The following is a 57,671-nucleotide window of genomic DNA, read 5'->3' as shown; positions in this document are numbered from 1 at the left end:
TGCAGATGCCCCGTAATACCGGATACACGGAGATTGCTTTTTTCATCACCGTCAAGCTGGCAATGTTCGTATAACGTGTCTCTCCCTCCGTTCGGCCCAGATGCCCGGTAATGTCTTCCATGATCGACATTTCTATCCCCTTCTGTTTCAGCGTGTTGCTGAAACCGTGGCGCAGGGCATGGATTGCGCGACTCCAAAGCTGATCACCAAGCCCCGTTTCCGCTTTCAGCAAAGGGACAAAGCTCTTATAGAAACGATCACCGGTATCGTTCTTGCGTCTTGGAGCGACCAATTCCGGAAATAAACATCTGTGTCCGAGTTCCTTCAAACGCTTTGCGTAGTTGATAAAACCCAGGCGGATAAGCTCATCTGGTACGGGGAGATCGCGTTCTGATTGGAGGTTCTTCAATCCTCGGAGCTCATTTTTCCGAATTTTGATAGACCACATACCCTCATCCTTTGCGTAAACCACATCATCAACCATGAGGCCCGTAAATTCGGCGCGTCTTGCGCCCAGATATGCGTAGAGCATTGGCACGTAATAAAGGGACGAATGATATACGGCCTGCCCGAGCTCCCGCATTTCCTGCGGCATCGGCCCGGCACAACCGGCGAACACTGGAAGCTGGAAGATCGGTTCAACCTGCTCAGGGCCGGGTTTAGCAGTCAGCGCCCGAACGGATGCGAGGCTGCGTTTCTTCGGCTTGATCCCTTTGAACGTGAATGCCCGCAACGTGAAACCTGACGCGACAAGATGGTTCAGGAACTGTTCGAGATTACCAAGGTGACGCCTGATTGTTCCAGTCGACAAGCCGACCTTGGGTGCTGGCAAATTAAGCTTTTGTGCGCGGATTACTTCCCGTTCTGTCGCCTCACGTAATTGCACGGTCGTCATTGCCACGTAACGCGAACTACTTCCCCATCTGGCAAGGATGTTATTGAAATGCTGGCGCAATGCCGCCAAGTGGGTCTGATTAATGGTGCTACTCGTGAGAACATTGTGCTCGTCCAGAATACCGCAGAAAATGCGAACGACTGTCTTGACGTCGCTTGCCGTGTCTTCGTTCCAGTTCTCACGGTTGTTGGCAATCAAAAGGTCGCACTGCTTCATGAATTGCTTCACTGGCAAGTCCTGCCCAGTAAGCCCCAGCATGTCAGCTGCTGATACAGGAATAGGACATTCCACGACCGGCTGTGGCTGTGGCTGTGGCTGTGGCTGTGGCTGTGGCTGTGGCTGTGGCTGTGGCTGTGGCTGTGGCTGTGGAATGATATCCGACACAGGTTCCACGTTTACAACCGAAACAATTGGTGCTGGCTGGATGGGGGCTGGTTCAGCCTGCTCGTCTGGATAATCGATGAGATAGCGATCATCGATGCTCAGCAGTACATCAGCACGCGCTTTAAAATACTCGGCCTTCGCTTTTTCGAAATTCAGGATCGAATACGCGAGACCATGCTCCTGCATGAGCGCTCTCAGTTCACCAGCAAAGCGTGATGATTCTGCGTATTCTCGCTCTCCACAATATGTTGTAACGATGCCTTGATGCAGGCTCTGCGGGACGTTTGCTTTTTCGAGAACACGCCAGCCCAGACAGGATGCATCTTCAAACAGGATCCGACGGGTGCCAAATTTTTCCAGAAGCCTATAGGCCCAACCTGCTTCCAGATCGGAACGAATATTATCAATGTGATGGAAGCCTACCGTCGTGCTCCTGCTGGCAGCCTGCAGGTTGTCCATATGATCATTCATCCGCGCGATTTCGGATTGGAACAATCCTTCAAGAGCTTCTTTCGACATCAATACACTTCGCGGGTTCTCTGCAATTTCATAAAGCATAAGATTGAGCTTGCGGGCCATGTAGCCTGCTTGTCGATGATCAGATTGTTTGAGGCTGAAAGCAAGGTGACGCGAGCCAATATTGCGTCCCAGATGTGCCGGAAGGCGCGCACGCCAGTAAAAAATATTTCCGCGCCTTTGAAGATTCTGAACCTGATGTCTGATTGCCATAATGAACTTGCCGTTTGGAGCCACGAGACAAACCGACCAAGGCGAATCGATATGTGTCATAGCTCTGTGTCACAGTTTTGTGCACAGTCGGCGAAATGGAAAAAATCTTGAGGATTCCCAGCTGGGAAAACATTAAGTAAAATCAACAAGATATTGATTTTACACGTGATTCATGGCTGGGGCGCCTGGATTCGAACCAGGGAATGGCGGTACCAAAAACCGCTGCCTTACCGCTTGGCTACGCCCCAACAAATCAAACCAAAGCAATCTGTTGCGCGGCCTTATAGCCGCTTCGAAACCCGAGCGCAATCGCCTAATCACGAAATACCGCATAAGCTTACAGGCCCTGTGAACAACGTTTTCAACCGCCTATCGTCGCTACTTGTTCTCTAAAACAAAACCGTCGATTTGCGTCTGACTTCAAAGCTGCTACTCCCTACGGACGGGTGTATTTTCGGTGTTCGCTATGCTGTTTTTGTTGATTTCGTCTCTCGTCAGCGCTGCCTTGTGCGGCATCGGTCTCTATCTACTCAACCGGCTCTTGCCCGAGCGCTTTCTCGCGGCTCGTATGAGTTCTCGTTCCAATCATACGACGGTAGCGCGGCAGATCGGCGGGCTGGCGCTTGTTCCCGCTATCATCACGACACTGCTCGTCTTTGCACCGGACCTAGAAATCAATGCCCATCTGGCGCTTTGTCTATCCGGGGCGTCGCTGTTGCTTTGGATCGTCGGTGGACTGGATGACCGTTATGAGCTTTCAGAAATCATCAGACTGGGATCACAGTTCATCGCTGCCGGACTGGTTGTCTACGGTTTGGGATCGGATTTCCGGGTATTGCCGGACCTCCTGCCCCACTGGCTTGAGGTGATTCTTGTCGTCTTTGCACTGGTGGTGTCAATCAATGTGACCAACTTCATGGACGGTCTCGATCTCATGACCGCAGCTGGTATAGGGATTCCGCTGGCTGGCACCGGGATTCTGGCCGCTCTCGGTCTGGCCGGACTGGAAAGTGGCGGCATCGGCATCATCGCGGCGGGCGGAGTTCTGGGGTTCGCCCTCTTCAACCGTCCGCCCGCAACTATTTTTCTGGGTGATTCAGGAAGTTTGCCGCTCGGCTTAATCACCGGCACAGCGCTGATCCTGCTCGCGCGCGAAACGCATATCGCCGTCGCACTGATCCTGCCGCTTTATTATATTCTGGATGCAGGCACGACCATCGTGATGCGGTTAAGTCAGGGTGAGAATATTCTGAAAGCACATTCCAAACATGCCTATCAGGCAGCGAAACGCTCCGGCTGGAGCGTGCTCAAAGTGATTGGCCATGTAGCGCTTTTGAATGTGATTCTTGTTGCCTGCGCCGTTGCGCTGCTTGCTCTGGACCACACAATCACCCAGGTCGCTTTCCTGCTCGTGGCAATTGTCGCAACACTGGTTATGCTGCTGGATTTTCGCGGGCGCTTCAGGAAGTTATAACGTCGAACAGAACCTTGCGAACCGCATCAAGATCACCACTTTCCATCGCAATACGAAGTGCAGTGAGGCTGGCCGGAACATCAACCTCAGCCTTCTTGCCCCGAGGAGCGCGCATTATCTTGGGGTGGCGCGTCGGCTTTGCCTGCGCAGGGTCGTAGAAGAGTTCTTCATACATCTTCTCGCCTTCGCGAATCCCCGTCGTCTCAATGGCAATATCGCCGTGCGGGTTTTCGTCGTTTCGAACGGTCAGCCCTGCCAGTAGGATCATGTTCTCTGCCAGGTCGCGGATCTTCACCGGCTCGCCCATCTCCAGAAGAACCGTATCGCCGGACGCGGCAATGCCGCCAGACTGTACAATAAGCTCGGCGGCTTCCTTGATCGACATGAAGTAGCGGGTCATGTCCTCATGCGTCAGCGTAATCGGACCACCATTGGCGATCTGTTCGCGGAAGAGCGGAACGACCGAACCGTTCGATCCCAGCACATTGCCGAAACGGACAGAATAGAATGCCTTCTTCTTTCCGGATTGTTCAGCCAGCATACCGCAATAATAGACGACCAACTCGGCCCAGCGCTTGGTTGCACCCATCACATTCGTTGGTCGCACCGCCTTGTCGGACGAGATGAGCACCATGCGCTCGACATCGGTGTTGAGAGCGGCCTGAGCCACTTCCAGCGTGCCGAACACATTGTTGAAAATACCGACCAACGGGTTTTTCTCGACCAGCGGCACATGTTTGTAAGCCGCACAATGATAGACCGTATCGACATTGTGGTCGCGAATGGCATTCTCGACGCAGTCCCGGTTGCTGACTGTCCCCAGGATCGGCACGATCTCGCAACTGGCTATCTGCCTCAACTGCCGGTCGATGTTGTAAAGCGCGAATTCACTCGACTCGAACAGGACAATACAGGCCGGGTTCCATTGCGCAATGGTGCGGCAGAGCTGGCTGCCGATGGAGCCGCCAGCTCCCGTCACCATAATACGTCGGCCCTCGACTACTTCTCGCAACAAAGCTGCATCCGGCGGCACGGGCGAACGCCCGAGCAGATCGTCGATCTCCACATTGCGCAGCGAACTGACCAGATATTTCCCGGCCGTCAAATCAGCGATCGGCGGAAGAATACGTGTACTGACAGGAAGGCGCCCGAGGAGCCGCGCGAAATCCTGACGCTGTTTCTGTTCCAGCGCGGGTTCAGATACAACTACCTGCTTGATACCGTAATTTTCAATCAAGGCAGGAATGTCTTCCACCCCGTAGACACGCAGTCCGATAATATCCATGCCGCTGAGCTGGCCATCCGGATCGACAAAGCCGACCACCAATGTGTCGCTGTGGCTGCGGAGCGCCGTTGCGAGCTGTCGAGCTGGTTCGCCCACGCCGATGATCAGTGCTGAACTCGTATAACGTTTATCCGACTCGTAACTGCGCAAAAGCCATTTCGCACCGAAACGGCTGGCCGATATGAACACCGTGCTCAAAAGCCAGTAGAGCAATGGAACCGAACGCGGCAGACCGGTACTACCGTAAAGTTCCATTAGGAAGACGAGCGCAACCCAGAAAAGCGCGGCAATGGCGGTAGCCTGGAAAATCGGCCAGATCGCCCGTTCAGCCAGATAACGGATAATAGCGCGGTAAAGTCCAAACCGAACGAAAACCGGAATTGCCAGAACGGGCGCGATGAAAATCAGGAATGTCTGCCCTTCGTTCGGTACAAAAACGAAGCCAAGACGAATGACAAACGCCAGATAGGCACTCAGCAACAGCAGAACACAGTCGCTCAGCATCAGAATGATCTGTTTGCTGGCGCGGGGCAAAAGCGCCAGTCTCTGCCATGGATATTTCAAACTCATACGCGTGTTATCCCGCTCTCCCACGGAGAGAAATACCGGAACGATTCCAGCGCCATAAGGCTAGTCTTACTACTAATGGGGACTAAAGCTTAGTCAATCCCTTCGCCGCTTGCTGCACGCCGCAGCGGCGAAGCATTTTAATTTCTCGGCACCGTTAACATGAGTCTTCCGGCAGAACTATATCAATTGCCGTTTCAGAGGCTTAACAAGCATCTTTTGGCTAAATTACGGCCCGTAAACTGTATCCTGGTAACAGTGTGGGCCAATCCGCCGCACTCTATCTCTCTGTTTTACGCATATCTTTATCCCAAAATCGGTTCCCACGTTCGGAAGACATGCTTTAAGCAATGACAGTGCCGCTGCGAATACTGCGCCAGGTCGCGCCGTCAGAATAGGCCATTTCAGCACCGGATGGAGCGTTGGTCACGAATATCATTGCGCCCGCACCGTGACTTCCGGCAGAGCGTAACTCCGCGACGGCATAAGATGCCGGGCGGATGGGGCCATCGACATGAAGCCGGGTCTGTGGCCAGATTGAGCCTACTGCAACATTGCCGGTCGCGTGATCGATCTTTATCGCCTCACGCCATTGCCCGGTATCGCTGCTTACCTTCACGCTGAAATCATTGCTGCCATTCAACCCCATCTCGGCAAAGCCGGTCCAGTTGGTCTGATACAGAAGGCTTGCGGTATCACTAACCGCCTGCTTGTTCACCTTCCCCTGCTGGCCTGCACCGGCATTGTTGAACAGGCTGGCATCCGCCATCAATGAAAGATGCTATTGCGCCGCCTTTTCCTGCCCATGCCCCGGCAGCAGCCGCAGCCACGAGATAGCGATCTCCACTGACAGGTGTTTCCGGCGCTTCGGCTCGATTCCGCGACTTGACGCTCAGATGCACGACGGCATCTAGCAGCCGCAATGCCTCATTATGAGTGACATGTTTCTGCGCCTGACTGGGCAGAATATAGGGCATTTGCAGATTTGGGGTTTGGTCCATGAACAACTCCTCGCATTGGGTAATGCGAGGAGTCTAGTTCGTCTGCCCGAAAAGGGGATAAGTCCGGATCAGCTTCCACGATACGTTGAATAGGACCACGGGCTGACAAGCAAAGGCACGTGGTAGTTTCCGTCGACATCGGCGATTGCGAAGCGGATCGGAATAAGATCGAGAAACGGCGGATTGGCTTGTTCCGCACCGCGCCCCTCAAAATATTCGGCAACATGGAACTGTAACTCGTAAATGCCAGTGCGCAATTCATCGCCGGAAAGCAATGGAGCATCCGTACGTCCGTCAAGATTGGTCACCGTGCGCTTGATCAGTTCGGGAGCGCCGTTTACGCCAATACGATAAAGTTCGACACGCATCGCCGCCGCAGGGCTGCCATGGGCAGTGTCGAGAACATGCGTGGAAAGTTTACCCATAATATCCCTCGATAAAGCTCAGGCAGGTTTTGTTGTTTCAATGCGGTATGTGGTGTCGGAGAAGAAAAACTCCTCCAGATTGTCTTCCTTGCCTGCCCGGTCGACAATCAGAAAATCAGACTTCTGCTCAAGCGCCAAGAGCGGGTGGTGCCACACATTGCGCAGATAATTGACGCCCTGATCACCGCGCGCAAGGAAAACACGCAGACCTGCAGGTTTGCCACCGTCATCCTCGGCGACCACCACGAGGAAGGGCCTGCCGTTCAACGGAACAAATGCCTGTGAACCGAATGGATGACGTTCCATCATGACAATGTCGATTGGCGCTTCGAACGACTGCCCCCGGAAAATATTGATGAGAACCCTTGCTTCGGTGCCAGCGGCTTCGACGCGCGCTAGATCGTGGTATCGCTCGGTCGTGCCATTGTTGATCAGGCGAAGCTCGGCCCCTTTAGTCTCGATGACATCGCCAAACGGCGCAAAAGCTTCTTTTGTCAGCGGTTCAATCACCAGAGTTTCGACGTGCAAATCATCCTCCCCGTAAAAGCAGATTTCTTATAGTGACAAAGCTTGGTGATGTGACTTCTGTCAATTGCGAAGCAGTTTCAACCGAAACAAGAAAAAGCCGGGCCAAAGACCCGGCTTTCAACATGTAAAACTGATAAAAATTCAACGCTTCAGGAGCGACATCACTGCAGGCACGCCACATGCAGCGAGTGCGAGCTTCACGAGATCGCCGACGATAAAGGCGCCGAAGCCGAAGGCAATGGCTTTTTCCAGACCGAAGAGGTAAGCCATCCAGCCTGCCCCCATTAGCAAAATAACAGCTTCTGCAAGCAACATTGCACCGCCGAGAGCGAGTGGGTTGCGTGCCAGTCCCTTGTCGGCAGCGCGCCCGACGATCCAGGCCGCAGCAAGATAGGAGAGCAGATATCCGCCCGTCGGGCCAACCATATAGGCAAGGCCGATGCCCTTCTCCGGCGTCCCGGTGAAGACTGGCATACCAAGCGTGCCTTCAAGCAGATAAAGAGCAACTGTCGCCACGGCGAGCCGCGAACCGTACAGAGCTGAAATTGCAAAGAGAGCGAAAGTCTGCATGGTCACGTTGACATAGACCAGATCGACTTTGATCTTGGCGGAAATGGTAAGAACAGCCGTTCCGATCAGCGCAAGCCCGACAAACCAGAAAGCACGAGCCAGTTGTCTGGTGGGCAGATATTCTGCGGCGAGAGAGGCCGTGGCGACGCGAGACTTTGCTCTATGAGGCATATCCAACTCCACTTTTAACGCGCTGACAGACACCGGAATGCGAAATTCTCCGGAATCTGCCCGCTGACGCGATTGTCAGCGCGCGTGACTGTTCACGTTTGCAACCCGACTATATAAGGCCTATGCCGTTTCATCAATCAAACCAAAGAAGAATGGAAGCCGCTTCAATGGCGCTTGTTTTCGACAGCAGTTTCACGCCCCAATATGGGAAACCGGTTGAACTGAGTAAAGGCATTTTGCGCCTCACCGTCAACAATCCGAGCGCTTTCACCTTTTACGGCACCAACAGCTATATTATCGGCAGGGATACGCTGGCGATCATCGATCCCGGCCCGGAAGATGAAGCGCATTATAATGCCTTGATCGCAGCCGTAGCCGGTCGCCCGGTCAGCCATATCTTCGTCAGCCATACCCACCGCGACCATTCACCTTTGGCGCAGCGCCTGAAGGTAAAACTTAGCGCCCGCACCGTTGCCGAGGGACCGCATCGCCCTGCCCGCCCGTATTATGCGGGCGAAACAAACCTGCTCGAGGCAAGCGCCGATACGGAGTTCGTTCCGGATATAGCGCTGGCCGATGGAAGCATGATCGAAGGCGATGGCTGGGCTTTGGAAGGGATTCACACACCCGGACATGCCGCCAACCACATGGCGTTCGGCTTGAAGGGAACGGGCGTTCTTTTTTCCGCAGACCATGTCATGGCATGGGCGACATCCATCGTCGCACCGCCTGACGGCTCGATGAATGACTATATGGTCTCGCTGGAAAAGCTGCTGGCACGCGATGACAAGGTCTATCTGCCGGGGCATGGCGGCGCTGTGACCAAGCCTGCCACCTTCGTTCGCGGCCTGCGTGCCCATCGCAAGATGCGCGAACGTGCCATTCTAGAGCGTGTTCTTCAGGGGGACCGGACAATCGGCGACATGGTGAAAGTGATCTATCGCGACACCGATCCGCGATTGCATGGTGCGGCTGCGCTGTCCGTGCTGGCGCATCTAGAAGATCTGGTTGGACGTGGCGAGGTCACGACCGATGGCCATCCATCGCTCGACAGTATCTATCTTCCTGGCTGATTATTCCACGTCAGCGGGAGCCTTGTTGACCTCGCCTTCCAGCGCTCCCAGAAAATCGGTTATGAAACCGGCATTCTGCCCCATATCGCGTTTGCCATAGCGTGACAGTGAACGCACATCGACATAGGTGGTTTCGCCTTCGTCAAGCAGCCGGATAACGATATCGCTTTTCAGGCCCAGAATGAAACTGTGCGCCGTCACTGCAAATCGCGTGGTGTTCTGTTCCGGCGAAGAAGCATTACGCGCCATCTCCTGCCATCCGAAAGTCCTGAGAACCGTCTCGACCCCTTGCGCAACGCGGTCGGGTGCGGCTTCATAGCGGCGTCCAACCACATCAGGATAGGCGGTCAACTGGGTCAGCGCATCGCCACTCACGGCCACTGTCAGCGGGTTCATCCATTGAAGGCGTGGCGGCATGTTGGACGGGAATTGCGGCGGCGTCTCGAAATCGGTGGAGATGTCGTAAAGCGGCGGAGAGAGATACCACAGTGACGTTACCAGCCCGACTGGAAGCAACACCGCAAAAGCGAATATACCGCCCCAGAAGGAGCGCGCGCCGCCCTTGTCGCCATTGATCCAGAGATTGCGAAAACCTTTGGCCGAGCAGAGAAGGGCCAGAGCGGCGAGACCGGTGCTCAATCCGGCGAGTAGCATCAAGTCAGGTGTCTCCAGTGTCCAGAAGCGATGCAGAAGAAACGCCATCGCAAGCAGCACAAGCGCAAAAACACCAAACCGAAGCGCCCAAACCGCAGAGCGCGACTGACGCCGCTGGTAGCGAAGTTTTCTCATGCAGTCTCCGAGAGCATTTCCAGCTTATACTGAATCATTGGAGCCGCTCTGTCTCTCTGTTTTCACGCAGTATGAATAGCAGAGAGATTTTCGCTCGGCAAAACTTCGACGTAGCAATTCAAATGCCCCGCCTGGCTTGAACATGGTGGGGCACTTTTCTTGGCATTATCATTTAGAGCGGTTTCGGTCAAAACGGGGTTGCTGGAACCGCTCCCAATATTTGTTTCGTCGCACGGTCCTACGCAAAACCGCTTCGCACTTTTGCTGGAAATGCTCTAATAACGCGCATCTTTCGGCTTTTTCATGTTCGGCCAGTCCTTCACCTTGCCTGCGAAATCGGGGCGCGGCATGTGAGTGAAATATTCCGACACATCAATGGCTTCCTGATCGGTCAGAACACCGCCCTGCCCGATGGGCAGATTGTAGTTCTGTGCGGGCGGCATCGCATATTTGACGAATTGTGCCGCCTTGTAGGTCCGTGCCATCCCGGCGCCGATATTGAAGCTTTCATCGCCCCAAAGCGGCGGGAAGATATAGTCACCGGCCTGATCCTTCATGCCCTCACCGCCCGCACCATGACAGGTCGAACATTGTGCGGCGTAGATTCTGGCGCCATTTTCCGGATCGGGAGCAAGGCTTTCGTCGATGGGACCGGCATTGCGGATCGCCACTTTCGTACCCTTCTTCACGTCCTGTCCTAGCCAGTCCAAATAGGCGATCATGGCCCTCATGTCGGCTCCATCAGGCGGCAGCGGCTTGCCGTTCATCGATCGCTGGAAGCAGCCATTGATGCGCATCACCAGATCGACTTCCTTGCCTGCGCGGGGCATGACGGCGGGATAGAAATTGCTGGTATTGATATAGGAGGCAACGTTATCCATCTTGCCCTGCCCCATGTGGCAGGAATTGCAGTTCAGGCCGTTGCCGACATTGTCGGGCAAAAGCCGCGCCGTTTCGTTGAGCAGCCGCTTGCCGTGCATGATCTCGGGTGCGTTCGGCTGCTTGAGAATGTCCCGGTCCGGCGGGATGACATAGGTTCCGACCTGATTTTTTTCCTTATCCAGAACCGCATAGGCCATCGGAGCTGGAGCATCCAGCGAGGGCCGCAGGTGATTGAAGAGGAACGCGCCGCCCGTTACTGCCACGGCAAAACCGGCACCAAGAACGACAATCGTACTGGTTTTCATTGCTTGTTCTCCGGAACGTAATGGACGGGCTTGTGAGCGATTTCACGGCGCATGCGCGAGATATCCTGCTCCGTTATTGCAGCGCCGTGGTTGCCCCAACCATTGCGAATGAAGTTGAGGATTTCGGCGACCTGCCAGTTCGGAAGATTGGCGAAACCCGGCATGGTGAAAGCCATCCTGTCCGCAGGCGTGTCAGGCGTCCTGCCCCCGGTCAGAGTGACCTGAATGAGCGAGCTTGGATCATCGGCAAAGACAATTGAATTCCCGGCGAGTGTCGGATAGATGCGCGGTGCACCCTTGCCGTCCATACGGTGGCAGACCGAACATTGCTCGACATAGGACAGTGCGCCCGGTGCACTGAAATCTCCCGCCTTAAGCGCCGCCGTCGTCACATCTTCCATCGGCTGCCATTCACGCTCACGACCTTCGCTCGGCGGCAGCGACTTGAGATAACGGGCAATTGCACGCAAATCATCTTCCGCAAGATATTGGGTTGAATGCTGCACGACATCGGCCATCGAACCGAACGCCGCTGTGCGATCAGTGCGCCCGGTCTTGAGGAAGGTGACGATCTCATCTTCGGCCCAGGTCGAAAGCCCTGTATCCTGATCGCGCAGGTTCTTCGCATACCAGCCTTCCAGAACCGAACCGGACAGGAACTTGCCCTTCGGATCGTTCTTCACCGCTTTTTCTTCATAGGCGAGACCACGAGGCGTATGACACGCGCCGCAATGACCGAGCCCCTCGACCAGATAAGCGCCGCGGGCGATCACCGGATCGGTATCGGCTGCAATTTCGAACGGACGCGAGTTTCCAAAGAAAAGCTGCCAGTAGGCGAGCGGCCACCGCATGTTGGTTGGCCACGGCAAGGTGCTGGGCTGGTTTTCCTGCTCTACCGGCTCCACCTTCGACATGAAGAACGCATAGAGCGCTTTCATGTCCTCGTCATTCACGACCGTATAGGAGACAAACGGCATTGCCGGATAAAGATGAACGTCATCCCGGCGTACACCCTGCCGCACCGCGCGCTCGAACTCGGTATAGCTGTAGCCACCGATGCCGGTTTTTCCGTCTGGCGTGATGTTCGTGGAATAAATCGTGCCAAGCGGCGTCTGCATGCCAAGCCCGCCCGCAAACGCCTTGCCTCCCGGAGCCGTATGGCACGCAGCGCAGTCGCCCGCATGGGCGACATACTCGCCTTTCTCGATCAAAGCCGTGTTGGTGACATCGACGGTGGCTTCGTGTTTCGCCGTCAGCCAATGGGGTGTTGAAAGCGCAAAGAGCCAGGCTGCAGCTAGCGCACCCGCGCCGCCGACCGCCGCTTTCCAGATCAGTTTCATGTGCCCTCCGACACCAATTCCCTTGTGATGAGGAGAACGTCGAAGATTCGTGAGGAAATGGCATTGACCGCGATCAAAACCAGCTGGGAGGAATGTTTAGCGATCTACAAAAGCAATAGCTAATGCACGCTTAGCGTGCTTGATAGATCAGGCAAATCGCATTAGGGGCAGCACCCTCCGGAGCGCAATACGGTCTGATTACGTCAGATCAGCGCTCCAATTGTTTGTTCAACACGCATCTGATCCGAAAATCGCTTCCCACTTTTCGAGATGCGTTCTTAGCCTGCAAAAATCACCAGCTTTAAGAATAAGTGAGAAAAAGCTAGGTAAATCAAATAAAAAGGCATTGCAGCAACCGCTAACAGAAGGCATGATTGCGTATGTGGGGGCTTATATTGCAATCGTCGGAGAGGACGGAATGGATCGCGCCCTTCAAAATGGCAACCAGTCATCGAACGGCACAACCGCAGAGGATGCGATGACGCTCGAAGCCGTCGAATTGGAGTTTGCGCTTGGAGCCATCGACGTCCTTATCGAAGGTTTTGATTCCGCGCTCGCCAAGGCCGCGGAACGCGTTGGCGGTGAAGTTCTGTTCAATATGCCTGCTGTTGACACCAGCGAAGCACAACGCATCGGTGCAATTGCTATTGCCGGGCAACCGGAAGATCAGGTTATCTTCGTCACATTGCGCAACGACGGCACGACGCTGTCCGTTGAACCGCCAACGGGCGAAAATGCAGTCTTTGAAAGCCTTGGCCGCAACTATGCCGCGGTCATGAAAAGTCTTTCCCCGAAGGAAAAAGTCAACGGCGCCTGAACGGGATTATTTCGGCGCTGCAGGCTTCGGAACCCCCGCATGAAGATTGTGTGGAGCGACCGGGTTGAGCGTCATCGTCGTCTCGATATCCTTAAGACGTACGAATTTCATTCCCTTTGCTTTCAAGGCCAGAACGCCTTTGGCCACCCCCTCGCCCGCTGAGCGCGTTGGCTGGTTGATATGCGAGATGATGACATCGCCATCACGCGCGGCGGCGATGCGGCGCTCAACCGTCGGCGCCAGCAACGAGGCCCCTTGATCACCATTCAGCGAATAACCGCCGATCTTGTAGCCCATGCTTATCGCAAGCTTGATCGCATCGGTCGAATAACGGGCCGTCGCATCACGATACCAAACGGGCTTCGACACTCCGGCATCAGTGATCGCCGTCGCGCCGCCATCGATTTCCAGATGGACCGCCTCAAGTGACCCTGCCGTCTTGATACCATACATTTTCGGCTCGTTCGTGATGGCCGGAATATGCATTGCGCCATGGTTCTCGATATCGAACAGATCGGCATTGGCTTTTAGAACCGCCATGGCTGCAGGATTCTGCTTTATCCATCGTCCGGTCACGAAGATCGTCGCTGGAATACGGTTTTGCACCAGCATATCGAGTATCCGGTGATCGGTCTTGCCCATGCAGGCATCAAGCGTCAGCGCCACCTGGGGCGATGCGGCGCCACCACGTGCAATATGCAATTGTGGCTCAACGATTTTGATCGTGTCGTGGCTGGGGTTGTTCTCCGCACGCTCCTGCGGCGAGATATCATAGGCACTGGCAATGCTGGTCGTGACGAGAATGACGGCTCCTGCCGCAGCAATACAACGAAGCATAACAATATCTTCTAAAAATGGCTTAACTACCAGAGACTACTCCGGTAGCTAAGCCAAATTGTGGTATGCTGTCAAACCTTGCGTATAGCCGACTGTGCCGCGGCAAGACGGGCAATCGGCACGCGGAACGGCGAACAGGAAACATAGTCGAGACCTGTCTTTTCGCAGAATGCGATCGACGCCGGATCACCACCATGCTCGCCGCAAATGCCGAGCTTCAGTTTCTCGCGGGTCTTTCGTCCGCGTTCGGCGGCGATTTTCACTAATTCGCCAACGCCTTCGAGATCAAGCGACACGAACGGGTCCTGTTCGATCACGCCACGCTGCTGATAGGAGGTCAGGAACGACGACGCATCGTCGCGTGAAATGCCGAATGTCGTTTGCGTCAAATCATTGGTGCCAAACGAGAAGAACTCAGCCGTTTCGGCGATTTCTGCTGCGCGCAAGGCCGCGCGCGGCAGTTCGATCATCGTGCCGACCATATAGTCGATCTTGACGCCTGCCTCGGCCATGACTTCCTTGGCAACGGCATCGATGCGTGCCTTGACGAAATCCAGTTCGGCTTTCAGTCCGACCAGCGGCACCATCACTTCCGGCACCACATGTTCACCGGTTTTCCTGCCTGCCTCGACAGCAGCTTCAAAAATCGCCCGCGCCTGCATTTCCGCAATTTCCGGATAGGATACAGCCAGACGGCAGCCGCGATGGCCCAGCATCGGGTTGAATTCATGCAGGGCATCAGCGCGCTCGCGCAGCTTTGCCGCATCGACACCCATCGATCGGGCAACCTCTGCGACTTCCTCGTCCGTATGTGGCAGGAACTCGTGCAATGGTGGGTCGAGCAGGCGGATCGTGACGGGAAGTCCCTTCATGATCTCGAAAAGTTCGACGAAATCCGAACGCTGCATCGGCAAAAGCTTTGCGAGAGCCGTGCGGCGGCCTTCTTCATTGTCCGAAAGGATCATTTCGCGCATGGCGACGATCCGGCTTCCGTCGAAGAACATGTGTTCAGTACGGCAGAGGCCTATGCCTTCTGCACCAAACGAACGCGCCGTGCGGGCATCCGCCGGGGTTTCTGCATTGGCGCGAACCTTCATCCGGCGGGTCCGGTCAGCCCATTCCATCAGCCTGCCGAAATCGCCGGAAAGCTCGGGCTGCAGCATGGCCACAGCGCCTTTCAGGACCTGCCCGGTGCCACCATCAACGGTAACGACATCGCCCTTCTTGAAGGTCTGGCCTGCTGCAAGCATGACGCCATTGCGATAGTCGACGCGAAGCGACCCCGCTCCGGAAACGCATGGCTTGCCCATGCCGCGTGCGACAACAGCTGCGTGACTGGTCATGCCGCCTCGCGTCGTCAGAATGCCTTCTGCCGCGTGCATGCCGTGAATATCTTCCGGGCTGGTCTCGATGCGAACAAGAATGACCTTACGGCCCTCCGACTTTGCCTGTTCGGCTTCTTCCGAAGAGAAGACGATTTCGCCTGTTGCAGCGCCCGGCGATGCCGGGAGGCCCTGACCAATGATCTGGCGCTCCGCACGCGGGTCAATGGTCGGGTGCAGAAGCTGGTCAAGCGCTGCCGGATCGACACGCAGAACCGCTTCTTCCTCAGAAATGAGGCCTTCGCCTGCCATTTCGACGGCCATCTTCAACGCCGCCTTTGCGGTGCGCTTGCCCGAACGGGTCTGGAGCATCCACAATTTGCCACGTTCGATGGTGAATTCGAGGTCCTGCATGTCACGATAATGCTGCTCCAGCCGGTCAGCAACCTTGAGGAATTCAGCGAAGGCTTCCGGCATTACCTTTTCAAGCGATGGCTTGTCGGAACCGGCCGCAATGCGCGCTTCTTCGGTGATGTTCTGCGGCGTGCGAATACCGGCAACGACATCTTCACCCTGCGCATTGACGAGGAACTCGCCGTAAAGCTTCTTCTCGCCTGTCGAAGGATTGCGTGTGAAAGCAACGCCAGTCGCAGAGGTTTCACCCATGTTGCCGAACACCATGGCTTGCACGTTAACCGCCGTGCCCCAGGCCGCGGGGATATTGTGCAAGCGCCGATAGGTAATGGCGCGCGCATTCATCCAGCTTGAGAAGACGGCGCCGATAGCGCCCCATAGCTGTTCGCGCGGGTCTTGCGGGAAAGGCTGGCCTAGCTCTTCCTCGACCTTGGCCTTGTAGAATCCGATGACATCCTTCCAGTTCTCGGCCGTCAGCGCCGTATCGACCTCGACGCCGAGATCGGCCTTCTTGTCTTCCAGAATTTCTTCGAAGAAGCCATGATCGACGCCCAGCACGACATCCGAATACATCTGGATGAAGCGACGGTAACTGTCATAGGCAAAACGCTCGTCACCCGCCTCAAGGGCGATGGCCTGCACGGTCTCGTCGTTGAGGCCCAGATTGAGCACTGTATCCATCATGCCCGGCATGGAAGCACGGGCACCGGAGCGCACCGACACCAGAAGCGGCTTTTCGGTATCGCCGAAATTGCGCCCCGTCACTTTCGCGATATGGGCTAGCGCTGCCTGAACCTGATCAATCAATTCGGCCGGATAGGTGCGATCATGATCGTAATAATAGGTGCAGACTTCGGTCGTAATCGTAAAGCCTGGAGGCACCGGGAGACCAAGGCTGCTCATTTCAGCCAGGTTCGCCCCCTTGCCGCCGAGAAGATTACGGTCGCTTGCCGCACCTTCTGCCTTGCCGTCGCCGAACGTGTACACCCACTTCGCCATCATGGCCTCCTTGATGCAGGACCGGCTCATAGAAAGCTTGCAACAATTGCAAGCACTCCCAGAACCTGCTCCTCGTTGCTTATGCGATCCGTAAGCCCGCTGCCAACCAAAAAAGACGAGCCGCGACAATAGAATCGATTAGAGGCGTGCTCAGGCAGCAGAGGCGCCACAACGGATTGGCATTACTGATCACGTGCACCGCGCCCAAGACAATGCAAGCGAAAGATAAAACTCTCGACAGGAATGGCGCGAGACCGGTGCCGGTCGAAAGCAACCAGAGATTTTTTCCGGCCTTCAGATTGTCATAGAGCGGCGTGCAATGAAGATTGAAAGGAGAATTTAAGCCCGTTCACCGGGTGATCCAGAAGACTTACAGGCAGCAGGAAACGGCACCTGCGAGAGCCATCCATCGTGAATCCAACTTATTTTCCAGGCGGCAAAGGTTCTCAACTGACTAGTCCTGAAGAAAATTAATTTTTTAATGGAGTTTAAAATGAGCGCCTATTCACATCAGTAGCTAGAAACAGACGAGCGTTGACCAGATAGTTTATGAAGGGATCTTTGTCAAAACTTTGCAATCGTTTAGTTGATCCCCCTCATTGAATTTTGCATCCTGTACCGACACGCAAAATCGTTCGTCTGAATTTCAAACTGACAGGTGCACCCCCGTGCTGATGAAAGACCGTATCGATCACCTGCCCCACGTCAAGCAGCACGAGTTGCGGCGTATTGTAGAGATTCTTTTTGAGGAGTTCGACGACGCACTCAAAGAAGGTTCAGCTGAGTTTAAAAAACGCGGCCGAATTCTGAAAATTATTCTGTTCGGATCATATGCACGCGGCACACAGGTTGACGAACCGCACACTGGCAAAGGCTACCGTTCAGATTTCGATCTGTTGATTATCGTCAACAACCGAAAATTGGCCGATTTCGAAACATACTGGCATAAAGCGGAGGACCGGCTGATGCGGCTTCGCGATGTGCAAACACCTGTGAATTTCATTGTGCACTCGCTCCGGGAGGTAAACACACGAATTAAGGAAGGGCGATATTTCTTTACGGACATTCGTCGGGAAGGCATCGTGCTTTACGAACTCGAGCCCGAACCGCTCGCCCAACCCGGCACTCTTAATCCCAAAGATGCCTATCGCATCGCGAAAGAGTATTTCGACCGACGGTTGCCGCATGCAAAAGCTTTTGTCAGATGGGGTGAGCTTGGCATCGACCATGGCGAGTTGAACGAGGCTGCGTTCATCCTGCATCAAGCAGTCGAGCAGGCCTATTCAACTTTTCTACTGGTTACCACGAATTACTCACCAGCTTCGCATAATCTCAAATTTCTACGCCGTCTTGCCGAAGGACAAAAAAAAGAGCTCGCCAAAGCCTGGCCTCAGGACCAACAGCGTTACAAAGCCTGGTTCAATATCGTCAACGAAGCTTATGTGAAGGCGCGCTATTCGCCGCATTTTGACATCACTGAGGAAGCGCTGCGCTGGCTCTTGAAGCGGACAAACCTGCTCATCGCCCAAATAGAGCAACTGTGTTCTCAACATCTGGATAAAATGAGACCAACTTAGGTTTTATATAAAATGGAGAACGACTGACAAAGCTGGTCTCTCGCTTTCTGGAATTTATAATGCCTCGTCCAGAGATCTTGCAACTGTCGACAAACTTAGAAGACTTCTCAACCGTTTCAACAGAAAATCTTCGAATGTCGGGTCTCGCTTTCGACTTAACGCGAGAAGCTCTGCTCCGGATTGATGTTGCGTTGCCTGCGTACTGTCATGACACATTGGCTTTCTTGGTGGCGAACTAGTTGCTGAACGATCTTCAACTTGTTCTGAAGCGCCTCGAAGACGGAACGTTGTGCGGGAGGCACGCGACTGACGTTGTCACTGTCGCCACGCAGGATTGCGTTGCGCCCGAACCTGAGATCAAGGGCGCGGCTGACGCTTGTAAACTCCCGACGAACATGCGGTTCGAGCGAACCGGCGAGGATATCAGGCCGTGCGTCCTTTTCTTGCATCGCGGCTGTGATGCGACGCAGTTCCCGGCTGGCTTCTTCTGACAATCCGGGAATGGCGGTCGCCATCTGCTGACGCTCTGCGGCGATTGCGGTTGTTGCAGCCTTCAGGGCTGACGCCCAGCCCGATCCCAGCGAGCGGACACTTGCCTGCACATCCGGCACGACTTCCAGTGCTGTCTTTCGCTCGCGGCCAACGGCCAGAAGCCTGTCCCTCAGCCGACTGGAGCCGCGCAGGGCACCATAGGCCGCAGGATCATTGGCAATGGCTGCCGCAATCCGATCACCGGCAATGCCTTTCCGGATCAGTGCCTCGATCGTATCGACGGCACTGGTGGGTTCCCGCCAGAGATGAGAGGCCGTTTTGGCAAGTGCTGTTCGGTTATGGCGGTAGTGGGCTGCCGCGGATGCCCTCGCGCGCGCCTCAACCTCCACGGGGATCGTGAAGTCTGTCACAGCAGCAAGCAGCGGCGGTATGGAGCGGGCTTCCGGGCGGCGCCCTTCATTGTTCGGCAACCGGCTTCGGAATGAACCGACAAGGGTTCTGCCCACAGGTGCCGGGGAGACCGGATTTTGTACGGCGAGGTTTTCGCAATGGTTGTCACCGCAGGAAACATGCCGCTCCCTGTCCATGGCAAAGCCTGGCGCCGCACCTGCCCGCTCCCACAGCATTGCCACCTGCTGGCGCTTTTGTGCCAGCCACGCCAGCTGGCGTCGTGCTCCTGCCCCTGTGCCAGCGACAATCCCGGCAAGTGTGTCGATACCACGCCTGCGGGCAAAGTCCCGCACATGTGCCTGGTAGCCAGCCTCGCCAGCAAAATCCAGCGTCGTGGTTTTGGCGCCCGAACGCCCGAGGCGTTTGGCCAGTTGCCGGAACAATTCCGGTGTGTGGCTTTCCCCTTCAATGCTTTTGCGGCGGACATCGGTGACTTCATGCAGCCTGGCCGTCCAGACATTGCGCTCGACCGTGCGTTCCTCAAAGTGCCTTTCACCGCCTTGCGCATCAGGAACTGCAATTTTTACCTTCACGGTCTCGACGCCATCCTTGCGAAGCGTGACCGTATCTCCTTTTGAAGCTCCCGCAGCCGACAGGGCCGCCGGCAGACTGACACCGCGGAGGCGATGGACCTTCCCGCCTTCAACCTGCAGATCAGCATAGGGCGTATCATTCGTATCCTCATCCCCCGACCGGAATTTTGTCACCCCGGTTTCGACTAGTTCACCGGTGATCCCCTTCGCGTAATCAATACGGGATCTGTCCTCGCGTTCAGGCCTGAAGTCCTCGCGTGCAGCATAAAGATCAGCCCTGTGACGATGACGGGTCATGGACACATAGGTCAGGTGCCTGTCCATCATGCCGCTGGCAAGCACAAGGGTCCGGTCGACAGTCGCGCCCTGCGACTTGTGGATTGTCACCGCATAGCCGTGATCGATATGGCGGTAGCTGTCCTCGCTGAGAACAATCTCGTTGCCGCTGTCGAGCCGGACAGAAAGCAGCGGCGCGCGGAACGCGTTGCCGGTAGAGACCACCGTGCCGAACATGCCGTTCCTGACATATTGCGGATTGTTTCCCCTTGCACGCGCTTCAAGGAAACGGGCGTTCTCAAGAAAGATGATCCGATCGCCAGCAGCAAACTCCCGCATGCCCCGCTCTGTCCGGAAGCTGCGCGCGGCACCGAGCGCTCCCTCCTCCCGCATCACCTTGCGCAAGGCCTCATTCAGCCTGTGGACATCCCTGTTGGTGTGCGCCAGCACCAGCAACGCATCACTCCGCAGCTGGCCGCCACCGTTTAGCGCTGCGATCCCCGTCCCTGGCCGCACGCCCCGTCCCGGCTGTGATGGCATGATCATTTTCCGCCGCGCATCGGCCCAGTCCCTGACCAGACGGCTGACCAGTTCATCCCGGGTTTCCGCCTCGACCAGATGCCCGCGTCTGGCGTAGATCTCCAGTCCGCCCGCGGTGTCACCGCGGGCGAGGAGCCTTGAGGCATCGCGGGCCCATTGGTCCTGTTGCCGGCGCACACCGGCAAGTTCGGCGGAACCGATCCGTTCTGCTATTGCCCGGAAAGCCGCACCGGCCCCGATCGGCTGAAGCTGCATGGCATCGCCGACCAGAACAACCTTTGCGCCAGCCTTTTCTGCGGCATCCAGCACACGTGCCATTTGCAACGAGGAGACCATGCCTGCCTCGTCAATGACGAGGACGTCACCGCGCATCAGCCGGTCGCGTCCGTTATTCCAGGCGTGCTCCCACGCGGCAAGCGTTCGCGACCTGATACCGGAACTCTCCTCCAGCCCCTCGGCAGCCTTGCCGGAAAGGGCCGCGCCCAGGACACGGTGATGCCCGCTCTCCCAGGCAAGGCGCGCAGCTGCAAGCAATGTCGACTTGCCCGTACCGGCAAGACCGACGACAGCAGCGATACCGCTGTCGCCCGTCACATGCCGAATGGCTTCAATCTGCTCAACATCCAGCCTGAACGGCTTCAGCGGATTGTCCCCTTCGACGAAACGCACTGCGCCTGCGCGTCTTGCATCGGAAATCCCGAACCCCCTCCTCCCCGACAGGGTATCGGCTGAACGCATCATGTCATGTTCGGTGCGCAGGATCTGGCGGGTGGTGAAGATTGCCGGTTCCCTTGCCTCGCCAGCCACCCGGCCATTCACACGACCAGTCATCGGATCAGTCAGTGGGCCTGCCTGCTGCGGTTTCAGCAGCACCAGATCGGGAGAGGCCATCAGTCGTGCACGGATATTGGCAAAGTCTACCGGATCATCGACATAGCGGTGGATGACCCTTGCGATATCCTTCTCGTCAAAGGTGGAGCGTTCATTGCCAAGCTGCCTGAGGAGAGGCCCCGGATCGGCAAGCAGCCGGGCGGTCATTTTCTGCCGGCGTGCCAGATCGGCGGGTGCAAAATACATCTCGACGCCCTTGCGCATCATCGCCGACTTTCCGGGTCCCAGATGCCTCTGGGCAATCCCCTCAAGTCCCTGTTCGGCACGAGAACGACCGTCAAGGCGGATGTCACGGCCAGCCAGTGCCAGATACCGGTTGGCTGTCTGCGCCCAGGCGATCTTCCACGCCTTCATCGTCTCCCTGTTACCCGCCCAACACGTATAAACAATATCCCCGTTATGGCGATTTGATTTTACCTCACGCAGTGGTTTCCCGTCGGGTCGGCGAACGGGCATATATTTGGGACCAAACCCTTCTTCAGTCAGCGGCCTCAATGCGGTCATCAGGTGGATATGTGGATTGCCGTCCTTATCGTGATAGACCCAGTCAGCAATCATACCCCTTGAGGTCAGGTTGTCTCTCACGAACTCACGGACCAGGGCGATGTTTTCCTTAAGCGTCAGTTCCTCTGGCAGTGCTATAATCAGTTCACGGGCAAACTGCGCGTTCACACGCGTCTCGAATGCGTCAACCGCATTCCACAGTGTCTCGCTTGCCGCAGCCACTGTTTTCCCCTCGATAGCAGTCTGCAGCCACGCTGGAACCGCCTCCGGTAGAGCCAGTTCCTCGTGCCTCAGTTCGTCGTCGCCATCCTTGAAGCTGAAAGACACACCCCTTTGTTCGTCCATCATCCGGGTGCGGTGCCGATAGGCGGCAGCCGAGATGATGTTGCGCCCCGCGCCCCTGCTGATCATCTGCGCTCGCACGAACATGATCGCCACGTCTTTCCTCCTGACCATCTGACAACGCCAGCGAGTGCCCCCCAGACAACCGCCCGTCGAAGGTCTCATAAGAGAAACGTCACCCAACGTTGACCGTTAAATTGATTAAACTATAAATATTTTATATAGTCAAATTTGAGTTGAGGTAGCTTTCTGCGGAAACAAAAAATCCTCAATACCTGACGAAAATGCACGAACTTAAAAATCAGCCAAATACGCAAACATGGAGATATTCATACAGTTAAGCTCAGCCATAGAGTTTCTCTATGTATGAACAGGCAGGTAGAGATCTCATCTCGCAGATCTAATCGTGCGGAATCCAGATAAGCGGCTTCAAGTGAATGCAAACTTATCCCTGTTCAATACCGCTCGCGGAAAACTCAATTTCGCACAGCAATTGTGGCTCGCCCCCAGCCATCGACCGTTAATCAAAAGTTTCTTAAAGCTGATAAAACTGGCGAGACCACAGGCAACATCGACGAGCATTAATGCTTGCGCGACAGCGGCAAAACGATGTTAGAAGCACTGGATTAACGGTACGAGAAAATTAGTCTTGTTCCTTTGCCTTGACAAAACCTGTAACCTTCAGCCAAATTTGAACAAATAGTGAACGTGAAGGGTAAATGCAATGCGTATCACAGGAAAGCTCGACTATCTGGAAATGCCCGCGGCAAACGGATCGCTTGATGCGACGAAGAGTTTCTATGCACGAGCCTTTGGCTGGTCTTTCACTGATTATGGCCCGACTTATTCAGCCTTTTCGGAAGGACTGGACGGCGGTTTTGACGCCGATGGACAAGCGACAGCAATGCCTCTGCCCGTGCTCTATGCGGCCCGGCTGGAAGATGCTCTGGAAGCCGTTACCGATGCGGGCGGCACTATCGTAAAGCCCATATTCTCTTTCCCCGGCGGGCGGCGTTTTCATTTCACCGATCCGGCCGGAAATGAACTGGCTGTCTGGAGCGACCGGTAATTCCGTTTGCGGCGGCAGTATATCGAGCTTCAGTGAATATGCTCGACGGAAGCGCGATCTACCGTTTCCATCTGCAAGGTGGTGTGGTGGAGATCAAACTTTTCCTGCAATACCTGCTCAACCGCGCGACGCACGATCTCGCTGTCTGCCCCACCGACCAGCACGATATGCGCGGTCAGGGATTTCTGGTTCTTGGTCAGCGACCAGACGTGCAAGTCGTGGAGTGTCGCCACACCGGGCACAGCCAGAACGGCCTTCTGCAGATCATCAAGGTCCAGTCCAGCGGGAACGCCTTCCAGCAGAATATTGATGCATTCCTTGAGCAGAACCCATGTGCGCGGAAAGACCATGAAGCCGATACCGATGGCGATCAGTGAATCCACCCACTCCCATCCGGTCAGATAAATGATCACTGCGCCGACAATCACGCCGACAGAACCCAGCATATCCGCCCAGACTTCAAGATAAGCGCCCTTGACGTTCAAGCTTTCGTCCTTGTGCCCCATCAAGACCCGCATGGATATCAGATTGACGATCAGGCCAAGCACGGCAACGACCATCATGCCGACGGACTGCACATCGGCAGGACGCGAAAGACGTTCATAGGCTTCATAAAGGATATAGAAAGCTACACCCAGCAACAGAAGCGCATTGACTGTCGCCGCGAGAATTTCAAAGCGGGCATAACCGTAGGTGCGAAGAATATCGGCTGGCCGTCGACCCAAATAGATGGCGATCAGGGCAAGGAGAAGCGCAAAACTGTCCGTTGCCATGTGCATGGCATCGGATAAAAGCGCGAGACTGCCGGTGACGAAACTGCCGACGATCTCGGCAATCATGAAAAGGCTGGTCAGCGCAAAGGCGATCCATAATCTTGGAAGTGGCGTGTCGCTGACGTCTCCGTGGTCGTGATCGCCGCTCATGCCGTCCTCCGTACAGATTATGTTTTAGAGCATTTCCTGTTTCTCACGAACCATTGGAAATGCTCTATCTTTTGTTTTTATGCATGTCTTTACCCCAAAACCGGTTCTACTTTTGGGAGACATGCTCTAGCTTGCTTCGCGCAACTGTTCCGCAGTCTGCAAGTCCACCGAAACGAGCTGGCTCACACCCTGCTCGCCCATCGTCACGCCGAAGAGACGGTTCATGCGAGCCATGGTGATCGGGTTATGCGTGATCACCACGAAGCGCGTTTCGGTCGAAGCCGCCATTTCATCCATCAGATTGCAATAGCGCTCAACATTATGGTCATCGAGCGGTGCATCCACTTCATCGAGCACACAGATTGGTGCCGGATTGGTGAGAAACACTGCAAAAATGAGCGCCATAGCTGTCAGTGCCTGCTCACCGCCGGAAAGCAGCGTCATGGTCTGCGGCTTCTTACCGGGCGGACGGGCGAGAATTTCCAGACCGGCTTCCAGTGGATCATCGCTTTCGATCAACTGCAATTCAGCCGTGCCGCCGCCAAAGAGATGCGTGAACAGACGCTGGAACTGCACATTCACCACGTCGAATGCAGCCAGCAGGCGCTCGCGTCCCTCGCGATTGAGGCTCTGGATTGCCTGGCGCAGCTTCTTGATTGCCTCAATCACATCTTCACGCTCGGATACAATAGTATCGAGACGTCCTGACAGTTCTTCCTGTTCCTCATCGGCGCGCAAATTGACGGCACCGAGCCGCTCGCGCTCAATCTTCAACCGCTCCAGCTGGCGTTCCAGCTGATCGGGATCAGGCAAAGCTTCGTCCGGCCTTAAACCTGTCTGGCGAATAGCCTCATGCGGTGGGCAGTTCAAAGCTTCGGCAATACGGGCTTCGGTATCCTTGCGCCGCTCTTCTGCCGCCGCGAGACGTTCTTCGGCACGCGCCCTCTGTTCGCGGCTTGCCGCCAATTGCTGGATGGCAAGAGTTGCCATCTTGTCGAGTTCCGCCTGCGTGGCCTCGGCCTCAGCCAGAACATCGCCAGCCTGTTTTCGAAGGGTATCCGCCTGCGAAAGTTCGTTCAAAAGCGCCCGGCGGCGGTTCTCGATCTCGTCGGGCGCTTCCGCAAGAGCCTCGGCCTCATCTGCCGTTTCCGCACGACGATCATTCAGCGCAGCAATATGACGGTCAGCATTTTCAGCGCGGGATTTCCAGTTACGGCGTTCCAGCGCAATCATTTCCAGTCGCCGTTTGCGGGCGTCGGCTTCGCGCCGCAGCCCCTCATAGGCGGCGCGCGCTTCTGCCAGAGCGGTGCGATCCGACATGACTTCGCTGCTTAATGTGGCAAGGCGTTCGCCAATCGCATCTATATCCGGCATTTCGCCGAGCCGGTCTTCAGCTTCCGTGACCCGGATCTGCGCTTCTTCGAGATTTTCTTCCAGATGCGCCTTGCTGTCTTCAAGACCCGCACGGCGTGTCGCCAACTGACCTGCTGCACGCTCCGCAGCCGCCAGAGCCTCCCGCGCTTCGTCAAGCTTGCGCTGGTTTGCGCGCCATTGATCGCGTGCGACGCGCTCCTGCTCGACGGCCTCGCGGACGCCTGCCTCGGTGCGTTGCACATCCTGCTCAGCCTGCTCGGCGCGCTTGCGCGCGGCAATCGCTTCCTGTTCGAGCTCCGCCAGCCGGTTTTTTTGTGCCAGTCGCTGGGCTGCTGGGGTCGGCGCATCGGCGCTTGCCGTATAGCCATCCCAGCGCCAGAGCGCACCGGCTTGGCTCACCAGCCGCTGACCGGGCCGCAACATGGCCTGCAAGCGCTTGCCTTCACTATCCGAAACAACGCCGACCTGTGCCAGCCTCCGGCGCAATTGCTGTGGTCCCTCCACCAGCCGATCCAGCGGCGTCACGCCTTCCGGCAAGGCGGGATCGGCGTTGGCAGCAGGATTGTAAGCCCAATAGACCGGCGCATGTTCATCGCTGGCGGCATCAAGATCTTCGCCGAGTGCCGCACCAAGTGCAACTTCAAAGCCCTTCTCGACACGCAACTCTTCCACCACTGGCGGGAATTGCCCTGTTTCACCAGCATTCAGAATGCGGGCCAACGTCTGCGCTTCCGTTTCGATGCGGTTCAGTTCGGTACGCGCCTCGCTCAAAGGTTGGCGGCTGGCAGCTTCGGCTTCGCGCGCGCTTGCAACGAGCTCTTCCGCGCTTGCGACCATTTCCTCGGCCGAAGCCAGTGCGTCCGCACAGCGATCGACTACGATGCGCTTTTCCGCCGGATCGAACAATCCGCCGATCTGCTCCGCGACAGCAGCGATGTCGCGCGTTATCGTTTCCATCTGGGCAGAAAGCCGGTCACGACGGTCACGTGTTTCCTTCAGTGCCCGTTCAATCTGCACACGCTCTGCGGCGGCTTCAGCACGCTCAGCCGTCACACGGGACAATGCGTTTTCGCTATCCTGCAAGCGAATTTCCGCTTCCTCAAACAGCGCGTGCAGTTCCTGATCACGCTCGCCGGATTCTTCGGCAGAAGCGATCAACTCCTGCTCCTCGTCGTCGAGCCGCGCCAGAATGTCAGCATTCTCGCGCATCAATTCTTCTTCGCGCGCAATGTCGGCAGAAAGCTGCTCAAGACGCTTTATCAGCTCTGCCCGGCGGGCACGAAGACGTTCGCCTTCCTCATCAAGCTGGGTTCTCGCAATGGAAAGACGCTGCAATGCGGCGGCGGCTTTCGCTTCGGCCTCGCGCAGTTCGGGTAGTTTGTGCGCGCCGACCGCCTGTGCCTTTGCCGCGTTCATCTGCGCTTGCGCCATGTCACCGACAGCTGAGGTTGCCTGCGCCAAGGCGCTTTGCGCTTCGCCTTCCTGTACCTTCGCCTGTGACCAGCGCAAATGCAGAAGTGCAGCTTCCGCCCGGCGAATATCTGCAGAAAGTGCTTTGAAGCGGTTTGCCTGGCGTGCCTGACGTTTCAGACTTTCGATCTGGCTTCCTAACTCGCCAACCACATCGTCGAGACGCTCAAGATTGGTTTCGGCAGCGCGAAGGCGCAACTCGGCCTCATGGCGGCGGGTGTGCAGGCCGGAAATACCAGCCGCTTCTTCCAGGAGCGCGCGACGTGCTTGCGGCTTTGCCTGAATAAGCTCACCAATACGCCCCTGCCCGACCATCGACGGTGAACGTGCGCCGGTGGACTGGTCCGCAAAGAGAAGCTGCACGTCCTTGGCGCGCGCTTCCTTGCCATTGATGCGATAGACCGATCCTGACTCCCGTTCGATGCGGCGAGAGACCTGCAATTCGTCTGCATCATTATAAGCGGCAGGCGCTGTGCGATCGGAATTATCGAGAAAAAGCGTGACTTCGGCAGTATTGCGCGCGGGCCGCGTGGCCGAGCCTGAAAAGATCACATCGTCCATGCCGGAGGCGCGCATGTTTTTGTATGAGTTTTCACCCATCACCCAGCGCAGCGCTTCAACCAGATTGGACTTGCCGCAGCCATTCGGGCCGACGACGCCGGTCAGTCCGCCTTCGATGACGAACTCCATGGGCTCGACGAAGGATTTGAAACCGACAAGGCGCAGCTTGGAGAAGCGCATCAGAATGCCCCTCCCATTGTGACTTCAGAAACGCAAAAAGCAGGCGCAGAGGAGCGCCCGCTTTTCGATCTGAAAAACGGATTAGAGAAGCTTGTCGATGATTGCCGACATTTCGTCAACCGAAAGCGCTCCAGCGTATTTTTGTCCGTTAATGAAGAAAGTCGGCGTTGCACTCACACCGAAATCCTTCGATCCACGCTCCATCGTTGCTCTCACATCATCGAGAACTTGCTGGTTCGTCAAGCAAGCCTTGAAGGACTCCTGTGTAAAACCGGCAAGTTTTGCAATTTGCAGGAGAGCTGCTTCACCATCTTCAGCGGTCGCCCACTGCTGCTGCTGCTTGAAGAAAACGTCGACCATAGGGAAATAACGGTCTTCCGGTGCGCAGCGTGCGAGCATGAAAGCGGCGGTCGCGCGCGGATCGAACGGGAACTCACGGAAGATGAGCCGTGCTTTGCCCGTATCGATATATTTTTCCTTGATTTTCGGGAATGTATTGATCGTGAAATCCGCGCAATGCGGGCAGGTCAGCGATGCATATTCAACGATGGTGACCGGCGCATCAGCCTTGCCGTAGACCATGTCCTTGAGCTTGCCGGGTTCGGCAATCTTGGCCGCATCGACAGTGCCTTCAGGATCGCGCTGCTGCGCATTCGCGCCACCGGCAAAAGCCAGCCCGGCAGCGGCCGCTCCAGCAAGAGAAATAACGTGTCTGCGATTAAACGCTGCAGGCATCCGAATCATCCAGTCCTGTTTCAATAGTTGACTTCGACATACAATCTAAAGCGGCAGGCCGCACTTCGCTAGACCCACAGCGTTCACATGAAAGTCAGCACCTTGGATTATTTGTCTTCAAATTTGCGACAATAAACCAGGATGCCAAACACAAACTGCTGAAAGCTTGCATCAAATTTATGGCAGCGAGCCAAATTCAACTATCCTTGTCTTTTCGACCCGCTGTCCGCTTCTCTGCGAGAATGTTCTTGCCAAGGCGCGCAAGAGCTGCACGAAGCGCATCGTCTTCGATACCGTCCGTAGCCTTTTCGATGCGACGCTCTTCGGCAGGCCCAAGCGGTGCCAGCCGCTTTACGCGGCGCTTGGCCGGGATGATCGGCGGCTTCTGCTCGATGCGAATGCGGCCAACTGCCGAGAAGCCGAGAAAGCCATTGATGCGGCTGATGATCTCGCCTGTTTCATGCTGAACCTGCAGGGCTGCGAACCCTTCGCAGGCTATAATCAGCGTTGCAGGTGAAAACGGATCATCCTCGCGCAGACGACGCGGCCAGATAATACGCAAAGGGCGCGAGGTTGCGCCGATGGCGGGACCGACAATATCTTCCCATGACTGAAGCAAGGCGAGATTGATACCGGCACGCTTTTGCAGCATCGGATCCACCAGACCCGAAGCCATATCTGCCAGCGGTCTGAAACCGCGTCTGGATGTTGGTTCGCTCATCGCGCTCCATTATAGCCGCGAAACCATTCCACAAACAAAGGAATACCCTGATCGAGCGTGGTTTTCGGGCTAAAGCCAAGGTCACGTGCAGCAAGTGCTATGTCGGCATAGGTGCGAGGCACATCAGCAGCAGGCATCGGCTCCAGCTTGCGTATCGCTTCCTTGCCGGTCGCTTTTTCAATCGCGGCAATAAAATCGTTGAGCATGACCGGCCGATTGTTGCCGAGATTATAAACGGGCGCTGTATCTTCAGGCTTGTCGAGAATACGTCTCACCGCGCCAATCACACCACTGACGATATCCTCCACGAAAGTGAAGTCCCGCTGCATCTCACCATTATTGAACACGCGGATCGGCTCGCCTTTAAGGATCGCGGATGTGAACAGCCACGGCGCCATGTCAGGCCGCCCATAGGGACCATAGACCGTAAAGAAACGCAAACCGGTGGAGTAGAGTTTGTGCACGTGACGGTATGAGTAGGCCAATAATTCGCCGGAGCGCTTTGTTGCAGCATAGATCGAAACAGGGTGATCGACAGGATCGCTTTCGGAGAAAGGTACCTTTTCATTTGCACCATAGACCGATGATGAGCTGGCATAAACGACAGGCGGACGCTTCTCCATTCTCAATGCGGTTTCGAAAACGGTTATCTGTCCCTGCACATTGGCCGAAATATAGGCCGTTGGGTTCTCGATGGAATATCGCACACCTGCCTGTGCTGCGAGGTGCACAATAACATCCGCATCTCGATCAGAGCCGATTGCCGTGTTGAACGCTTCTGCATCGGAGATATCTGCCTTCGCAAACCGGAAGCTGTCACGCATATGAAGCTTGGAAAGGCGGGTTTCTTTCAATGCGACCGGATAGTAGTCGTTCACATTGTCGATGCCGATGACCTGCCAGCCTTCATCCAGCAGACGCTGTGCCGTATGAAACCCAATAAATCCGGCTACACCCGTTACAATCGCTTTCATGCCGGTGATTTCTTTCCAAAAATATACGAAGTGAGTCCTGTACGCCTTGCCGCCATGACCCGCCGAGATGCAGCAGCGTTCAACGCTGCGAGGAAGAACATGGTCGAGGATATGGTGACCTCGTGTAAAAGCGGATTGTGCAACATGCCGTAGCTGCCGCACACCACAGCGAAGTAGAGCAAGGCTCGCCGCATCGCCCAGCTATCGGCAGTCCGCCACAAATAAACAAAGATCGAGATAAAAGCGCCAGCCATGAAGATGAGACCGACAATGCCATCGTTCAGCAATTCATCGAGGACCGTATTGTGCACATGGCGGAAACCGTCCAGCATCGCAGCCTTGTCTCCCGCCCCAGCCCGCACATATTCCATTTTTGAATAGGAACCAACGCCTGTTAACGGGTGCGCCACGATAACACTGGACGCGCTTTTCCACATTGCCTCGCGGATATCAGCAGAAACCTTATCCTCCCAATTGGAACTGTTGCCGGTGTCGTAATATTCAACCATTCCAGAAAACCGTTTGGAGATTATATCGCCGACGGGACCGACAACGACAAGAGCCGCGATTGCTGCAAACAATACAGCGTAAGCCGCTCCCTGTTGCCTGATGCTGAACCGCCTCAGGAAAATAAGGATTTCTACGGCTGCAAATATCGGCAACACCACGATGACCGCTCGTGTTTCAGAGGTCAAAACTGCGGTGAACCCCAGAACCAGCCAATGTGGACCGTTCGGCAAATAGCGCGGGGCCTTGCGCAACGGAATTGCAGCTGAGATCGCGGCCACTGCTGCAACAAATGCAAAAACTGCCTGATTGCCACCAACGCCAATACGCCCGCCATTGGTAACGGCAAGATAAAGCGCGACGATAACAGCAAGCAAAGTACCCACACGTGAGCCAAGAACATAGGCTCGCAATGGATCGCGAACGAGCACCATTCCTGACCCGGCAAAAGCGAAAATTGTGATCAGCAGAGTATAGCCGATCTGTCGATTGTCCTGGAAAGGCTCACCGCGAAACAGGATCAAACCTAACGACCAGACGGCATATAAAATTATAAAGAGATAGAATTTCTTGGCGAACATACGCGTCGTTGCGTGACGTCCGCAGGCAAGATAAATACCGATGCATGAAAAGATGAAAAGTATCAGTGGTCCAAGCCCAATGCGAACGGGCATGGCTGCCGACGCAGCCCCGATGACCCAGGAGTCCACTCGGCGACGCATCAGAAAAGACTTCTTAAAATAACTCAACCCTGGCCCTCTCTTAAGCTCTTCTTATGAAGAGCGTAGGCGATTCGTCTGGCATAGTCAGTTGCTCGAAACAAAAGGGTGCTTATCCTTTTGTATGCCGGTAGTCGCTTCTTGGCGTAGGTAGCGCGCCCCTGAGCAATCGTAGAAATCGCGATATCGGAAAACTCGACGACCGGCTTGTCGGTCGTAAAAATTTGATACGCGCCAGCCCACCCTCTTTCCAATGCGACATCATAAGGCAGCCGCATGGGACGGAGTGCCTTTAGCATTTTCGACGCTCCTTCACGGGTTACGACATATGCCGCTGAACTACCCAGCGGACCATGCAGGCAGCGACCTATGGAAAACTGATCGTCAACGCTTTGAAAGGAGCGAAACGCAGCTACCCTGTGATTAACAAGCTTCACCGCATCCCAACCCGCCACCTTCGTCAAATGCGTCAGGAACGGTTGAAATGCAGAGGTAAAAACGACGTCGTCTTCCACGATGACAGCGAACTGTTCTGGCGCCGCGATTATGGCTTCCAATGATCGGATATGGCTAAGGTAACAGCCGATTTCTGCCGGAAGCGCCACTTTACCGTGCCACCGGCGGAAGCCTGCATCATCGAAATCCGTCAGCTCTTCTGGAGACAGCAGCTTGCCCTCGACGGCTTCCACGCGCCGGAGTTCGATCGAAAGCGCATCTGCATTGGATTTCAACCTGTCCCAGCGATCCCGTGACCGCGCAAGATTGATGACATAGACAGGTACAGAATGGTCCACTTATTCTCTTTCCAATGGGGCACATCAGGAGACTCATGCGAGACTTCTAAGCTCTAGGCTCCGATATGCACAGCATTGTTTCTATCAATTGTAAAAATAAGGCATTAATCAGAATGCAGCCCAACTGTTAACCGATGCCTTTTTCATGCTAAATTCTGTCCCTTCCGATCAAAGCACAAAGCTCCTGCGCTGGTATGACCGGCACCATCGTGTTTTGCCATGGCGCGTGAGCCCGGCCGAACAGGTTTCCGGCGTCAAGCCCGATCCCTATCGCGTCTGGCTTTCCGAAATCATGCTTCAGCAGACGACGGTGGAGGCGGTCAAGTCTTACTTCATGAAGTTCGTTGAACGCTGGCCTTCCGTTCAGGCCATGGCACAGGCAAGCGAAGACGATATTCTGCGGTCATGGGCCGGGCTCGGTTATTATTCGCGTGCGCGCAATCTGAAGAAATGTGCCGACGCCGTAGCCTTGCAGCACAACGGCAGATTTCCGGACAACGCCATTGCATTGAAGGATCTGCCCGGCATCGGGGATTACACTTCCGCCGCGATTGCAGCAATTGCCTTTGGCGAAGCGGTTGCCGTCGTCGACGGCAATGTGGAGCGCGTCATTTCACGACTTTACACAATCGACACGCCCCTGCCCGCAGCGAAGGCGGAAATCCGCGCACTCATGGGGCAATTGACCCCGAACGACCGGCCGGGAGATTTCGCTCAGGCTATGATGGATCTGGGTGCAACCATTTGCACGCCGCGACGCCCCGCCTGTGCGATCTGCCCCCTCAATGATGACTGCATGGCTCTCAAATCGCGCGATCCGGAAGAATTTCCGGTTAAAGCTCCCAAAGCGGTAAAGCCAATTCGCACCGGTGCGGCATTCATCGCCATTGCCGGAGATGGTTCAATCCTCCTGCGCAAGCGAAAGGGTGAAGGACTGCTTGCCGGGATGACCGAGGTTCCGGGCAGTCACTGGACCGCGCGTATAGACGGAGATGCAACAATCGATGCAGCACCGTTCCCGGCACAATGGACCGCTGCCGGTTCAATCACGCATGTTTTTACGCATTTTGAACTGCGATTGTCGGTCTATCGCTCTGAGAATGTAAGTAAGGCTTTGTCCACCGAGGGGTGGTGGTCCCAACCAGATGAGCTTTCGGACGAAGCACTGCCAACCGTCATGAGAAAGGCGATCACCGCTGCCATACCAGAAGCTTTCAAACAAGGGAGGAGAAACCATTGAGTAGTCCCGTCAAGCACGTTGTCTTCGATATCGGTAAGGTCCTGATCCACTATGATCCTGAGCTGGCCTATCTGGATGTCATTCCCGATGCTTCGGAACGGCGTTGGTTTCTGGAAAACATCTGCACCAGTGCATGGAATATCGAGCAGGATCGCGGCAGAACCTGGCAGGAAGCGGAAAAATTCCTGATCAATACATATCCGGAGAAAAGCGATCATATCCGTGCCTTCAGGCAAAACTGGAACCAGATGGTTCCCCATGCGTACGAGGACAGTGTCGAAATTCTGCACGGCCTGATCGACAATGGTAATGACGTCACCATGCTGACGAATTTTGCTTCAGACACTTTCCGCGAAGCGCAAACACGCTTTCCATTTCTGACCGAAAGCCGAGGCGTTACCGTATCGGGCGACGTTCTCATGCTGAAGCCTGACCGGGAAATCTACGATTATCACGTTGCATCGTTCGACCTCGATCCTGCGGCAACGCTTTTCATCGATGACACGATGCACAATGTGGATGGCGCCAGACAGGCCGGATGGCAGGCTGTGCATTTTACGGATGCGGACAAGCTGAGCGCCGATTTGAAAGCATTGGGCCTCACTTTCTAAACCTAAAATAGCGAAGGCGCCCGAAGCCGATGCTTCGAGCGCCTCACTATCAGACTATGCTGGAGGCCGTCCGATAACTTGTCGTTTGCGCATCTTACCCGAAAACCGCTTCGCACCTTTCGGGATGTGCTTTAAGCGCCTGCAACTGCCATCTGGTCGCGAATGACCTTGCGCAGGGCATCAATTGGCTTCAGCGCGCCGTTTTCCTCGTAGTGCCAGAAAGTCCATCCATTGCAGGCATCAAAGCCCTGAACCTTTGCACCGATACGATGGATCGAACCCGCTTCACCGTTGGCAGCCAGCGTACCATCGGCGCGAACAATGGCAGCAAAACGGCGACGTTCATCACAAAGCACCGTGCCGGGGCGAAGAAGGCCAGCTTCGAGAACGCTGGTGAACGCCACGCGCGGTTCGGCCCGCTTGCCGGTCATCACCGTCAGTTCGGCCTTGCCGAGTGGTTCTACAGCATCAATGCGCACCGTTGCTGCATCGATATAGCTCTGTTCGCGCTCGATACCGACGAAGTGGCGTCCGAGGCGCTTGGCAACCGCACCCGTCGTTCCAGAACCGAAGAACGGATCAAGAATGACGTCGCCCGGCTTGCTGGATGCCATCATGATGCGAGCAAGTAATGCTTCCGGCTTCTGGGTTGGATGAACCTTGTCGCCATTTTCGTCTTTCAGGCGTTCAGAACCGGTGCAGATCGGGAACAGCCAGTCCGAGCGCATCTGTACGTCGTCATTGGCGGCCTTCATCGCTTCATAATTGAAGGTATAGCCTTTGCCCTTCTGATCGCGCGAAGCCCAGATCAGCGTTTCATGAGCATTCTGGAAACGACGGCCGCGGAAATTCGGCATCGGGTTCGTCTTGCGCCAGATGACATCATTCAGCAGCCAGAAGCCGAGATCCTGCAATTGCGAGCCGACCCGGAAAATATTGTGGTAGGAGCCGATGACCCAGATGGTGCCATTCGGTTTCAGGACACGACGGCAGGCCATAAGCCACGCACGCGTGAAGGCATCATAGGCCTGAAAGCTCTCGAACTGATCCCAGTGATCGTCAACTGCGCTGACCATCGACTGATCGGGGCGATGCAAATCACCGCCAAGCTGGAGATTATAGGGAGGATCGGCAAAAATGACGTCCACGGAATGATCCGGCAGGCGTTCCAGAGCCGCTACGCAATCACCTTTGATGATGGAGTCAAGCCACGCGGTACGCGGAGCCTCGATGGGCAACTCATGTGCAAGACGTACAAGAGACATGGGATACTCGATTACCTGTGGACGCAAAAAACTTGTCCTTATGGTTACCGGGTAGGGTAAATATGCAGTTAACGCCAAGTGATTGAAATCGTAAATCTTTTCTTAATCGAGGAGGAAAGTCCGCAGTTCCGGGCTTTTCAAGGTTAATTGACATTCGACATTTTGCCGCCCGTCATCTTAACGCCGTGATCGCTATGCAATTGTAACTTTAACTTCTGGCCCTTGATAAGGCTTGGTTATTCCTTTTTGCCTATAATCGGCAGTCAACTTCTGAATTTGCGTGGCGGGCATGCGGGCCGCCCGCGTGCCCGGTGTATTTTATGATGAATATCGCTGAACTGCGACATAACCGGTATTTGCGGGTTCTCTTTGTACCCTTTCGCATGCGTGCACTGGTTCGCGGCAGCGAAATAGGTCTCGTTATAGCTGGTACCGTCATCGGCATTATTTCAGGGCTGATGGTTGCAGCGATTGGCAGCATTTCCCAATGGATGCATCAGGCAATCTTCGCGCTTGAACCCGGCGAGAAACTGAGCTCGGCGGCATCACTGCAACCCAGCGCCTATATCGCGCCACTCGCAGGCGGCATTTTGATGGGGATCGTGATCTGGGTTCTCGCACGCTGGCGCAAACGCCCCATCGTCGATCCTATCGAGGCGAATGCGCTCCATGGCGGACGTCTCTCGCTGACAGACAGCTTCATTCTCGTCGGACAAAACCTGATTTCCAATGGATTTGGCGCATCGGTCGGGCTTGAAGCTGCCTATACGCAGCTTGCGAGCGGTTTCGCATCCCGTATCGGCCGGGCGCTCAAGCTTCGTCGCGCAGATTTGCGAACACTCGTCGGCTGTGGTGCTGCCGCTGCCATTGCAAGCGCCTTCAACGCCCCGCTGACTGGTGCATTCTACGCATTCGAACTCATCATCGGCGTCTATTCGATTGCCACGCTGGCGCCCGTCGTCGTGGCAGCCATAGTTGGTGCACTGGTGACCCAGGCAATCGGTGGGGCGCCGTTCATCATCGATATCGGTCAGATAAACGACATCACGCCGCGCGACTACGTGCCAGCACTCGTTCTGGGTTTCTTTTCGGCAGGTATTGCAATTCTCATCATGCGTGGAGTCACTTTTGTTGAAACGGCCGCGCGACGCAGCGTAGTGCCCAATGTTTTGGCGCCAGCAATCGGTGGTGCCGTTGTCGGTATGATCGCATTCTTTTCTCCGCAGGTTCTGGCATCGGGCCACGGAGCGTTGCACCTCGATCTGAATGCAAACATTACAATACCGGCATTGTTGCTGCTGATCTTCACCAAGTCTCTCGCTTCCGCCGTCTCCATCGGTGCTGGCTTTCGTGGGGGCTTGTTCTTCGCATCGCTATTTCTGGGGGCACTGACGGGCAAGCTGTTTGCAGCCGTGGCCGGAGCAGTTTTACCTGCCGGTTTGGCACTTGCGCCTGAAGTATATGCAGTTATCGGCATGAGCTCACTTGCCGTCGCCGTCGTTGGCGGTCCGATGACCATGACCTTCCTTGCATTGGAACTTACCGGCGATTTTCCAATCGCAATGCTAGTCCTCGGAGCTGTCGTCTCGTCCTCGCTGATGGTGCGGAAGACCTTCGGTTACTCCTTCGCAACATGGCGCTTCCACCTCCGTGGCGAGGCCATCCGGTCCGCCCACGATATCGGCTGGATACGCAATCTAACCGTAAACCGGATGATGCGTCACGATGTCCGGACCGTCCTGATAGATACCGACATCGAAACATTCCGGCATGATTTCCCGCTAGGATCGACCCAACGCGTGATCGCGGTCGATGCTGAAGGACGCTATGTCGGCATGATCCCTGTTCCGGAAGTCTATTCCGACAGCTTCGACACATCCGACGGAGAGCACAATATCAGCGAGCTTCTCAAATATCAGGATGAGTTCCTGTTGCCGCAGATGAATGCCAAGGAGGCCGTCGCGCGTTTCGACCGGGCAGAAAGCGAAGCGCTGGCTGTTGTAAACAATGCGCAGGAGCGCAAAGTGCTCGGTCTTCTCAGTGAAGCGCACACGCTGCGTCGCTACAGCGAAGAACTGGACCGGCGACGCCGTGAAGTTTCCGGTGAGGTCTGAATTCGAACCAGCCGCGATTTGACGGCTTCGCCATAAAGGTGTAGCTCAATCGCGGTGTTACCGGCTGCTGCCGGTGCCCACTCCTCCCAATAAAAAGGCTATGATCATGGCGGCACCGTCCCTCATCATTTTCGATTGCGATGGCGTTTTGGTGGATTCCGAAATCATCGCGGCAGAAGTCGAATCCGCCCTCCTCACCGAAGCTGGTTATCAGATCGCAGCTGATGAAATGGCCGAGCGTTTTGCCGGTCTGACGTGGCAGGATATTCTTCTGACGGTAGAGCGCGAAGCCGGAATTCCACTTTCAGCATCGCTTCTCGACAAGTCTGAAAAGATTCTGGACGAGAAACTCGAGAACGAAGTTCAGGCGGTTGAGGATATCGTGGAAGTGGTCTCGGCGCTAAAGCTGCCGAAGTGCATCTGCTCTAACTCGACCAGCCATCGGCTGGAAAGCATGCTGAAACGTGTCGGCCTTTACGAACTATTTGTGCCGAACATCTTTTCGGCCAAGGAAGTCGGCACTAAAAAGACCAAGCCTGCGCCAGACGTGTTCCTTTATGCGGCCAAGCAATTCGGAGTCGATCCGAAAGATGTCATCGTGATTGAAGATTCTGCACATGGCATTCAGGGCGCTCGCGCCGCTGGCATGCGTGTGATCGGCTTTACGGGTGGTGCTCACACCTATCCGGGGCATGCCGACAAGCTGACCGATGCCGGTGCGGAAACCGTCATCCATCGCCACAAGGACCTGCCGAGCGTTATCGAGGCCCTGTCCGTCTGGACCGATGCCTGAGTGAATTAATCCGACGCCTGGCTTTTGTCAGGCGGCGGATTGCTTGTTGCGCCCCTTGGGCGGAGCATTGAGAATTGCTAGAAGCTCTTCGGCTTCGCTCTCCGAGAGGCCGATCAGCATACGGGTTCCCATGATGACGGGTTCGCCAGTGGACGTATCGAAGATCGCCCAGGTGTCCGTCGGCTCGAGAATGCGTTCATATTTGTGTTTCATGAGAACACACTAGCGTAAACCTGTTGCCATTCATTTCACGCAGGCAGTCGCATTTAATTAGAATTTTATCGATCCGCATTTTTCTACAGACCATTTCATTCAAACAGATCTCGATACAGCTTTCCTACGCTTTTGCCTGGCTTTGGGCGAACCGGTGGTTACCAGCGTCACGGCGTCATCGGCACGCATAGGTTTGCCATAAAACCAGCCTTGCGCAGTCATCGGCGTTTTCATCTTGCGGAAATAATCAGCCTGGGCTTCTGTCTCGATCCCTTCAATGACAAGGTCAAGATTATGCTGCCGCGCCATCGATATGATCTGCGGAACGATAGACACCGTCTGACTATCAGTACAGACGGTGCGCGTGAATGCCTTGTCAATTTTGATCGCATCAATCTGTAACTCGCCAAGATAGGCAAGGCTTGAATAACCCGTTCCGAAATCGTCGATATAGACCCTGTGGCCCTGTTCACGAAGCCGTCTGATTCCTTCCGACGCTTTCGAGAAATCCACCGCTGTACGTTCTGTAAGCTCAAGACCGATCTGGCTGGGATCGATACCTGCATCGCGCAGTTTCGGCTGGATACTGTTCTGGAAGAACGACGCCTGGACGTCACTCGCAGTAATATTGATATTGATCTGAATGTTCCGGTTGCGGCGGAGCAAATCCCCCATCTCCTCGATAACACGTTCGACGACATAGGCTGTTACCCGGCCGGCCATGCCTCTCTCTTCTGCTTCCGCGATAAATACGTCAGGCGGAATCAGATCACCGGTTTGCAGCTGCCAACGCACCAAGGCCTCAAAGCCTGTCACTTTAGCATCTGCCACATTGACCACCGGCTGGTAGACCAGCTCAAGCTGCCGGGCATTCAGCGCTTTGTTGAGCATGGAAGCCAGAGGACGCTCGCGATTACGATAAGCAAACCAGCTCAAGCCAAGAGAAGCACTGATAATCAGACCAAAACTGATTGCTATGAAGGATTTCCATTGGGCTGACGCACTGGAATTGTCCAGCCGCACTTCGAGAGCAATGCAGACGCCGGTGTTGTCATCGCAACGATATTCCGTGATGATTTTGCTCAAAACATCGTATTTTCGCCCGAGGTCAGTGAAATTCGGGGCTGGCAGATTGCCTGAGGGATAGCCGTAAAGGCGTGCGAAATGTTTCAGATCCGCGTCGCGCATATAAACAGCGAAGCCGTATTGCGGCGTGTGGAGTAGATCGAATGCAACAGAACTTAATACAACATTGGCCCCGCCATTACCGATCACCGAACCAAGGCTGCCCGGTGTAATCAGAGATCTCTCGCCATAAACATAGGTGCCATCGCTCAAATGAATGTCGGCAGGCGATCGGCTTGGCTGCTCTGGAATATCGCTAAGAAGCGTCGAACAGATCAGGCGATCTCCACGGAACCTGCCAATATCTTTGATATGATATCCCGAAAAAACCAGCTTGCGCAGATAGGTCATTTCTTCCGCGGAGCACATTTTATAGGGGGAACGATTGGCTGCGTCGATTGTTTCGTGGGCCGAAATGGCCAGACGATTAGCATGAGCAACCAACGCGGCCATGTAAATATTCATGTGCCGCTCTTCATCGACTATTCGAAATCTGTTACCTACCCACTGCCCGAAAGCTGCACCTAGAAACAGCATAAAAAGCAAAATAAGCGGAACAGGCTGTAGAAGTTTACTGCGATCAAATCGCATATGATCCGTGCCCCTAAAATATATCACAGTATGCCCGGGTATTAACGTCTCCAGCTATCGCTGCCGCCTAATGATGCCACTAAAAACCCGACATTAAAAATCATAACACGGAACAGATCGATCGCATGATTACCATTCAAACTGTCATTAATGCAGGATTAAAATAAGTGAACTCAGCAGACCCATCGACAGTTCACCCAAAAATAAAATATCAATAATTAATGCGCGGGATAAAATCTCCGCGCATTACTCAAAAGAATTATACTGTCAGTAAATACCTATCGGAAATTCCTTACTTGGTATTGTACGGACCTTCGTCAAAACCAACAAAAATCTGGATATTGTTTTTGTCCGCCGTCGGCACGGTGATTGCCTTGTCATTGAAGACAAACTGCGTTGCGGTATCTCCATTGGCTATCGTAACCGCCTGCTTGTGCAGCTTGGAATAGATGACCTGATCGCCCTGGCGGACGGCAACACGGATTGGCATAGTGATGGTGCCGCTCTTGTATTTTGGTCCGGGTACAACCTTACCGGCAGCAGCGACATCAATCGTCATGGTCCCTGCGCCATGTTGGCAGGCGCGGGTCGTATCGGTCAGGGCGGCTTGATAGATCACACGCGCGGGATCCTTGTCACCGCCCTTCTCATATGTATTGAAGAAGGCCGTGCCGTCACGCAGCGAAACCGAAGGACAGAAGGCGCGCAACTCGGATTCCTTGATGCGCTGGTCGCCAGTGGCGGCGGGAGTGGTCAAGGAAGAACCTGGACCTCCGTCGGCGGCCTTATCAGTGCCACTGGTTGTGCAGCCTGCAAGGGCTGCGAGCAAAACCGTTGCAAAGACTGAAAAAAACGATGAACGATTCTGTGGTGCTGTTTGCATAAACCCGGCTTCCCTGCACTGATCGACCTGTCTTTTACATCACGCATGTGTGTAGCGCGATGACGTTTTCCCGTTTTTTGCTCCAGAGAGCAACCCCCATCCGCGTCAACATGCTTTAAAACCTTGCGGCTTTTTTAGGGACGCTCTATTGCATTACCCGGCTCAAAACCGCTCCGATCCGAAATGAAGGCCCAAGAAATGAAATATGTAAGCACGCGTGGGGAAGCGCCGGTCCTGGGGTTCAGCGACGCATTACTCGCCGGTCTAGCCCGGGACGGCGGTCTCTATCTGCCACAGGATTATCCTCAGTTTTCGCCAGAACAGATCCGCGACCTGCGCGGAAAATCCTATGTGGATATCGCACTGGCCGTGCTCACTCCATTTGTCGACGGCGAAATTCCGCATTCAGATTTCCGCCAAATGGTGCACGAAGCCTACGGGACTTTCCGCCACGATGCGGTCTGCCCACTGGTTCAAACGGGCGCGAATGAATTCGTACTTGAGCTTTTCCACGGCCCGACGCTTGCCTTCAAGGATGTCGCCATGCAGCTTCTCGCTCGCATGATGGACTATGTTCTGGCGCAACGCGGCGAACGTGCAACCATTGTCGGCGCCACATCGGGCGACACGGGCGGTGCGGCAATCGAAGCCTTCGGCGGTCGTGATAATACCGACATCTTCATCCTGTTCCCGAACGGGCGCGTTTCGCCGGTGCAGCAGCGCCAGATGACATCGTCCGGCTTCTCCAATGTTCATGCCCTTTCCATTGAAGGCAATTTTGACGATTGCCAGAATCTTGTGAAAGGCATGTTCAATGACCTTCAGTTTCGCGATGCGCTGTCGCTTTCGGGTGTAAACTCGATCAACTGGGCGCGCATCATGCCGCAGGTCGTCTATTACTTTACGGCGGCGCTGAGCCTCGGCGCGCCGGATCGCGCTGTATCTTTCACCGTACCAACGGGCAATTTCGGCGATATTTTCGCGGGCTACGTCGCCAAGCGCATGGGTCTCCCCATCGACCAGCTGATTATCGCCACCAACGATAACGACATTCTCTCACGCACGCTGGAAACCGGCGCGTATGAAATGCGCGGCGTTGCACAGACGACATCGCCTTCGATGGACATCCAGATTTCCTCGAACTTCGAGCGTCTCCTGTTCGAAGCACATGGACGCGATGCAGCAGCACTGCGCGGCCTGATGGACAGCCTGAAACAGTCGGGCGGCTTCTCGATCTCCGAAAAGCCGCTCTCGGCGATCCGCAGCGAATTTTCTGCGGGCCGCTCGACCGTCGATGAGACCGCGGAAACGATCAAATCCGTGCTTGAGGCGGACGGCTATCTGCTTGATCCGCATTCGGCAATTGGCCTGAAGGTCGCTCGCGAAAATGTGTCCAATGCAGCGCCGATGGTTGTCCTAGCAACCGCACATCCGGCCAAATTCCCTGATGCTGTAAAGGCTGCAAGCGGTGTCGAACCGCAGCTTCCGGCATGGCTTTCGGACTTGATGGAACGAAAAGAAAGCTTCACAGTTCTTCACAACGACCTGAAAATCGTGGAAGAATACGTTCGCCGCCATTCGAGAGCTTAAAAATACCGGCTCCGAGACGAGAACCAGAGCGGGAATGCAGGGAGCAGTTTGCTTATGGGTGTTGAAGTAACGCGTCTTTCCAATGGATTGACGATAGCCACCGATACGATGTCCCACGTGGAAAGCGTGGCGCTTGGAATTTGGGTCAAGGCCGGTGCGCGAAACGAAGCTGCCGACAGGCATGGCATTGCTCATCTTCTTGAGCATATGGCATTCAAGGGAACTGAAAACCGTACTGCCTGGCAAATAGCATCGGATATCGAAAATGTCGGCGGCGAAATCAATGCGGCCACCAGCGTCGAGACCACGTCCTATTATGCGCGCGTTCTACGCAATGACGTGCCGTTGGCCATCGATATCCTCTCCGATATCCTGACCGCCTCCAAATTCGACGAAGCTGAACTGGAGCGCGAGAAGCAGGTCATCATGCAGGAAATCGGCGCGGCACACGACACGCCCGACGATATTGTTTTCGACCGTTTCACCGAAACAGCTTACCGCCATCAGCCGATCGGGCGCGCCATTCTCGGCGAACCTGAGACGGTGATGTCTTTCACCTCCGCCGATCTGCGCCAATATATGGACGAGCAATACAGCGCCGACCGCATGGTCGTGACGGCTGCAGGCGGCGTCGATCACGACGCCTTCGTGAAGGAAGTCGAAAAACGCCTCGGAGGCTTCCGCGCCCACAATACAGCCCCCACGCTCGACCTTGCTCACTATGTCGGTGGCGATTTTCGAGAAAATCGCGAACTCATGGATGCGCAAGTTCTGATCGGCTTCGAAGGACGCGCTTATCACGTACGCGATTTCTACGCCTCGCAGCTTCTCTCCATGGTCCTTGGCGGCGGCATGTCCTCACGCCTCTTTCAGGAAGTACGCGAAAAGCGCGGCCTCTGCTATTCGGTCTATGCCTTCCATTGGGGCTTCTCGGATACCGGCTTGTTCGGCATCCACGCTGCAACGGGTCGCGACGAACTGGTCGAACTCGTACCCGTTCTGATCGATGAACTGCACAAGGCAGCCGACTCCATCAGTCTGGAAGAAGTGGACCGGGCACGCGCGCAGTATCGTGCAAGCCTTCTTATGTCGCAGGAGAGCGCCGCAAGCCGCGCGGGACAGGTTGCGCGCCAGTTCCTGCTCTATGGGCGTCCTGTCGAGAATAGCGAGCTGATGGACCGTCTTTCGCTCATTACGCCTGAACGTTTGACGGATCTGGCCGGACGACTGTTCCTTGACAGCAAGCCCACCATCGCCGGTGTCGGCCCGATTGGACGACTGATGAGCTTCGACGGGCTGTCGGATGCTCTTTCCACCAGCGCACATGCGAGAAAGATCGCTGTTTAAGGGAATATGTAATTAGGGGAATAGGGGAGTATGTGACGTTGAACATTTTGTCTTTGCTACTCCCTTCTCCCTCCACTCCCTTTCTCCCCTGAATGTCATGATCGGCCTGCCTTTCCGTAGAAGCAATCCGACCGTCCTGCGTGGGCAGCGCATCTATCTGCGCGAGCCGATGATGAGTGATTTTGCGAGCTGGGCCAGCTTGCGGGAACAGAGCCGCGCGTTTCTGGCACCATGGGAGCCGACATGGCCCGCTGACGACCTTACCAAAAGCGCCTTCCGCCATCGGATGCGGCGTTTTCAAGATGAAATATCGGCTGGAACCGGCTACCCGTTTTTTGTGTTCCGCAACAGTGACAACAAACTTGTCGGCGGCATTACTCTCGGGAATATCCGGCGTGGTGTCGGCCAGAATGGCATGATCGGCTACTGGAGCGGCGAGCCTTACGCTGGCAAGGGCTATATGACCGAAGCCCTATCGCTGGTTATCCCCTTCGCATTCGATCAACTCCGGTTGCACCGGATTGAAGCAGCCTGTATCCCTCATAATGAGCGTTCGATACGGCTTCTCGAAAAAGCCGGATTTGAGAGAGAAGGACTGCTGCGTTCCTATCTCAAGATAAACGGCTTCTGGCAGGACCACCTGCTTTTCGCCCTTATAGAAAGCGACAAACGTATGACGGATAACCGCATGATCAATGGCAAGGTTGGACGCTCGTGACGGGTTTTGCGGATAAGTGGTTTGTTGCTGGTGTGCGATTTCTCGCGCTCATGGTTTTTCTGACCGTTTCGGTCGTCCAGGCATCGGCCATTGAACCGATCAAGATTTCCAAGGAAGATACTGCCCTCGACCTGTCTCGCGCTGTCGAACTTCTGCGCAACAAGGGCGAAAGCGTGCAGGTATCGACCGCACCGGGTCCTGACGGCATTGTCCGCCGCATCGAAGTGCAGGCCGATCAGAACAGTAAGGCATCCGGCGACTGGGCCGCTTTCTCGATTGCAAATCCCACCGACGAGCAGATCGACCGCCTGATTGTGGCTCCGCATTTCCGTCTTGTCGGCTCCGGCGTCATTTGGCCCGATCTTGGCTCCCCGCGTATTGCATCGATCACACCAAGCGAGGGCTTTGCCCTCGACCGCCAGCCAAGCGCCGATGCAGACGTTTTCCGCATTACGCTCAATCCGGGCAGCGTTGTCACCTTCGTGGCCGAACTGTCTTCGCACAACTTGCCCCAGCTCTATCTCTGGGAGCCGGAAGCCTACAAGGACGCGGTTAACTCCTACACGCTTTATCGCGGTATTCTGCTTGGCATTTCCGGACTGCTGGCGCTGTTTCTGACCATCCTTTTCGTCGTCAAGGGCACTTCGCTGTTCCCTGCAACCGCCGCACTTGCGTGGGCGGTTCTGGCCTATATCTGCGTCGATTTCGGCTTCTGGAACAAGTTGATGGAGATAACGCCGGGCAATGAGCAAATCTGGCGCGCGGGCACCGAAGTGGCACTTGCCGCCTCACTTGTGATTTTCCTGTTCACCTATCTCAATCTCAACCGCTGGCACGATCATTTCAGCTACGGCGCGGTAACATGGGTTCTGGGTCTGCTGGCACTTGCAGGGGTTGCCGTCTTCGATCCGCCCGTGGCTTCCGGTATTGCGCGTATTTCGCTGGCACTTACCGTTGTGTCCGGTGTCGCTATTATCGGCTATCTGGCGGTCAAAGGGTATGATCGCGCCGTCATGTTGATACCAGCCTGGCTTCTTACCCTCATATGGCTTTTGGGTGCCTGGATGACGGTTTCGGGCAGGCTCGATAATGATATCGTGCAACCTGCCCTTGGCGGTGGTCTTGTCCTCATCGTTCTTCTGATCGGCTTTACCGTCATGCAGCACGCCTTCGCTGGCGGGGCGCTGCAACAGGGCCTTCTGTCCGACATGGAGCGACAGGCTCTCGCCGTCATCGGTGCGGGGGATATCGTATGGGATTGGGACGTACCGCGCGACCGCGTGGTGACCACGCCCGACATAGCCAATTATCTTGGCAATACGGCCAACAGCCTGCAAGGTCCGGTGCGCAACTGGCTTCCCGCCATGCACGCCGACGACCGCGACCGCTTCCGCTCGACGCTTGATGCCATTTTGGAAAACCGGCGTGGACGTATCGGTCAGATTTTCCGGCTCCGTGCCAATGATGGCCACTATCACTGGTATGCGCTTCGTGCACGCCCCGTCATTGGCTCAGATGGCGAAGTGGTGCGTTGTGTCGGCACGCTGGTCAATGTAACGGAACAGAAAAAGGCCGAAGAACGCCTGTTGCACGATGCGGTGCACGACAATCTGACCGGGCTTCCAAACCGCGAACTGTTCCTCGATCGTCTCAGCAATGTCATGAACATGGCGCGTGGTGAAAGCAATCTGCATCCAACGGTATTCATCATCGACATAGACCGCTTCAAGCAGGTCAACGACAGCCTTGGTATGTCAGCGGGCGATACGATCCTCCTGACGATTTCGCGCCGTCTGGCGCGCCTCATGAAGCCGCAGGATACACTCTCGCGCCTGTCTTCCGACCAGTTCGGCCTGCTGCTCGCCTCTGAAAGCGATCCGGGGCGCATCGCCTCCTTTGCCGAGGCTCTGCGTCAAGCCGTACGTGCACCGATTGCCTATGCAAAGCGCGAAATTGTTCTGACAGCGTCCGTCGGCCTGATTACCTGGACGAAGACAGCAACAACCGCCGAAGACTTCGTGAAAGACGCCGAACTTGCCATGTATCAGGCGAAGCGCTTCAGCGGTGACCGCATCGAGCCATTCCGTCCAGCCTTCAGGGCCATCGGCAGCGACAAACTCCAGCTTGAATCCGATCTGCGACGCGCGCTGGAACGCGACGAGATCAGCCTCGTCTATCAGCCCATCGTCAAGCTCGACGAGGGCACGATTGCCGGTTTCGAAGCGCTCATGCGCTGGGAGCACCCACGGCGCGGCGCCATTTCGCCCTCGGAATTCATTCCGATTGCCGAGAATTCCGGCCTTATCATCCAGCTTGGCCTGTTTGCGATGCAACGGGCTGCAGAAGATCTGTTCGCATGGCAGGAACAATTCCCGAAGCTCGACCTTTTCGTTTCGGTCAATCTGTCATCCACACAACTCATCCGTCAGGACCTCATCAACGATGTCCGCTCGGTGCTTTCGCGCATTCATCTCAATCCGGGCAGCCTCAAGCTTGAACTGACTGAATCCGTCCTCATGGAGAACCCGGAGCAATCCACACACGTGCTCGCACGGCTTAAAACGATGGGTATTGGCTTATCGCTTGACGATTTCGGAACCGGATATTCTTCACTGGCTTATCTCACGCGCTTCCCGTTCGACATCATCAAGATCGACCGATCCTTCGTGAAGGGCGACCAGCCGCAGAAAGCCACCCTGCTGCGTTCAATTGTGAGCATGGCGCATGATCTTGGTCTTGCTGTCGTGACCGAAGGTGTGGAGAGCGAAAGCGATGCGCTTCAGCTTCGTCAGATGGGTTGCGAATATGTGCAGAGCTTCATGTTCGGCCAGCCGACGAGCCGCGACGAAGCAACCCGCATGATCCGTGAACAGCTCGACGCTGCGGCGGCCTGATTTGGGCAGTAGGAAAATATGGTCGTTTCGGCCGTACGCAATTCAAACATATTGCCTTACTGCCCTATTGCCTTAATCCTGCTCTCAAGCATGCCCTGCATCGGAAACAAGCCGGGACATATCGATGCCCATATGGAGCATCAGGCGCGAATATTTGCCCTCGATGTCGCTGTCGAACAGCATGTCGAGCGGCGCGTCGCAGGTTAGCCAGCCATTCTCGGCAAGTTCCACCTCGATCTGGCCCGGCGCCCAGCCGGAATAGCCTAGCGCCATCAGCGCGCGTGACGGCCCCCTGCCCCCGTAAATGGCGCGCAGAATATCGACCGTTGCTGTGAGGCAGACTTCCTCCGAAACCGGCATGGTGGAATCAACCATGTAATCATCGGAATGCAACACGAAGCCGCGCGTGCGGTCCACAGGCCCGCCATTGCGTACCATCATATGCTGCGCGCGATCCGGCAGAATAATCAGCTCATCCTCATCGATGACCCCGATCTGACGCAGAAGGTCTGGAAATTCGACCGGCTGAAGCTGATTGATGATGAAGCCCATCGCGCCTTCATCGGAATGCGCACAAATATAGACCACCGACCGGGCAAAACGCTCGTCGCTCATTCCGGGCATGGCAAGCAGGAACTGCCCGTTCAGAAAACCCTGCTCCTTGTTTGGCGCCTTGAGAATGGTCATGAATATGAAGGTAGCAAGACTACGCAAAATAACAATGGTCATTTATTTCCCGCCTCGGATTCGACGTGAAAACTCGTTCGGATAACCAACTAGGCTTCCTCAGCACAAGCAACCGATGGACGTCGCAGCTCGACATTATTGGACTTGAAGCGACCATCTTTTCATTCCATCTTTTGCCCATGAACATCCGAACTCTTGCACTCGCACCGTTTCTGTTGGCCTCGCTGGTACTTCCGGCATTGGCCTCGACCTCTGACTGGACCGAGACGCCCGGTGGGCGTGTTCGCGTCATCATTGAAGACAACAGCCCGAACAACGCGACCAGCAACGAACGGCGCGGTGCCTTGCAAGTTGAGTTGCAGCCAGGCTGGAAAACCTATTGGCGTAATCCCGGCGATGCAGGAGTTCCGCCGCAGATCAACATCGAAGGTGAGGCGAAAGCACAGATCGATTTTCCTGCACCTGTCCGGTTTGGCGGAGAAGATGAAGGCGGGATTGGATATAAACAGCCCGTTTCACTGCCGATAGTCTTTCACCTCACAGCCGCCGACACGCGGCTGAAAGGCCATGTTTTCCTTGGTGTCTGTGAAAAAATATGCATTCCGGTGCAGGCTACGTTCGAATTCCCACTCAATGAAGATGGACAACAGGATTCGCCACAAGCGATAGCGGCCCGCACGATCATTGAGACTGCGTTCGACCGGCTACCGACGGCGGCAACCTCAACGTTCGGCATAAGCGATGTGAAGCGGGAAGGAGACCAAGCCGTCTTCGATCTTGCTGTTCCCGACCCCGCCGCCCCTGTGGAGCTGTTTGTCGCCAGCGACAAGATCAGGATTTCCGATGCCGTCGCAATTGAAAGTAGTCAGCCCGGCCACCGTTTCACTGCAAAGGTGCACGGGGAGGCAGATAATGCCGTCGTTGACTATACCATCGTGCAGAACGGGAAAGCCGTCTCCGGTCAGGTGACGCTGGATTAGTTTTTCCTGCTTCTATACTTGTTTTAAAATTGTCCAGCGACCTGTTATCGGTTTAACTGTGCCGCCCGCGCTTCGCGGTGCGATTAGAGTTTGACAGTAGGCAGCGGAGCAGACGGCCCCCTGCCCCGAGGAGAAATTAGATGACGATCAAAGTTGGCGACAAGTTGCCTGCAGCGACTTTCAAGGTGAAGACCGCAGACGGCGTCAAGGAAATGACGACCGACGAAGTCTTCAAGGGCAAGAAAGTCGTTCTCTTTGCCGTTCCAGGCGCCTTTACGCCGACCTGCAGCCTCAATCACCTGCCGGGCTATCTCGATAATCGCGACGCGATCCTTGCCAAGGGTGTCGACCAGATCGCGGTTGTTGCGGTGAACGATGCTTTTGTCATGGGCGCTTGGGCACAGAGCACGGGCGGCGAAGGCAAGATCCTCTATCTGGCCGATGGTTCGGCAGTGTTCACAAAAGCGGCAGGCCTTGAGCTCGACGCAACGGCTGGCGGCCTTGGCATTCGTTCTAAGCGTTATTCGGCAATCGTGGAAGACGGTGTGGTCACAACGCTCAACATCGAAGAGCAGGCCGGACAGGCGGTTACATCGGCTGCGTCGGGCATTCTCGAACAGCTTTGATCTAGAGCATTTCCAACGATTTCATTAGAGCGCGTTTCGATCTGACTGGATCAGATCGGCGCTCTAACAAAAAAGGGCGGCAATGCCGCCCTTTTTCATACAAATTTATTGCACTTTCAGTGACTTACGCCCACCATACTTGAATGGCTCCATGCCCTCCCGGGCAAGTTCGTCGGCGCGTTCATTTTCCGGATGTCCGGCATGACCCTTGACCCAATGCCAGTTGACCTTGTGCGGCTTGCGCGCTTCATCAAGCGCCTGCCAAAGCTCAGCATTCTTGACCGGCTTTTTGGCTGCAGTCTTCCAGCCATTGCGTTTCCAGCCTTCGATCCAACCGGAAATGCCGTCACGCACATAGACCGAGTCCGTATAAAGATCGACTTCGCACGGTTCTTTGAGTGCCGAAAGCGCCGAAATAGCCGCCATCAACTCCATGCGGTTGTTAGTCGTGTCGGCTTCACCGCCCTTCAGTTCCTTGACATTATCATTCCAGCGCAGGATCGCGCCCCAGCCGCCGGGGCCGGGATTGCCCGAGCAGGCACCGTCCGTATAAGCCTCAATCCGCTTCACGCAGCTGCTCCCTGCTGCTCAAGACCATATTCGGCAGCAGTTTCGATCTGGCGATGGAAGCGGATCTTGCGCACATACTCCATTGGGTCTTTCTTGACCACGAAACTGCCTTCGGGAACATTCAGCCAGTCATAAAGCCGGGTGAGCATGAAGCGGATGGCGGCCCCACGCGCCAGAACCGGCAGTGCATCGGCTTCCGCCGCAGAGAGCGGACGAACCGAAGTATAGCCGCGCAGCAGTGCTGCACCTTTGGTGCGATTGTAGGAGAAGTCTTTCTCAAAGCACCATGCGTTCAGGCAGACGGCAACGTCGTAGGCCAGAGTGTCCGTGCAAGCGAAATAGAAATCGATGAAGCCCGAAAGCCTGTCACCAAGGAAGAAGACATTATCCGGAAAAAGATCAGCATGGATCACGCCCTGCGGCAGGTCGGCAGGCCAGTTCTTTTCCAGAAAAGCAAGATCAGCTTCCGCCTCGCGGACGAGGCCCGGTTCCACCGTATCCGCGCGCTCACGCGACAGGTTCCACAACGGGCGCCAGTCGGCAAGCGTCAGGCCATTGCGGCGGCGCAGCGAAAAATCAGCTCCTGCCAGATGCATATGTGCCAGCCCTTCGCCGACCGCTTCGCAATGCTCCACCGTCGGGCGGCGCATCCACATGCCTTCAAGAAAAGTGACGATTGCAGCAGGCCGTCCGGCAAGCTCGCCAATTGTCGTGCCATCACGGCGAACCACAGGCTGCGGGCATTCCAGCCCACGGCTAGCCAGATGCTGCATCAGGCCGAGAAAGAACGGCAGATCTTCGCGATTGGTGCGCTTTTCGTAAAGCGTCAGGATAAACGAACCAGAGGTCGTATGCAGAAGATAGTTGGAGTTCTCCACTCCCTCCGCGATACCTTTGTAAGATGTCAGTGTTCCGATATCGTACTGCTGCAGGAAAGCGCCAAGTTCGATTTCATTGATATCCGTATAGACGGCCATGCCGCTTATTTCCCTTGTATGATCTTGGGCATCAATTTCGGAATACCGACCACCCGGTGTTCCCCGTTGACGAATGCCATATCCTGCACCGTCAGTTCCACATCGCGAATCTCGCGATTCACAAGGAAATTCTCGGTTTCGACCGTAGTTTCGGCCAGTTCAATCTTGACGTTGAAGCGTGCTTTGAAGGCATCGATGATTTCATCGACGATGATTTCAGGCGCGGAAGCACCTGCCGATAACCCCACAACCGATATATCACCGATGCGGTCCCACTCGATATCAGCCGCGCGTTGAACCAGCATCGACATCCGTGCGCCCGCCTTCTCCGCTACTTCAACCAGTCGCTTGGAGTTGGAGGAGTTGGGCGCACCGACGATCAGAAAAAGATCGCATCCGGGAGCGGCGGAACGCACTGCATCCTGCCGGTTGGTCGTGGCATAGCAGATCGATTCCGCAGCAGGCGCGGAAAGGTTTGGAAAGCGTGCTTCTAATTCTTCGATAATGCCGGCTGTGTCGTCCACCGAAAGCGTCGTCTGCGTCACGAAGCCGAGATTGTTCTCATCATCGAAATGGCAGCTGCGCGCATCCTCAACCGTTTCGATCAGTGTCACCGCACCGTCCGGCAATTGCCCCATCGTGCCAATCACTTCCGGATGACCGGAATGGCCTATCAGAATGACATGGCGACCGAGGCGCTGATGACGCATGGCCTGCTTATGAACCTTGGAAACCAGCGGACAGGTTGCATCGAGATAGAACAGGTTCTTGGCTTCCGCATCGGCAGGCACCGATTTCGGCACACCGTGGGCGGAGAATACTACCGGCTGATCGCGGTGCTCCGCGGGTATTTCGTGCAGTTCCTCGACAAAGATCGCGCCACGCGACTGCAGACCCTCAACTACATATCGGTTGTGCACGATCTCATGACGAACATAAACCGGCGCGCCATATTTCTTCAGCGCCAGCACAACAATCTGGATCGCCCGGTCCACTCCGGCACAAAAGCCGCGCGGCCCGCAAAGACGAATTTCCAGTGATGGTCGCTGATCGGTCATGAAGCGTGCTCGCAAGGTTCGGCGTGGCTTGAAACTTTAAGCGCGTAACGCGTTTAAGTTTTTGTTTCACACATGTCTTTGTCCCCAAAACTGGTGCGCTCTTTTGGGAAACATGCACTCGTCTGGGAGTTGGGCTGCAACTAGGCCGTTGTCAACCCCTCACCGCTCTTCGTCTTTATCTTCGCTGTCTCGGACGGAAAACCGGTCTCCACTTTTCCTAAGACAGCGATAGCGCCACAACCACGTCCCGACAACCCCTATCAGGGCCAGAGCGAGGCCGTACCATGTCATTGCATACTGCAAATGGTTGTTGGGAAAATCGATAATCGTCACGCCACCGATAGGCAGACCACCTGGATTAGATTTGTTATCTGCATCGACGAAGAACGGCACGACCTCATCCAGATTTGGCAGATCGGCGCTTTCGGCCATCGCCGTCCAGTCTTTCCAGTAGAAAATATTCTTGGCGATATCGTTGTCTGGAAGGAAAAACCCGGGCTTTGCCGACAAGGGGTCGCGTGCCAGACCGGTCACACTCACCGGGCCATCAACCTGTCCTTCAACACGTGTTGAAGGATCTTTTTTTTCGTAGGGAACGAAGCCGCGATTAACCAGCACGAAACGCCCATCTTCAAGCATCAATGGCGTATAGACATTATATCCGGCGGCTCCTTCATAGGTGGCCAGAAAATGCCGCTCTGCCTGATGCATGAAAGTGCCCGTGACCGTCACCGGGCGATATTCGACCGATCCCTCCTGCTTGTAGATTTTTTCCATTTCGGAAAGCGGCAAAGGCGCTTCATGAACGCGCTGTTCGGTCGATGCGATCAGCGCTTCCTTCCATTGCAGACGTTCCACCTGCCAGGTGCCAAGCGCCAGCAAAATGACGAGCGCTATGGCGGATGCGATCACCACACCCCACGGAAAACGATGCGACTGCTGTGCTGTCGTCATTTACTGTCATCCTGTCGGCTGTCTATCCGCCCCGGCGCTGCCTTGTTGCGATATTGCATATTGATAAGGATGCCTTTGGCCCATCGCATGGCGACGAGGCTGAGGATAATGGCGAGCGGCACCCATAGGATGAAATGTACCCAGAGCGGCGGCCCCACGTTCACTTCCATCCAGAGCGCTAGACCAACGACGATGAAGCCGATAATCAAAATGACAAACGCCGCCGGACCATCGCCGGAATCAGCAAACGCGTAATCCAGTCCGCAAGCCGAGCAGCGTGGAGCGACTTTCAGGAAGCCGTCGAACAGCTTCCCCTCGCCGCAACGCGGGCAGTGTCCGGCAATGCCACTTTTTATGGGATCGACCGGCGGATAAATGTTCTGATCCGGCATTACGCTTCCCTTCTCAATATCTTTTCACAAACAAAAGGCGGCCATGTTGCCAGGGCCGCCTCGGAATTTTTAACCGCTAATGATCAGCCGGCGTGCATCGGCGCGCCCCATCCACCCCATACATAGATGGCGAAGAAAAGGAACAGCCAGACCACGTCAACGAAGTGCCAATACCAGGCAGCGGCTTCGAAACCGAAATGCTGCTTTGGCGTGAAATCACCGCCGATTGCGCGGAAGAGGCAGACCAGAAGGAAGATCGTGCCGACGATAACGTGGAAACCGTGGAAACCGGTCGCCATGAAGAAAGTCGCGCCGTAGATCGAATCCTTGAACGCAAACGGTGCGTGGATGTATTCGTATGCTTGCACAAAGGAGAACAGAACACCCAGCGCCACGGTGATTGCGAGACCAGTGATCATGCCCTTGCGGTCATTGTGCAGCAGCGCATGGTGCGCCCAGGTCAGCGTCGTGCCCGACAGAAGCAGGATCACGGTGTTGTAGAGCGGCAGGTGCAGCGGATCGAGAACCTCAATGCCCTTCGGAGGCCAGACGCCGCCTGTGAACGTGGCGCGCGCTACCTGATGCACTTCATTCGGGAAGAGGCTTGCATCGAAGAACGCCCAGAACCACGCCACGAAGAACATAACTTCCGAGGCGATGAACATGATCATGCCGTAGCGCAGATGCAGCGACACGACGCGGGTATGGTGGCCCTCATGCCCTTCCTTGATCGTATCAGCCCACCAGCCATACATGCAGTAAAGCACGATCGCGAGGCCGATGAAGAATATCCACGGCGTCACAATGTTGAGGCCGAAGAACGGCAGCTCACCGGCATTGATGTAACGCATCCAGGCAATACCGCCGACGGCAAGCACGAATGCCCCCACCGAGCTCAGGAACGGCCAAGGACTGGGCGCGATAATATGATAGTCGTGATTTTTCTGATGAACGTCGGCCATGTCTCTCCCCGTAAATCCCCTTAGGGGCTCCTCTCTCGTACCTTCCTGCTTAACCCCCTAACGCGGTGCCAAGCAAGTCTGTCTGTAACAAGCGGTATTTCTTATCAGAATAAAACCGCTTCATTGTTTTGTCTTTGCGGCATTATGCGCCGCTAGAACATTTCGTGATTCCCGGGATCATTGGAAATGCTCGATCTTTTGTTTTTACGCATGTCTCCTGAAACCGGTTCCCACTTTTGGGAGACATGCGCTAGGCATCAGCTTCCGTTGGTTGGCGTCTCGGCCTTGGCATTTGCGACCGGCTTCGGCTTTTCAATCGGAAAGAATGTATAGGACAGTGTGATCGTCTTGACGTCTTTCAGATCGGGATCGTTGACGATCTCCGGATCAACAAAGAACACCACCGGCATTTCCATGTCTTCGCCCGGCTGCAGGGTCGTATCCGTAAAACAGAAGCATTCAACCTTGTTGAAGTAAGCTCCTGCCCGACCTGGCGCGACGTTGAAGCTTGCGCGACCATAGGTCGGCTGATCGAACAGGTTACGCGCTTCATACTTGATCATCGTCGTTTCGCCGATGCGAACCGTGACCTCGCGCTGTACGGGCTTGAAATCCCATGCCAGCCCATTGGCCGTATTCGCGTCGAAACGCACCTTGATCGTCTTGTCGAGGATAGTATCCGAATATTGCTCCACCCGCTGCGTCGTGCCGCCATAGCCCGTCACCTGACAGAAAATACGGTAGAGCGGAACGGAAGCGTAGGCTGCACCGATCATGCAGACAAAGAAAGACAGGCACGCAAAAGCAATCGTCGCATTGGAGCGCTGTTGCTTCTTCAGCTTTTGATCCTTTTCCTGCTGATCCGCCATTTTCTCCTCCCAGATTAAGTTTAAAGCGTATCGCGTATTATCTACTTCATACGACAAGCTTTAAACCGTTGTATGTATGCAGTCTTTATCCCAAGATCGGCTCCCGTGTTTGGGAGACAAGCTAGATCGGCCGCACCAAAACATTCACACCCAGTTTCGCAATTGTGCCGATGTAAACAAGCAGCACGAACAGCGCCAGAGCGATTGCCAATCCCCAAGAGCGATTGCGCTGGGCTCGCTTCTGCTGTTCCGTCGGAACAATCAGCTCCAGCTCGTTGTCCGTCGGCTTCTGTACGGTTTTATCCATTAGAACCCTCCAAAGGCGACCAACGCCTTCATTACCAGTGCCTCGACAAGCAGCACCGCAAACAATCCCGACAGGTATAGCAGCGAGAAGCGGAACAACTTGCGGGCGGCGGCCAGCATTTCAGGCTGTGAACCGGCAACCCACATGCGCCATGCATAGTAAACGAAGGCCAGTCCAAGCAGCGTGGAAATAGCGCCATAGACCGGACCCGCAAAGCCTAGCACCCACGGCAGAACGCCAACTGGCGCCATGATGATCGAGTAGAAGAGTGCCTGACGCCGGGTCGAAAGCTCGCCCTTGACGTTCGGCATCATCGGAATACGCGCCGCTTCATAATCATTGGCTGAAAAGAGCGACAACGCCCAGAAATGCGGAGGAGTCCACAGGAAGATAATCATGAACAGAACGACACTGTCCCAGGTGATTTCGCCTGTCGCAGCCGCCCAGCCAATCATCGGAGGGAATGCGCCCGCCGCACCGCCGATGACGATGTTCTGTGGCGTCGAGCGCTTCAGCCACATCGTATAAACGACGGCATAGAAGAAAATCGTAAAGGCAAGCAGTGCGGCCGACAGCCAATTGACCATCAGGCCAAGCGTGACGACTGAAAAGGCTGAAAGCGTCAGGCCGAAGGCCAGAACCTGATTGGGCGCAATGATGCCAGCTGGAATAGGCCGGTTGCGCGTGCGCTTCATCACTGCATCAATATCAGCATCATACCACATGTTCAGCGCACCAGACGCGCCAGCGCCGACCGCTACGCACAAGATGCTGATGGCAGCGAGCACAGGATTCATATGTCCCGGTGCGACCACGAGACCGACCAGCCCGGTGAAGACCACAAGGGACATCACCCGGGGCTTCAAAAGAACAAGGTAATCCCGCGCAGTCGCTTCGGAGAGAGCGAGCGCGTCGTCGGTACCTGCGTTTTTTTCCACCAGAGACATTTTGACTTTAAAAACCTCAAATTCACCGGTCCGAACACCGCGCCCCTACAGCACGGATCGGCACAATCACAACAATGTCCTCCCGGAAACCTTTCTGTTCCCGCCGGAAATGCCGTGCTTGATGGCCGACTTTTTCGTCTACCGGCGACGGGCGGAACAGAATGCCGCCCGCCCATAGCACATTTTGTAAAGAAGGGCGAAGTCTTTTCCGGACTCCGCCCATCGCACGATTACTTGATGCGCGGCAGCTGTTCCCACTGGTGGAACGGCGGTGGCGACGAGAGCTGCCATTCCAGCGTGGTTGCGCCTTCACCCCATGGGTTTGCACCGGCTTCACGCTTCTTCGCAAATGCCTCGAAGACATTGTAGAGGAAGATCAGGACTGCGAAGCCCGAAATATAGGAGCCGTAGGACGACACCATGTTCCAGCCTGCATAGGCATCCGGATAGTCGATGTAACGGCGCGGCATGCCAGCAAGACCGAGGAAGTGCTGCGGGAAGAAGACCAGGTTCACGCCA

At 55.5% G+C, this 57,671-nt stretch carries 48 protein-coding genes, 1 tRNA gene and 2 pseudogenes (2 of these 51 only partly in view); 15 read left to right on the top strand and 36 right to left on the bottom strand.

Annotated features, from left to right (window positions below):
- Both LJ361_RS02930 and LJ361_RS02925 read right to left on the bottom strand, forming a co-directional pair.
- A protein-coding gene (locus LJ361_RS02930) for a DUF6538 domain-containing protein (RefSeq protein ID WP_264812644.1) crosses the window boundary here: on the bottom strand, nucleotides 1-2,068 show its 5' portion. The gene continues 104 nt to the left of window position 1, outside the view; 2,068 of the gene's 2,172 nt are visible here — the first part of the coding sequence; its start codon is at nucleotides 2,066-2,068; its stop codon lies beyond the left edge, outside the window.
- 113 nt (nucleotides 2,069-2,181) lie between these two features.
- Nucleotides 2,182-2,256: transfer RNA gene (locus LJ361_RS02925), tRNA-Gln, on the bottom strand.
- 218 nt (nucleotides 2,257-2,474) lie between these two features.
- Here LJ361_RS02925 and LJ361_RS02920 point away from each other — a divergent pair.
- Nucleotides 2,475-3,482 (top strand): MraY family glycosyltransferase, encoded by a 1,008-nt coding sequence (locus tag LJ361_RS02920; protein ID WP_264812643.1) that lies wholly within the window; start codon nucleotides 2,475-2,477, stop codon nucleotides 3,480-3,482.
- Here the strand turns inward: LJ361_RS02920 and LJ361_RS02915 are convergent.
- The 5 genes and pseudogenes from LJ361_RS02915 to LJ361_RS02895 all read right to left on the bottom strand — a co-directional run bounded on the left by LJ361_RS02915 (nucleotide 3,469) and on the right by LJ361_RS02895 (nucleotide 8,029).
- Nucleotides 3,469-5,337, bottom strand: a complete 1,869-nt coding sequence (locus LJ361_RS02915) for a polysaccharide biosynthesis protein (protein ID WP_264812642.1) — start codon at nucleotides 5,335-5,337, stop codon at nucleotides 3,469-3,471. The genes LJ361_RS02920 and LJ361_RS02915 overlap by 14 nt on opposite strands.
- A 340-nt stretch (nucleotides 5,338-5,677) precedes the next feature.
- Nucleotides 5,678-6,335 (bottom strand): annotated as a pseudogene (locus LJ361_RS02910) (DUF2793 domain-containing protein).
- Nucleotides 6,336-6,403: 68 nt separating this feature from the next.
- A complete protein-coding gene (gene uraH / locus LJ361_RS02905) occupies nucleotides 6,404-6,760 on the bottom strand; it encodes a hydroxyisourate hydrolase (RefSeq protein ID WP_264812641.1) in 357 nt (118 codons plus the stop codon).
- Between the two features lie 18 nt (nucleotides 6,761-6,778).
- Nucleotides 6,779-7,288: an ureidoglycolate lyase gene (locus tag LJ361_RS02900; protein ID WP_264812640.1), complete on the bottom strand. Its 510-nt coding sequence runs from the start codon at nucleotides 7,286-7,288 to the stop codon at nucleotides 6,779-6,781.
- A 141-nt stretch (nucleotides 7,289-7,429) separates the two neighbouring features.
- The gene (locus tag LJ361_RS02895; protein ID WP_264812639.1) at nucleotides 7,430-8,029 is read right to left on the bottom strand and encodes a biotin transporter BioY; all 600 of its coding nucleotides are present in this window, start codon (nucleotides 8,027-8,029) and stop codon (nucleotides 7,430-7,432) included.
- Nucleotides 8,030-8,196: 167 nt separating this feature from the next.
- Between LJ361_RS02895 and LJ361_RS02890 the strand changes: the two genes are divergently transcribed.
- Nucleotides 8,197-9,102, top strand: a complete 906-nt coding sequence (locus tag LJ361_RS02890; RefSeq protein ID WP_264812638.1) for an MBL fold metallo-hydrolase — start codon at nucleotides 8,197-8,199, stop codon at nucleotides 9,100-9,102.
- On the opposite strand, the gene LJ361_RS02885 is transcribed toward LJ361_RS02890, so the two are convergent.
- The 3 genes from LJ361_RS02885 to LJ361_RS02875 all read right to left on the bottom strand — a co-directional run bounded on the left by LJ361_RS02885 (nucleotide 9,103) and on the right by LJ361_RS02875 (nucleotide 12,418).
- The gene (locus LJ361_RS02885; RefSeq protein WP_264812636.1) at nucleotides 9,103-9,891 is read right to left on the bottom strand and encodes a DUF1499 domain-containing protein; all 789 of its coding nucleotides are present in this window, start codon (nucleotides 9,889-9,891) and stop codon (nucleotides 9,103-9,105) included.
- Between the two features lie 275 nt (nucleotides 9,892-10,166).
- Nucleotides 10,167-11,078: a c-type cytochrome gene (locus LJ361_RS02880; RefSeq protein WP_036578016.1), complete on the bottom strand. Its 912-nt coding sequence runs from the start codon at nucleotides 11,076-11,078 to the stop codon at nucleotides 10,167-10,169.
- Nucleotides 11,075-12,418: a c-type cytochrome gene (locus tag LJ361_RS02875; protein ID WP_264812634.1), complete on the bottom strand. Its 1,344-nt coding sequence runs from the start codon at nucleotides 12,416-12,418 to the stop codon at nucleotides 11,075-11,077. The genes LJ361_RS02880 and LJ361_RS02875 overlap by 4 nt, the downstream gene beginning before the upstream one ends.
- Before the next feature lie 418 nt (nucleotides 12,419-12,836).
- Here LJ361_RS02875 and LJ361_RS02870 point away from each other — a divergent pair, with 418 nt between their 5' ends.
- On the top strand, nucleotides 12,837-13,235 hold the full coding sequence (locus LJ361_RS02870; RefSeq protein WP_264812633.1) for a hypothetical protein: 399 nt from the start codon (nucleotides 12,837-12,839) through the stop codon (nucleotides 13,233-13,235).
- Between the two features lie 6 nt (nucleotides 13,236-13,241).
- On the opposite strand, the gene LJ361_RS02865 is transcribed toward LJ361_RS02870, so the two are convergent.
- The 3 genes and pseudogenes from LJ361_RS02865 to LJ361_RS02855 form a co-directional block, all read right to left on the bottom strand.
- Entirely contained in the window at nucleotides 13,242-14,072 is an 831-nt protein-coding gene (locus tag LJ361_RS02865) for a polysaccharide deacetylase family protein (protein ID WP_264812631.1), read from the bottom strand.
- 71 nt (nucleotides 14,073-14,143) lie between these two features.
- On the bottom strand, nucleotides 14,144-16,807 hold the full coding sequence (ppdK, locus tag LJ361_RS02860) for a pyruvate, phosphate dikinase (protein ID WP_264813571.1): 2,664 nt from the start codon (nucleotides 16,805-16,807) through the stop codon (nucleotides 14,144-14,146).
- 235 nt (nucleotides 16,808-17,042) lie between these two features.
- Nucleotides 17,043-17,123 (bottom strand): annotated as a pseudogene (locus LJ361_RS02855) (ferredoxin--NADP reductase); the annotation flags it as partial.
- Nucleotides 17,124-17,481: 358 nt separating this feature from the next.
- On the opposite strand from LJ361_RS02855, the gene LJ361_RS02850 reads away from it, so the two are divergent.
- The gene (locus tag LJ361_RS02850) at nucleotides 17,482-18,384 is read left to right on the top strand and encodes a nucleotidyltransferase and HEPN domain-containing protein (RefSeq protein ID WP_213506769.1); all 903 of its coding nucleotides are present in this window, start codon (nucleotides 17,482-17,484) and stop codon (nucleotides 18,382-18,384) included.
- Between the two features lie 155 nt (nucleotides 18,385-18,539).
- On the opposite strand, the gene traA is transcribed toward LJ361_RS02850, so the two are convergent.
- A complete protein-coding gene (gene traA, locus LJ361_RS02845; protein WP_264812630.1) occupies nucleotides 18,540-22,508 on the bottom strand; it encodes a Ti-type conjugative transfer relaxase TraA in 3,969 nt (1,322 codons plus the stop codon).
- A gap of 628 nt (nucleotides 22,509-23,136) precedes the next feature.
- Here traA and LJ361_RS02840 point away from each other — a divergent pair.
- Nucleotides 23,137-23,481 (top strand): VOC family protein, encoded by a 345-nt coding sequence (locus tag LJ361_RS02840; protein WP_264812628.1) that lies wholly within the window; start codon nucleotides 23,137-23,139, stop codon nucleotides 23,479-23,481.
- Between the two features lie 29 nt (nucleotides 23,482-23,510).
- On the opposite strand, the gene LJ361_RS02835 is transcribed toward LJ361_RS02840, so the two are convergent.
- From LJ361_RS02835 to LJ361_RS02805, 7 genes are all read right to left on the bottom strand, one after another.
- Nucleotides 23,511-24,404 (bottom strand): cation diffusion facilitator family transporter, encoded by an 894-nt coding sequence (locus LJ361_RS02835; protein ID WP_264812627.1) that lies wholly within the window; start codon nucleotides 24,402-24,404, stop codon nucleotides 23,511-23,513.
- A 126-nt stretch (nucleotides 24,405-24,530) separates the two neighbouring features.
- Entirely contained in the window at nucleotides 24,531-27,989 is a 3,459-nt protein-coding gene (gene smc, locus LJ361_RS02830; RefSeq protein WP_264812626.1) for a chromosome segregation protein SMC, read from the bottom strand.
- Nucleotides 27,990-28,070: 81 nt separating this feature from the next.
- Nucleotides 28,071-28,724, bottom strand: a complete 654-nt coding sequence (locus LJ361_RS02825) for a DsbA family protein (protein ID WP_010658427.1) — start codon at nucleotides 28,722-28,724, stop codon at nucleotides 28,071-28,073.
- A gap of 196 nt (nucleotides 28,725-28,920) precedes the next feature.
- Complete coding sequence (locus LJ361_RS02820) at nucleotides 28,921-29,445, bottom strand: DUF721 domain-containing protein (protein WP_029925471.1); 525 nt, start codon at nucleotides 29,443-29,445, stop codon at nucleotides 28,921-28,923.
- Nucleotides 29,442-30,419: an SDR family NAD(P)-dependent oxidoreductase gene (locus tag LJ361_RS02815; protein WP_264812625.1), complete on the bottom strand. Its 978-nt coding sequence runs from the start codon at nucleotides 30,417-30,419 to the stop codon at nucleotides 29,442-29,444. The genes LJ361_RS02820 and LJ361_RS02815 overlap by 4 nt, the downstream gene beginning before the upstream one ends.
- On the bottom strand, nucleotides 30,416-31,648 hold the full coding sequence (locus LJ361_RS02810) for an O-antigen ligase family protein (RefSeq protein WP_264812624.1): 1,233 nt from the start codon (nucleotides 31,646-31,648) through the stop codon (nucleotides 30,416-30,418). Before LJ361_RS02810 ends, LJ361_RS02815 begins: the two co-directional genes overlap by 4 nt.
- A 23-nt stretch (nucleotides 31,649-31,671) precedes the next feature.
- Nucleotides 31,672-32,439 carry a glycosyltransferase family 25 protein gene (locus LJ361_RS02805; protein ID WP_264812623.1) on the bottom strand — a complete coding sequence of 256 codons (768 nt, stop codon included), beginning with the start codon at nucleotides 32,437-32,439 and terminating at the stop codon, nucleotides 31,672-31,674.
- A 145-nt stretch (nucleotides 32,440-32,584) separates the two neighbouring features.
- Between LJ361_RS02805 and mutY the strand changes: the two genes are divergently transcribed.
- On the top strand, nucleotides 32,585-33,679 hold the full coding sequence (mutY, locus tag LJ361_RS02800; RefSeq protein WP_264812622.1) for an A/G-specific adenine glycosylase: 1,095 nt from the start codon (nucleotides 32,585-32,587) through the stop codon (nucleotides 33,677-33,679).
- Nucleotides 33,676-34,290: an HAD family hydrolase gene (locus LJ361_RS02795; protein ID WP_264812620.1), complete on the top strand. Its 615-nt coding sequence runs from the start codon at nucleotides 33,676-33,678 to the stop codon at nucleotides 34,288-34,290. The genes mutY and LJ361_RS02795 overlap by 4 nt, the downstream gene beginning before the upstream one ends.
- Nucleotides 34,291-34,421: 131 nt before the next feature.
- On the opposite strand, the gene LJ361_RS02790 is transcribed toward LJ361_RS02795, so the two are convergent.
- On the bottom strand, nucleotides 34,422-35,555 hold the full coding sequence (locus tag LJ361_RS02790) for a site-specific DNA-methyltransferase (protein WP_151689004.1): 1,134 nt from the start codon (nucleotides 35,553-35,555) through the stop codon (nucleotides 34,422-34,424).
- 323 nt (nucleotides 35,556-35,878) lie between these two features.
- Here LJ361_RS02790 and LJ361_RS02785 point away from each other — a divergent pair, with 323 nt between their 5' ends.
- Nucleotides 35,879-37,669, top strand: a complete 1,791-nt coding sequence (locus LJ361_RS02785) for a chloride channel protein (protein ID WP_029925486.1) — start codon at nucleotides 35,879-35,881, stop codon at nucleotides 37,667-37,669.
- A 106-nt stretch (nucleotides 37,670-37,775) separates the two neighbouring features.
- Nucleotides 37,776-38,462, top strand: a complete 687-nt coding sequence (locus LJ361_RS02780) for an HAD family hydrolase (RefSeq protein ID WP_010658418.1) — start codon at nucleotides 37,776-37,778, stop codon at nucleotides 38,460-38,462.
- Nucleotides 38,463-38,489: 27 nt separating this feature from the next.
- Here LJ361_RS02780 and LJ361_RS02775 read toward each other — a convergent pair whose 3' ends face one another.
- The 3 genes from LJ361_RS02775 to LJ361_RS02765 form a co-directional block, all read right to left on the bottom strand.
- Entirely contained in the window at nucleotides 38,490-38,675 is a 186-nt protein-coding gene (locus tag LJ361_RS02775) for a hypothetical protein (protein ID WP_010658417.1), read from the bottom strand.
- A 99-nt stretch (nucleotides 38,676-38,774) separates the two neighbouring features.
- Entirely contained in the window at nucleotides 38,775-40,391 is a 1,617-nt protein-coding gene (locus LJ361_RS02770; RefSeq protein ID WP_264812617.1) for an EAL domain-containing protein, read from the bottom strand.
- A gap of 292 nt (nucleotides 40,392-40,683) precedes the next feature.
- A complete protein-coding gene (locus LJ361_RS02765) occupies nucleotides 40,684-41,274 on the bottom strand; it encodes a hypothetical protein (RefSeq protein WP_264812615.1) in 591 nt (196 codons plus the stop codon).
- Nucleotides 41,275-41,472: 198 nt separating this feature from the next.
- On the opposite strand from LJ361_RS02765, the gene thrC reads away from it, so the two are divergent.
- From thrC to pdeA, 4 genes are all read left to right on the top strand, one after another.
- A complete protein-coding gene (gene thrC / locus LJ361_RS02760; protein ID WP_264812613.1) occupies nucleotides 41,473-42,864 on the top strand; it encodes a threonine synthase in 1,392 nt (463 codons plus the stop codon).
- A 54-nt stretch (nucleotides 42,865-42,918) separates the two neighbouring features.
- Complete coding sequence (locus LJ361_RS02755) at nucleotides 42,919-44,211, top strand: M16 family metallopeptidase (RefSeq protein WP_010658413.1); 1,293 nt, start codon at nucleotides 42,919-42,921, stop codon at nucleotides 44,209-44,211.
- A gap of 97 nt (nucleotides 44,212-44,308) precedes the next feature.
- Nucleotides 44,309-44,929 (top strand): GNAT family N-acetyltransferase, encoded by a 621-nt coding sequence (locus LJ361_RS02750; protein WP_010658412.1) that lies wholly within the window; start codon nucleotides 44,309-44,311, stop codon nucleotides 44,927-44,929.
- 50 nt (nucleotides 44,930-44,979) lie between these two features.
- Nucleotides 44,980-47,823, top strand: coding sequence for a phosphodiesterase PdeA (pdeA, locus tag LJ361_RS02745; RefSeq protein WP_413775050.1), 2,844 nt, complete (start codon nucleotides 44,980-44,982; stop codon nucleotides 47,821-47,823).
- An 84-nt stretch (nucleotides 47,824-47,907) separates the two neighbouring features.
- Here pdeA and LJ361_RS02740 read toward each other — a convergent pair whose 3' ends face one another.
- Entirely contained in the window at nucleotides 47,908-48,510 is a 603-nt protein-coding gene (locus tag LJ361_RS02740) for a YqgE/AlgH family protein (protein ID WP_029925498.1), read from the bottom strand.
- 179 nt (nucleotides 48,511-48,689) lie between these two features.
- Between LJ361_RS02740 and LJ361_RS02735 the strand changes: the two genes are divergently transcribed.
- Both LJ361_RS02735 and LJ361_RS02730 read left to right on the top strand, forming a co-directional pair.
- Nucleotides 48,690-49,490, top strand: a complete 801-nt coding sequence (locus LJ361_RS02735; RefSeq protein WP_036581273.1) for a protein-disulfide reductase DsbD domain-containing protein — start codon at nucleotides 48,690-48,692, stop codon at nucleotides 49,488-49,490.
- Between the two features lie 140 nt (nucleotides 49,491-49,630).
- Complete coding sequence (locus tag LJ361_RS02730) at nucleotides 49,631-50,116, top strand: peroxiredoxin (protein ID WP_010658408.1); 486 nt, start codon at nucleotides 49,631-49,633, stop codon at nucleotides 50,114-50,116.
- Between the two features lie 105 nt (nucleotides 50,117-50,221).
- Here LJ361_RS02730 and rnhA read toward each other — a convergent pair whose 3' ends face one another.
- The 10 genes from rnhA to ctaD all read right to left on the bottom strand — a co-directional run.
- On the bottom strand, nucleotides 50,222-50,686 hold the full coding sequence (gene rnhA, locus LJ361_RS02725) for a ribonuclease HI (RefSeq protein ID WP_012090854.1): 465 nt from the start codon (nucleotides 50,684-50,686) through the stop codon (nucleotides 50,222-50,224).
- Nucleotides 50,683-51,663, bottom strand: a complete 981-nt coding sequence (locus LJ361_RS02720) for a homoserine kinase (RefSeq protein ID WP_040129764.1) — start codon at nucleotides 51,661-51,663, stop codon at nucleotides 50,683-50,685. The genes rnhA and LJ361_RS02720 overlap by 4 nt, the downstream gene beginning before the upstream one ends.
- A 5-nt stretch (nucleotides 51,664-51,668) precedes the next feature.
- Nucleotides 51,669-52,721, bottom strand: coding sequence for a 4-hydroxy-3-methylbut-2-enyl diphosphate reductase (ispH, locus tag LJ361_RS02715; protein WP_105528884.1), 1,053 nt, complete (start codon nucleotides 52,719-52,721; stop codon nucleotides 51,669-51,671).
- Nucleotides 52,722-52,880: 159 nt separating this feature from the next.
- The gene (locus LJ361_RS02710; protein ID WP_264812608.1) at nucleotides 52,881-53,675 is read right to left on the bottom strand and encodes an SURF1 family protein; all 795 of its coding nucleotides are present in this window, start codon (nucleotides 53,673-53,675) and stop codon (nucleotides 52,881-52,883) included.
- The gene (locus LJ361_RS02705) at nucleotides 53,672-54,067 is read right to left on the bottom strand and encodes a DUF983 domain-containing protein (RefSeq protein WP_010658403.1); all 396 of its coding nucleotides are present in this window, start codon (nucleotides 54,065-54,067) and stop codon (nucleotides 53,672-53,674) included. The genes LJ361_RS02710 and LJ361_RS02705 overlap by 4 nt, the downstream gene beginning before the upstream one ends.
- A gap of 83 nt (nucleotides 54,068-54,150) precedes the next feature.
- Nucleotides 54,151-55,029, bottom strand: a complete 879-nt coding sequence (locus LJ361_RS02700) for a cytochrome c oxidase subunit 3 (protein WP_012090850.1) — start codon at nucleotides 55,027-55,029, stop codon at nucleotides 54,151-54,153.
- 257 nt (nucleotides 55,030-55,286) lie between these two features.
- On the bottom strand, nucleotides 55,287-55,898 hold the full coding sequence (locus LJ361_RS02695; protein WP_036585944.1) for a cytochrome c oxidase assembly protein: 612 nt from the start codon (nucleotides 55,896-55,898) through the stop codon (nucleotides 55,287-55,289).
- A gap of 121 nt (nucleotides 55,899-56,019) precedes the next feature.
- Nucleotides 56,020-56,205, bottom strand: coding sequence for a hypothetical protein (locus tag LJ361_RS02690; protein ID WP_010658400.1), 186 nt, complete (start codon nucleotides 56,203-56,205; stop codon nucleotides 56,020-56,022).
- Nucleotides 56,205-57,152 carry a heme o synthase gene (locus LJ361_RS02685; protein WP_043062666.1) on the bottom strand — a complete coding sequence of 316 codons (948 nt, stop codon included), beginning with the start codon at nucleotides 57,150-57,152 and terminating at the stop codon, nucleotides 56,205-56,207. Before LJ361_RS02685 ends, LJ361_RS02690 begins: the two co-directional genes overlap by 1 nt.
- A gap of 230 nt (nucleotides 57,153-57,382) precedes the next feature.
- A protein-coding gene (gene ctaD, locus LJ361_RS02680; protein ID WP_010658398.1) for a cytochrome c oxidase subunit I crosses the window boundary here: on the bottom strand, nucleotides 57,383-57,671 show its final stretch. The gene runs 1,370 nt beyond the window's last position; the window shows 289 of its 1,659 coding nt (coding positions 1,371-1,659); the start codon falls outside the window, past its right edge — the gene reads right to left on this strand; it ends in the stop codon at nucleotides 57,383-57,385.

The sequence above is a fragment of the Brucella sp. JSBI001 genome, assembly GCF_026014005.1.
In the GTDB taxonomy this organism is placed as follows: domain Bacteria; phylum Pseudomonadota; class Alphaproteobacteria; order Rhizobiales; family Rhizobiaceae; genus Brucella; species Brucella anthropi.
The sequence above is the reverse complement of the archived record's forward strand: the minus strand, read 5'-3'. Positions and strand labels throughout refer to the sequence as shown.

Coding starts and splice junctions, on each gene's coding strand:
- LJ361_RS02770 (WP_264812617.1), bottom strand. CDS start 40,391: ATGCGATTTGATCGCAGTAAACTTCTACAGCCTGTTCCGCTTATTTTG.
- ispH (WP_105528884.1), bottom strand. CDS start 52,721: ATGACCGATCAGCGACCATCACTGGAAATTCGTCTTTGCGGGCCGCGC.
- smc (WP_264812626.1), bottom strand. CDS start 27,989: ATGCGCTTCTCCAAGCTGCGCCTTGTCGGTTTCAAATCCTTCGTCGAG.
- LJ361_RS02870 (WP_264812633.1), top strand. CDS start 12,837: ATGGATCGCGCCCTTCAAAATGGCAACCAGTCATCGAACGGCACAACC.
- LJ361_RS02890 (WP_264812638.1), top strand. CDS start 8,197: ATGGCGCTTGTTTTCGACAGCAGTTTCACGCCCCAATATGGGAAACCG.
- LJ361_RS02920 (WP_264812643.1), top strand. CDS start 2,475: ATGCTGTTTTTGTTGATTTCGTCTCTCGTCAGCGCTGCCTTGTGCGGC.
- LJ361_RS02740 (WP_029925498.1), bottom strand. CDS start 48,510: ATGACCATTCTCAAGGCGCCAAACAAGGAGCAGGGTTTTCTGAACGGG.
- LJ361_RS02765 (WP_264812615.1), bottom strand. CDS start 41,274: ATGCAAACAGCACCACAGAATCGTTCATCGTTTTTTTCAGTCTTTGCA.
- uraH (WP_264812641.1), bottom strand. CDS start 6,760: ATGGGTAAACTTTCCACGCATGTTCTCGACACTGCCCATGGCAGCCCT.
- LJ361_RS02720 (WP_040129764.1), bottom strand. CDS start 51,663: ATGGCCGTCTATACGGATATCAATGAAATCGAACTTGGCGCTTTCCTG.
- LJ361_RS02840 (WP_264812628.1), top strand. CDS start 23,137: ATGCGTATCACAGGAAAGCTCGACTATCTGGAAATGCCCGCGGCAAAC.
- LJ361_RS02730 (WP_010658408.1), top strand. CDS start 49,631: ATGACGATCAAAGTTGGCGACAAGTTGCCTGCAGCGACTTTCAAGGTG.
- LJ361_RS02825 (WP_010658427.1), bottom strand. CDS start 28,724: ATGCCTGCAGCGTTTAATCGCAGACACGTTATTTCTCTTGCTGGAGCG.
- ppdK (WP_264813571.1), bottom strand. CDS start 16,807: ATGGCGAAGTGGGTGTACACGTTCGGCGACGGCAAGGCAGAAGGTGCG.
- LJ361_RS02695 (WP_036585944.1), bottom strand. CDS start 55,898: ATGGCGGATCAGCAGGAAAAGGATCAAAAGCTGAAGAAGCAACAGCGC.
- pdeA (WP_413775050.1), top strand. CDS start 44,980: ATGGTTTTTCTGACCGTTTCGGTCGTCCAGGCATCGGCCATTGAACCG.
- LJ361_RS02735 (WP_036581273.1), top strand. CDS start 48,690: ATGAACATCCGAACTCTTGCACTCGCACCGTTTCTGTTGGCCTCGCTG.
- LJ361_RS02780 (WP_010658418.1), top strand. CDS start 37,776: ATGGCGGCACCGTCCCTCATCATTTTCGATTGCGATGGCGTTTTGGTG.
- LJ361_RS02705 (WP_010658403.1), bottom strand. CDS start 54,067: ATGCCGGATCAGAACATTTATCCGCCGGTCGATCCCATAAAAAGTGGC.
- LJ361_RS02785 (WP_029925486.1), top strand. CDS start 35,879: ATGAATATCGCTGAACTGCGACATAACCGGTATTTGCGGGTTCTCTTT.
- LJ361_RS02875 (WP_264812634.1), bottom strand. CDS start 12,418: ATGAAACTGATCTGGAAAGCGGCGGTCGGCGGCGCGGGTGCGCTAGCT.
- thrC (WP_264812613.1), top strand. CDS start 41,473: ATGAAATATGTAAGCACGCGTGGGGAAGCGCCGGTCCTGGGGTTCAGC.
- LJ361_RS02790 (WP_151689004.1), bottom strand. CDS start 35,555: ATGTCTCTTGTACGTCTTGCACATGAGTTGCCCATCGAGGCTCCGCGT.
- LJ361_RS02685 (WP_043062666.1), bottom strand. CDS start 57,152: ATGTCTCTGGTGGAAAAAAACGCAGGTACCGACGACGCGCTCGCTCTC.
- LJ361_RS02915 (WP_264812642.1), bottom strand. CDS start 5,337: ATGAGTTTGAAATATCCATGGCAGAGACTGGCGCTTTTGCCCCGCGCC.
- LJ361_RS02750 (WP_010658412.1), top strand. CDS start 44,309: ATGATCGGCCTGCCTTTCCGTAGAAGCAATCCGACCGTCCTGCGTGGG.
- LJ361_RS02815 (WP_264812625.1), bottom strand. CDS start 30,419: ATGAAAGCGATTGTAACGGGTGTAGCCGGATTTATTGGGTTTCATACG.
- LJ361_RS02810 (WP_264812624.1), bottom strand. CDS start 31,648: ATGCGTCGCCGAGTGGACTCCTGGGTCATCGGGGCTGCGTCGGCAGCC.
- LJ361_RS02700 (WP_012090850.1), bottom strand. CDS start 55,029: ATGGCCGACGTTCATCAGAAAAATCACGACTATCATATTATCGCGCCC.
- LJ361_RS02755 (WP_010658413.1), top strand. CDS start 42,919: ATGGGTGTTGAAGTAACGCGTCTTTCCAATGGATTGACGATAGCCACC.
- LJ361_RS02690 (WP_010658400.1), bottom strand. CDS start 56,205: ATGGATAAAACCGTACAGAAGCCGACGGACAACGAGCTGGAGCTGATT.
- LJ361_RS02885 (WP_264812636.1), bottom strand. CDS start 9,891: ATGAGAAAACTTCGCTACCAGCGGCGTCAGTCGCGCTCTGCGGTTTGG.
- LJ361_RS02880 (WP_036578016.1), bottom strand. CDS start 11,078: ATGAAAACCAGTACGATTGTCGTTCTTGGTGCCGGTTTTGCCGTGGCA.
- LJ361_RS02850 (WP_213506769.1), top strand. CDS start 17,482: ATGAAAGACCGTATCGATCACCTGCCCCACGTCAAGCAGCACGAGTTG.
- mutY (WP_264812622.1), top strand. CDS start 32,585: ATGCTAAATTCTGTCCCTTCCGATCAAAGCACAAAGCTCCTGCGCTGG.
- LJ361_RS02835 (WP_264812627.1), bottom strand. CDS start 24,404: ATGAGCGGCGATCACGACCACGGAGACGTCAGCGACACGCCACTTCCA.
- LJ361_RS02775 (WP_010658417.1), bottom strand. CDS start 38,675: ATGAAACACAAATATGAACGCATTCTCGAGCCGACGGACACCTGGGCG.
- LJ361_RS02820 (WP_029925471.1), bottom strand. CDS start 29,445: ATGAGCGAACCAACATCCAGACGCGGTTTCAGACCGCTGGCAGATATG.
- LJ361_RS02710 (WP_264812608.1), bottom strand. CDS start 53,675: ATGACGACAGCACAGCAGTCGCATCGTTTTCCGTGGGGTGTGGTGATC.
- LJ361_RS02895 (WP_264812639.1), bottom strand. CDS start 8,029: ATGCCTCATAGAGCAAAGTCTCGCGTCGCCACGGCCTCTCTCGCCGCA.
- LJ361_RS02865 (WP_264812631.1), bottom strand. CDS start 14,072: ATGCTTCGTTGTATTGCTGCGGCAGGAGCCGTCATTCTCGTCACGACC.